Source organism: Streptomyces iranensis, assembly GCF_017874715.1.
Taxonomy (GTDB): Bacteria; Actinomycetota; Actinomycetes; order Streptomycetales; family Streptomycetaceae; genus Streptomyces; species Streptomyces iranensis.
Genome location: NZ_JAGGLR010000016.1, coordinates 228,692 through 285,902 on the forward strand (window position 1 = coordinate 228,692; position 57,211 = coordinate 285,902).

Below are 57,211 nucleotides of genomic sequence, written 5' to 3' on the forward strand. Positions count from 1 at the left end.
ACCAGCTCCCAGAACCTGCCGAAACGTTTCTGCTCGGCGGTCGCCTCCCGTAGCTCCCGCAGCTCGGGCAGTTCCGCGAGCGCCGCGCGGGCATCGCGGGCGCGGATGTGCGGGAAGGACTTGGCGAGCCGGTCCACCTCGGCCGGGTCCATGCCGAGCGCCGCGCCCACGTCCCGTACGGCGTGGCGCACCCGGTAGGTCTCGGGCATCGAGACGGTCGCGACCCGCTCCGCCCCGAACCGCTCGAAGATCGCGCGATAGACGTCGAGCCGGCGCGCCGACTCCACATCGATGTCGATATCGGGCAGCGCGGCCCGCCGCACCGACAGGAAGCGCTCCATCAGCAGGCCGTTGGCCACGGGGTCGGCATGGGCGATGCCCAGCAGATGGTTGACGAACGATCCGGCGCCGGAGCCCCGCGCGGCCACCCGGACGCCCAGCTCCCGGGTGTCGTCGACGACCTGCGCGACGGTGAGGAAGTACGAGGCGAAGCCGAGCCGTTCGATGGTGCGCAGCTCGTCCTCCAGCCGCTCCCAGCGCGCCCGGTCGCGGTCGTACCCCCGCAGCACCATGGCGGCGGCGCAGCGCGACCGCAGCACCCGCTCGGCGCTCCGCCGCCCGGCCCCGACCAGCCGGGGCTCGGGGAAGTGGACGCTGCCCAGGCCGATGTGGTCCTCGGGGTCGACCAGACACCCGGCGGCGGTGCGCCGGGTCTCCTCCAGCAACCGGTGCGCGGCGTCCCGCCGCATCCCCGCCGCCTCCACGATCCGCTCGGCCGCCTTCGCCATGTCCCGGGGGCCCTTGAGCCAGCGCTCACCGCTGTCGAGCGCCCCGGGGGCGCGCGGGTCGATGGGGACGAGCCGGCGGGCCGCGTCCAGGACGTCGGCGACCGGCCCCTCCCCCGGATCGGCGTAGCGCACGGCATTGCTCAGCACGGCCCGGACGCCCTGCTCGGCGGCGAAGCCGACGGTACGGGCGGCGAGCCGCAGCGAGCCCGGTCCGGTGCCGGTGCGGCCGTGCCATACGGCCTCCAGCCGCAGCGCGTCGCCGAAGAGTTCGCGCCAGGGGGCGATCAGCCGCGCGGCCCGGTCGGGGCGTCCGGCGGCCAACGCCCGGCCGACGTCGGAGTCCGGGCCGAGCAGCGCGGTCAGCGGGGCGAGCGCGCCGGGGTCGCTCACCAGGTCGCGCCAGTGCAGCAGGGGCGGGCCATCGCCGTTCGTCCGGGCGGTTCCGGGGTGGGCGAGCCCCGCGTGGGCGGCGGAGACCAGCCCGCACAGCGCGGCCCAGCCGGGCGCGCCGTCCCGGGCGAGGAAGACCACCCGGGGCGCGGACTCGTCGATGAACGCCCCGCCGCGCACCGGTGTACGGCGCCGGACGGTGCGCCCCGGCTCCGGGGCCTCCATCCGTACGGCGAGGTCCACCCCGAACAGCGGCCGCACCCCCGCGCGCTCACACGCTCGGGCGAACCGCACCGCTCCGGCGAGGCTGTCGCGGTCGGTCAGCGCGATCGCGTCCATGCCGCGCTCGGCGGCACGCTGCGCCAGCCGCTCCGGGTGCGCGGCCCCGTACCGCATGGAGAACCCGGACGCGGTGTGCAGATGCGTGAAGCCTGGCATCCGCACCTCCCGCTGCTCACACCCCCTGACCGACCCTGCATGTCCCACGCCCCACCATAACCCCATTCTCGAACACGCGTGCGAGTCGGTTTCGATGGCACTTCCCTCTCCACCATAAGCATCTAAAACACCCTTTAATCCCGCGTGTCGCCTTGTGAATGCGGCACGCGGAAGCCGGTGGACCGAAGCAGTAGGCGGGCCACCGGCCCGTGCGTATGCTGATCACCATGACGGAGGGATCCCTGCTCGATCTGCTACGGGAGCAGCGCACCGGCGCGCTCGTCACCCTCAAGCGGGACGGACGGCCACAGTTGTCCAATGTCGCCTTCACCTACGACCCCGCGACGCGCCTCATCCGGATCTCCGTCACCGACGACCGCGCCAAGACCCGCAATCTGCGCCGCGATCCGCGCGCGAGCTTCTATGTCACCAGCGGGGACCACTACTCCTATCTGGTCGCCGAGGGCGATGCCGAGCTGACGCCGGTCGCCGCCGACCCCCATGACGCCACCGCCGATGAGCTGGTGGAGGTCTACCGCGCGATCCAGGGCGAGCATCCGGACTGGGAGGAGTTCCGCGCGGCGATGGTGGCCGAGCGGCGGCTGGTGGTGCGGCTGCGCGCGGAGCGCGGCTACGGCTGGGGAAGCCAGGCCGGACCCCTGAGCGGAGAGCTCGGCTGACCCCACTCCGCCGGTCGGCTTGCCCTGGCAGGTTCTCGCCCTGGCGGGATACGCGGCAGCCCTCCTCCCAGAGGCATCACGAACATCACTCGACCTCGCTCACCTGAGCGCTCTTGAATCGATTTGAGCACCCCGGCCACCTCGCTGAGCACGCCATCCACAGGAGCGCGAGACGGCGGACGGGGTCCCTCGAGGGGCGCAATACGCGCGGCGCCGCGCACCCGGTCGCCACGCGGCGTTCCGCATCCGGACATCCACCGCACGCGACAATAAGCCACCGAAAGACTACTTGTAGCGACCGGAAGTGCTCGATCGACGTGCGTTCCTGACGCGCACCGCGTAGAACTCCGTCCGGTATCTGCAACGACGAGCAAGGGAGTGTTCGAAATGCGGAAGACTACTGGGGCGATCGGGCTGGGAGCCGCACTGGCCGTGAGCGCCGTGCTGGGGATCGGCACGAGCGGTGCGGCACACGCCGCGCCCGCCAAGCCGCAGAGCCTGTATCCGCCGTCCGCGCTGGTCCTGACCGTCGGCTGGGGGGCCGACGCGGCCACGACCGAGGTCCAGCGGGCGGTGACTCTGAGCTGTCGCCCCACCCCCACCGGTACCCACCCGGCCCCCGCCAAGGCATGCGCCGAACTCCGCTCCGTGGGCGGCATGTTCGGTCAGCTGCGGACCGGGGCGGAGTCCGGCCGGGTGTGCACCAAGGAATGGCACCCCATCACCGTCACCGCCGAGGGGATCTGGGACGGCCGCCGGGTGTCGTACGAGCACACCTTCGCGAACAACTGCTTCAAGAGCGCGGCCCCGACGATGGTCTTCGAGTTCTGATGAACTGACCGGAAAGGGGAAGGCCCCCGGACACCGTCCACGGGTGTCCGGGGGCCTGCCTTGGTTCATACGGGAGCGGACCGCGGAAGCGAAACGCTCACCGGATGAGCCAGATCAGCCAGATCAGCCGGATGAGCCGGATGAGCCGGATGAGTCAGATCAGCCGATCTCGGCGCCGAACGCCTGCAGCGCCTCCGGCACCGGCTGGAAGAACGTCTCGCCGCCCGAGGAGCAGTCACCGCTGCCGCCGGAGGTCAGACCCAGCGCCGTGTCGCCCGCGAAGAGCGCGCCGCCGCTGTCGCCGGGCTCGGCGCAGACGTTGGTCTGGATCAGCCCTTCGACCGACCCTTCCTGGTAGTTGACGGTCGCGTTGAGGCCGGTGACCTCGCCGTCGTGCACCTGGGTGGTGGAGCCGCTGCGCGTCACCTTCTGGCCGACGGTGGCGTCACCGGCCTTGGCGATCTCCTGGCTGCTGCCGTTGTAGAGGTCGACCGCGCTCGGGTGGTCGGTGTCCTTGGTGTACTTGACCAGGCCGTAGTCGTTACCGGGGAACTCGCTGCCCTCGTTGGTCCCGATCTCCTCGCCGCCCTGCGAGTCCGACCAGCTGCTGATGGCCTCGGTGCAGTGACCGGCGGTCAGGAAGTACGGCTGGCCGCCCTTGACGACGTTGAACCCGAGCGAGCAGCGCCCACCGTCGCCCCAGATGGCGTCGCCACCGGCGATGAAGGTGGAGAACTTCCCGGCCGAGCGCTTCACCTCGACCTTGCCGCCGAGCGCGTCGGCGACCTTGTTGAGGGTGGCCATCCGGGTGCCCTTGACGGAGCTGTCCGCGGTGACGACGACCTTGTTGCTTCTGGGGTCCACCGACCACGAGGTGCCGGGGATGGTGGCCTTCTGCTTGAGCGTCTCACGCGCCTTGCTCAGCTCGGCCAGGGTGTTCGTGACCACCTTGGCTTCGGCCCCGGCCTCCCGGACCTTGTCCACGACGCCCTTGTCGACCACGTTCACGACGAGCTTCTTGGCCTTGGCGTCGTAGTACGAACCCGCCGTGTCGCTCTTGAGCGAGGAGGTGAGCGTGCTGGCGAGCTTTCCGGCGGCGCCGACCGAGAGGGTGTCCGGCTGGGGCTCACCGGGGGCGGCGTTGGCGCTCTGCAGGGTGATGCCCGTGGCGACCAGGGCCGCTATGCCGGCTCCGGCAATGACGACACGACGCTTGGGTATGCGGCGGTGCTTCAACTCTCTGCCTTCCAGTGGGGGGTTGGGCCCGTCGGCAGTGGGGTGCCAGGGCCCGGAGGGCGTAACGGCACAGCGCATCTCCCCCTCGGGGGCGCGTCCATGCCAATTTGCGCCGCCGAGTATTCCCATCACCACCGGGCGCGCACAAGGGCGCGTTCACGTCATGGGCGTGAAATTTACACTGCGGACTCATGTCCGGACATGGCGGTGCCCGCACACCTTCGAGGTGTACGGGCACCGAATCAGGTATCCGGACGAGCCGTCAAACCGGGCGGATCACCCCACGGAATCCCCTCACGGGGTTCGCTGCCGGATCACCTCCCACGGCTCATCACTCGACCGTATGCGGCTCCGGCTCGCGCTCGGTGAGCGTCGGCATCGCCTGCCGAGCGGGCTGGGCCGACTGGGCGGGCTGGGCGGGCGCGGCCTCCCGCTCCGGCGCGGCGGCCGGACCGGCAGCCGGGGTGCCGCCCTCCGCGCCGCCCTCCGTCCGGGCCGCCGCCGGGATCTCCTGCTGGCCCTTCTCCAGGAAGCGCAGCAGCTCGACCGGGATGGGCAGCACCAGTGTGGAGTTCTTCTCGGCGGCGACCGCCATCACCGTCTGGAGCAGCCGCAGCTGGAGCGCCGAGGGGGTGTCGGCCATCTGGGAGGCGGCCTCGGCCAGCTTCTTCGACGCCTGCAGCTCCGCGTCCGCGTTGATCACCCGGGCGCGGCGCTCCCGGTCGGCCTCCGCCTGGCGGGCCATCGACCGCTTCATGGTCTCCGGCAGCGACACGTCCTTGATCTCCACCCGGTCGATATGGACGCCCCATCCGATCGCCGGGCTGTCGATCATGAGCTCCAGGCCCTGGTTGAGCTTCTCCCGGTTGGAGAGCAGATCGTCCAGATCGCTCTTCCCGATGATCGACCGCAGCGAGGTCTGGGCCATCTGGGAGACGGCGAAACGGTAGTCCTCCACCGCGACCAGCGCCTCGGCCGCGTCCACGACCTGGAAGTAGACGACGGCGTCGACCCGCACGGTCACGTTGTCCCGGGTGATGCCCTCCTGGGCGGGGACGGGCATCGTCACGATCTGCATATTGACCTTCTGGAGCCGGTCGACGAACGGAGCGATCATGGTGAACCCCGGCCCCCGGATATCCGAGCGGAGCCTCCCGAGCCGGAAGACCACCCCCCGCTCGTACTGCTTGACCACTCGGGCCGCGGCCAGCACGCCCAGGGCGCCGAGGCAAGCCAGTACCACTATCAATGTCACGAGCGCATCGACCATCACGGCCACCTGCCGTCCGTATCGCGAACAATGCCCCTCGTGGGGTACTGATGTCCACGATAGTCCGCCCGTCGAACAGTGGGGAGGGCTGTGGAAAACCCCCGCCAGGCCGCCCGGAAAGGCGTTTCCCACCGACGCGGAGAGCCCCCGTCCGGCAGCACGGACGGGGGCTCTCGCTCAGCCTGGTGCGGGGCTGATCAGCTTCAGGAGCGGCGCCGATCAGTAGACGCTCACGCCGTACGCGTTCAGCGCCTCGACGACCGGCTGGAAGAACGTGGTGCCACCGGAGGTGCAGTTGCCACTGCCGCCGGAGGTGAGGCCGAGGGCGGTGGAGCCGGCGTAGAGCGGGCCGCCGCTGTCGCCGGGCTCGGCGCAGACCGTGGTCTGGATCATGCCGTAGACGATGTCGCCGTTGCCGTAGTTGACCGTGGCGTTCAGCGCGGTGACCCGGCCGCTGTGGATGCCGGTGGTGGAGCCGCGCCGGGTGACCGTCTGGCCCACGGTCGGGTTGGCGGCCGAGGTGATGTCCTGGCTGCCGACGGTGCCCTGGGGGGTGACCGAGCCGCTGTACCGGACCAGACCGTAGTCGTTGGTCGGGAAGCTGGAGCCGGACGTCGGGCCGATGGTGGTGGTGTGGCCGGAGTTCGACCACCAGGTGCCGGCGCCGTCGGTGCAGTGACCGGCGGTGACGAAGTAGTTGGCCCCACTGCCGTTGCGCACGTTGAAGCCGAGGGAGCAGCGCCAGCTACTCGCGTAGATCGCGTCGCCGCCCGAGATCAGCTTCTGAATCTTGCCGGAGGTCCGCTTGACCTCGATCGCGTCGGCGTTCGAGCCGGCGGTGTTCTTGATCTTGGCTATCTCACTCTGGGACACCGTGCTGTCGGCGGTGACCACGAGCTTGTTGGTCCCCTTCTCGACATACCAGGCGGTGCCCGCGACATCGGCCTCGAGGACGGCGCCGCTCGCCGACTTGGCCTCGGCCGCGCTGAAGGTGTGGGCGCCGTCGCTGCCGGCGTAGGCGGCGGGGGCGGCGAGCGCCGTTCCGGCCACCAGGGCGGAGGTCGCGGCGATCAGGGCGATACGTCTCGCCTGCTTGCTGTGGGGGGCGTTGCGCTTGATCCTCAACTCTTCCTCCGGGGGAATCGGGGGTCCGCTTGGGTGGGCAGGCCCGTGAGGCGCAGTCAACGAGCACGCCGATATGACCGATTCGGCGTGCCCCTGACAAGCGCTTCCGGAAGTATTCGTGGCTCCGGGCACAGCGCGCAAGAGGACAATTCGGAACAGCCGTCGGGCACACGCCACATAGCCCCGGCGGGTTCAGGCCGCCGGGGCTTGTGCTCCCATCCCCTTGGGTATCCGGTGAGACGGACGCGCGGGCGATCGGGTTCCGTTATGGCGCGGACGTATCGCGTCCCGGCGGCCGGGCCGCCGCGCGGCCGCTCAGCCCCGCTCCCCCGGATCGGTAAGTCCCAGGTGGTCGCGGAGTGTCGGACCGATGTACGCGGTGCGGAACACCCCGCGCTCCTGGAGCAGCGGCACCACCCGGTCCACGAAGTCATCGAGCCCGCCGGGGGTCAGATGGGGTACGAGGATGAAGCCGTCGGCGGCGTCGGCGGCGACGAATTCCGCCATCTCCACCGCGACCGCCTCCGGGGTGCCGATGAACGGGCGAGCTCCACGTAGTACGGCGCCTGGTACTGCCCGTTGCCGTCGATGGCGGCGGCCGGATGCAGGGTGCCGGTCGGTACGGCCATGGTCGGGGCCTTCCTCGTTCTTCGGGGGTCAGCGGGTCACGGCTTGGGCAGTCCGCGCGGGTTGATCTCGGACTTCTTCACCGCCTCGCTGGAGAGCCCCCACCGCTTCAGGACCTTGGCGTACGAACCGTCCCGGATCACGTGGTCCAGGGCCGCGGCATAGGCGTCGACCAGCCCGCTGCCCTTCCTGGTGGTGGCCGCGATCTTGCCCTGCACCTGGTCGCCACCGCCCGAGAACCGGCCGATGATCTGGGTCTGGCCGGCCGAGGCGACGTGGTAGGCGGAGGTGGGGTTCGGGCCGAAGTAGGCGTCGATACGGCCGGACTGGAGGGCGAGGTAGTAGTCGGTGTCCTTCTGGAAGTACTTGATGTCCACGGGCTTGCGGCCCGCCTTCTCGTTCTGCTTGCTCCAGTCGACCAGGATCTTCTCCTGGTTGGTGCCGGAGGAGACCGAGATGGTCTTGCCCGCCACGTCCTTCGGCCCCTTGACCCGCCAGGAGGTGCCCTTCTTGGCCTCGAAGGCGAGGTCGTCCAGCCGGTAGGTGGCGAAGTCGTACTTCTCCTTGCGCTCCTCGGTGACCGTCACATTGGAGAACACGCCGTCGAACTTGGAGCTGTCCAGGCCGACGAAGAGGTTCTCCCAGGAGACCGGCTGGAAGTCGACCTTGAGCCCGAGGGTGTCGGCCACCAGCGTGGCGATGTCGAGCTCGGAGCCGATCCGGGTCTTGTCGTCGGTCGCGTAGAAGCCGAGCGGGGCGGCGGCGTCGGCGCTGCCGCCGATGCGCAGGGTGCCGCGCTCCCGGATCGCGGCCGGGACCTTCGCCGCGATCGAGCCGACCTTCTCCCCTCTGACGCGGTGCTGGTCCGGGCCGATGTTGATGGCGTTCTTCGAGCCCTTGGAGCCCACCGTCTCCTGGGCATCGCCATCGCCGCAGCCGCCGAGCAGGGCGGAGGCGGTGAGCGCGGCGACGGCGGTGACGAGGGTGCGGCGGGTCTTCACGGGGGTGCTCCTTGCGTAGGTGGACATCGGTGATCTGGTGGAGACCGGTGATCTGGTGGACGTCGGTGATCTCATGAACATGGGCGGGCTCGTGGACATCGGTGATCTCGTGAACATCGGTGGCCTCAGAGGACCTTGGAGAGGAACGCCTTGGTGCGCTCATGGCTCGGGGCGTCGAGCACCTCGGCGGGCGTGCCCCGCTCGACGATCCGGCCGTCGTCCATGAAGACGACGGTGTCGGCGACCTCCCGCGCGAAGCCGATCTCATGGGTGACGACGATCATCGTGGTGCCCTGGTGGGCCAGGTCCTTGATGACGTCGAGGACCTCGCCGACCAGTTCGGGGTCGAGGGCGGAGGTCGGCTCGTCGAAGAGCAGCAGCTCGGGCTCCAGGGCGAGGGCGCGGGCGATCGCCACCCGCTGCTGCTGTCCGCCGGAGAGCTGCCGGGGGTACGAGGCCGCCTTGTCGGCCAGACCGACCCGGTCGAGCAGCGCCTCGGCGGCGCGTACCGCCTCCTTCCTGGGGCGGCGCAACGCCGATATCGGCGCCTCGACGATGTTCTCCAGCACCGTCAGATGCGGGAAGAGATTGAAGTTCTGGAAGACGAAGCCGATCCGGGTGCGCTGCCTGAGGATCTCGCGTTCGCGCAGCTCGTAGAGGCGGTCGCCCTGGCGGCGGTAGCCGACCAGCGAGCCGCCGACACTGATCCAGCCGCTGTCCACCTTCTCCAGGTGGTTGATGGCGCGCAGCAGGGTGGACTTACCGGAGCCGGAGGGGCCGAGGACGACGGCTACCTCCCCGGAGCGCACCTCCAGGTCGATGCCGCGCAGCACCTGGAGCGACCCGAAGCTCTTGTGGACGGAGCGGATGTCGACCATGGCGGTCATCGGGTGGCTCCCCGCGAGAAGTGGCGCTCGACGTAGTACTGCGCGATCGAGAGCACGGTGGTCAGGATGATGTACCAGACGGTCGCGACCATCAGCAGCGGCACGACCCGGCCGTTGCGTCCATAGATGACCTGCACCTGGTAGAAGAGCTCGCCGATCGCCATGACGGACACGATCGAGGTGCCCTTGAAGAGCGAGATCACCTCGTTGGCGGCGTTCGGCAGGATCGACCGCATCGCCTGCGGGAGCACGATCCGGCGCAACTGCCGCAGCCGGGGGATGCCGAGCGCGGCCGCCGCCTCCAGCTGTCCGCCGTCCACGGCGAGGACGCCGCCGCGCACGATCTCCGCCGCGTAGGCCGCCTGGTGGAGGGCGAGTCCGAGCACCGCCGCGCTCATCGCCCCGACCAGACCCGCGGTGTCGAAGGAGAAGAAGCCGGGGCCGAAGGGGATGCCGAAGTCGAGCCGCTTGTAGAGATAGGTGAGGTTGAACCAGAACAGCAGCTGGACGATGAGCGGGATGGAGCGGAACGCCCAGATGTAGGTGAAGGCGACCGACTTCAGGAAGGGGCTCTGGGACAGCCGCATGAAGGCGAGGACGATGCCGAGGGCGAAGCCGAGCGCGGTGCCGTAGAAGGTGAGCTGGATGGTGATCCAGACCGCCTTGAGGATGGTCCGGGTGGTGAAGAAGTCGGCGAAGACGTCCCACTCCCAGCCGGAGTTGGTGATCAGGCCGTGGGCGAACTGGGCCACCAGGACGGCGGTGACGACGACGGCGGCCCAGCGCCAGGGGTGGCGTACCGGGACGACCTTGAGGGCGGAGTAGTCCTCGCGCTCGGCGTCGCTTGCGGCGGCCTTGCCGACGGGTGGATCGGAGGTCAGGGACATGGAGGGTCCTTCGGAGGGAGAGCTGGGGGTCGTGCGGGGGATGGATTTCCGGGGGGCACTCAGTCGGCCGGGCTCCAGGCGGCGAGGCTCAGGCGGTGAAGCCCAAGCGGCGAGGCTCAGGCGGTGAAACTCAGGCGGTAAGGCTCAGGCGGTGAAGCCCAAGCGGCGAGGCTCAGGTGGCACGGCTCAGGCGGTGACCGTGGCGCGACAGGACAGCTCGCGCAGACAGCGCAGCAGAGCGCGCGCGGTGGCATCGTTCTGCCGGAACGCGGGCGCGTTGGTGCGGGGCCGGGCGAAGGCGCCCGAGGCACGGGCGTCGGTGTGCGGGCCGAGCGCGAAGCGGCGCGGATGCGGGCGGCCCGCCCGGTCCAGGATCCGGGCGTCGGCGGGGCTGACGGCGAGCAGTCCGACCGGGGTGGCGGCGGCGCCGTCGCGGTGCAGGGAGCGCAGCAGGGTGTCGCGGGAGCGGTCCACGGTCGGCTCCGGCAGCCGGGCCTCGACCAGCGCACGGGCCTCGACGGCATGGCCGGGCACACTGGCGGAGCTCGCCCGGAACACCCCGCGCACCGGATCGGTGGTCACGGTCGTCTCGGCGCCGAGGAAGCGGACCACTCCGGCGCGGGAGAGCGCGAGCAGCTGCTCCAACCGCGGCCCCGGCGGGCCGGAGGCGAGGAAGCTGAAGAAGCCGTGCCACCAGCCGCCGATGTCGCCGAGCCGGATCAGCTGGCCGTAGACGGAGAGCAGGGCGAGGAAGACGGCCAGGTCGGGGCTGTGCGCGGGGTCGTGGCGGCGGGCGAGGTCGGCCTCGATATGGCCGCGCAGCGCCTGCTGCAGGGCCTCGTGGTCGCCGAACCGCGGCCCGGCCAGAGGGTGGTCGAGGGTGTCGAGGTCGAGCCGGTCGGCCGGATCGGGGACGGCCGCGGCGACCAGGACGTCCAGGTCGGGGCTGCCGGGCGGGCAGGCGGCGTACTTCTCCTCGAACGCGGACCACTCCCCGGCCACGCGCTCCGGATGGGCGGTGAACAGCCGGTGGTAGTGGGCGAACCCCAGCTCCTTGGCGATCAGCGGCCAGACGTCACGCCGGAAGTCCGGCCGCGCGGGGCGGGAGAGCAGCGCATCGACCTCGGCGGGGCCGAAGAAACGCGGCACCGGGGGCCGCTCACCGCTCAGCGAGTAGCCGATCTTGGCGTGGTACGGCACACCGCGCCGCGAACCGGCGTACAGCACGGGCTCGCGGCCGGAGGGCCGGTAGACCAACTCGCCGTCCGGGCCGCGCTCATAGCGTCCGCCGCGCCCCTCGGTGAGCAGCACCATCAGATCCACGAAGGCGAGGCCGAGGCCGCGTACGATCACCGGCTCACCGGGGCGCAGCGCGCTCACATCGCTGTCGGCGGTGAACTCCGGCGGGAGGTGGACCAGTCGGTGCTCGGCGGCGAACGCGGTGAGCGCCCGCTGCTCGGCGTCGGGTTCGGCGTCGAGGTGGCCGAGGGCGAGGATCACGGCGTCGGCGGTGAGCGGCGCGGTACGCCCCTCCAGCCACACCTGCTGCCGTCCGTCGCGCGGCCCGGTGACACGCACGGCCCGGTCCCGGTGCTCATGCACGATGGTGCCGGGCGGCAGATCGGCCACCGAGCGCTCGTACACCCAGCGCAGATAGGCGCTCTGCAGCCGTCTGGTGGCGAAGCTGCGCCCGGTCAGGGCGGCGGCCTCGGCCGCGAGTTCGGGCGGCAGGGCGGGCGGCCGCTCCGCTCCGCGGACCTCGTGGGCTCCACGGACCTCGCGGACCTCGTGGGCCCCACGGACCTCGCGGGCCCATTCGGCGAGGGAGGGGCCGGGACGTATCGGGCCTTCGCGCTCCACCGACTCGTCGGTGAACATGGTGACGTCCTCGGCCATGGAGTTCATCCACAGCAGCGGGGACTGGTCAGGGCGCCAGATGCGGCCGCCGCCGGGTGGATGCGGATCGACCAGGTGCAGCTCGAACGGGGCGCCGTCGCCGTACAGCTCGGGGGCGTTGGCGGCGATGCGCTCGATCAGACCGGTGGCACGCGGGCCCGCGCCGACGATGACGACCGTGGCGGGTGGGACGACCGCGGCGGGTGATCGGAAGGGGTGATCCGGATGCACGGGATGGTCCGGGTTCGCGGACATGCGGAGGCTCCGTGAGTTCTGAAGTGAACACACGCATGGCCTGCACACACGCCGAGCCCCTCAGCTCGACAACGGCCGGGCCCCTCAGCCCGGCATGAGCCTGAGATTAAGACGACCCCAGGGTGCGCTGTCAAGACCGTCCGAACTGTGAGCAGCGCGTCTCACCGCGGTTGACGAGGAAGCGGAAGGCTGCTCCACTTGCCCCATGGACTCAGGGCAGCGACTGGTCACGCGCGACCACATCGACTTCGGTCGGGTGTGGTCGTCGTCCTGTTCGGGCTGACCGCCCGCCTCCGCTGCCATAGGGGATTTCCGTCCCGCAGCGCTTCGAGGCTTCGCCCGCGCCCGCCGGATTCCCTCCCCCGGCGTGGCCGCAGCACATCCGCGTCGTCACGCGCCTTCGGCCTTCCCACACACGTCATTGCCCCCTCCCCTTCGTCATTTTCCCCTCCCCGCCCCTTCCCGTAACCAGGGGCTCCGCCCCTGGACCCCCGGGTCCGGCGGCCGAGCCCTGCCACGCGGCGAAGCCGCATATCGATGCCCCGAAAGGAACGAAGCCCCGGCCCGGGGCCTGAGCGAAAACCCCGGCCCAGGGACTAGGCGAAAGCCCCGGCCCAGGAGCTGGAGCGGAAGCCCCCGGCCCGGGGCCTGAGCGAAAACCCCGGCGGAAGCCCCCGCCCAGAGGCCTGGACGAAAACCCCGGCCCAGGGGCCTGGTCGGAAGCCCCAGTTTCGGGGGCTGCGGCGGAAGCCCCAGTTTCGGGGGCTGGGGCGGAGCCCCGCATGCGGCGGAGTCGCATATCGTCAGGTGTCGGGAAGGGGCGGGGAGGGGAGCAGCCCGCCGCAGGCGGCAAGACCCGACGGGCGCCCCTTGGCGGCTAGCAGTCGCAGCCGCAGTCACACCCATCACAGCAGTCGCAGCTGCAGCAGTCGCCGCAATTGCTGCAGCAGTCACAACAGTCGCAGCAGTCACCGCACTTATGGCACAGGCCCTCGCGCGGCTGCCCGGACCACGGGTCGTGGTACGGATCGCGGCAGCACACCTGGCAGGTGCAGCAGAGCCCGGTCCACACCAGGCAGCCCGCGATCAACCCCCGTCGGCGGCCGTGCGGCGGCTCCGGGGGCGCGCCGCCGGGGCCTCCCGGGTTGATCCACGGCGACTGCGGCGGCCCGTAGGAGGACTCCGGGGTGCCCGGGGTGCCCGGGGTGCCCGCGCCCTGGCCTCCGGTGTGCGCACAGCCAGTGGTGCCGAAGGCGCGGTCGACCGCGCGCCCCAGCTCATGGACCAGCAGTACATGGGCGAGGCGCCCGGAGCCCTTGCCCACGAATTCGGTGTCCTTGAGCGCCAGCCGCACCCCGTGCACCGCGTCGTCGCACAGCCTGCGGACCTCGGTGAGGTCGGTCCCGGTGGCCGCGATCGGGTTCCAGGCGCCCGTCTCGGCGTCCTCGGCCAGGTCCTCCACCGCGTCCAGCAGATGCGCCAGCCGCCCGAAGAGCCGGCCCGCCTCCTCCAGCGGGGCCCGGTTGCCGGGCCGCCCGGCCAGGACGGCGGTGTGCCCGAAGGCCGCGGCGGTCGCGGTCTCGGTGGGCTCGGTAACGGTCAGCAGAGGGGTGCCGGGGCCCGCGAGGGACTCCAGCTCCTCCTGCCGGCCGACCGCGTCGAGCAGCAGCGCGGTGTCGAAGCCGAGCGTGGCGCCGCTGCGCTCCCCGGCCCGATCCCACCGCCCGGCCACCCGGCGGGCGGCCGCGGCGACCGGCCGCCGGGCCAACGCCCCGTCGCCGTCCGCCACATGGTCGCGTACCTTCGCCGAGGCCAGCACCAGCGAGACGGTGGCCGCGAGACGCGCCCCCTCGCCCTGGGCGACCGACGCCGTCCGCATCCCGCGCAGCGGACAGGGCCCGGCGGTCCGCCGCCGACCCTCCGACCGCCCGGCCTGGGCCTCCACCAGCACCGATATCACCAGGCCGTCGTAATTGGTGGCGATGCGGGCGAACTGCCCGTGGTCACCCCTCAACGCGAGGCACAGCCCGCACAAATGCGCCATCCACTCAGTGCGCAGGTTTTCCGACAGCCGATGCCGACAAGGCCGGATAATGCCAAACACCACGATCCCCGTTCACCCGTACGTCCCCGACGTCACCCGTCCGGCAGCGGCGGAGTCTACCCACCGCTCCGTCAGCCTTCGTAAGCAGGTGGAACTCTGATATGGCGCCAGCCGTTGTGCACCAGTAACGTCACGAATCCCCTGTGCGGCCGCAATCCACGTGGCAGACCATCCGCATCATGGACGACCATAGAGGGGCGGACAGTACACACCATCAGGGAGAGGAGGCGTCCATGGGATCGGTACGCAAGGCAAGTGCCTGGCTTGGCCTCGTCGACGACAGCGATGACGAGCGCTACTACGACGACGACTACGCCGAGGGGTCCGAGCCCGGCGACTCCTGGATGACCGACCCGCGCGCGCGGGTGGCCGACGAGACCGCGCGGGACCAGGGCACCCGGATCGCCACGGTCACCCCGGACGGATTCCGGGACGCCCGCGGCATCGGCGAGCTGTTCCGGGAGGGCGTCCCGGTCATCGTGAACCTCACGACGATGGAGTCCGCCGACGCCAAGCGCGTGGTGGATTTCATGGCCGGGCTGATCTTCGGGCTGCGGGGCTCGATCGACCGGGTGGCCAACCGCGTCTTCCTCCTCACCCCGGCCGACTTCCAGATCGTCAGCGGACAGTCCGGCCACGCCACGGGCTTTTTCAACCAGAGCTAGCCCCGGGGCCGCTCACCGGAAGGCATCGATTCCGGTGAGCGCCTTGCCCAGCACCAGTTGGTGCATTTCGACGGTGCCCTCATAGGTGAGCACGGACTCCAGATTCGTGGCGTGCCGCATCACCGGATACTCCAGCGAGATCCCGTTGGCGCCCAGAATCGTCCGGGCCGTACGGCAGATCTCGATCGCCTCCCGCACATTGTTCAGCTTGCCGAAGCTGACCTGCTCGGGGCGGAGCCGCCCCGCCTCCAAACGCCGCCCCAGATGGTGGGCGAGCAGCACCCCCTTGTGGAGCTCCAGCGCCATATCGGCCAGCTTGGCCTGGGTGAGCTGGAAGCCGCCGATCGGCCGGCCGAACTGCTCCCGCTCCCGCGCGTAGTCCAGCGCCGCCTCGAACGCGGAGCGGGCCGCGCCCATCGATCCCCAGATGATGCCGTAGCGGGCGTGGCTCAGACAGCTCAGCGGCCCGCGCAACCCGGTGACCTCGGGCAGCACCGCGTCGGCGGGCAGCCGTACCTCGTCCAGGATCAGCTCGCTGGTGACCGAGGCGCGCAGCGACCACTTGTGCTTGATGTCGGGGGCCGAGAAGCCGGGCGCGTCGGTGGGGACGACGAAGCCGCGGATCCCCTCGTCGGTGCGGGCCCACACCACGGCGACCCCGGCCACCGAGCCATTGGTGATCCACATCTTGCGGCCGGTGAGCACCCAGTCCGAGCCGTCCCGCTTGGCGTAGGTGCGCATCCCGGCCGGGTCGGAGCCATGGTCGGGCTCGGTCAGCCCGAAGCAGCCGATGACCTCGCCGGCGGCCATCCGGGGCAGCCACCGCTCCTTCTGCTCCTCGGAGCCGAAGCGGTGGATGGCGTACATGGACAGGGAGCCCTGCACCGACATCAGGGAGCGGATCCCGGAGTCGGCGGCCTCCAGCTCCAGACAGGCCAGGCCGTACTGGATCGGACCGGCGCCCGCGCAGCCGTAGCCGGTGAGGGACATCCCGAGTGCGCCGAGGGAGCCGAGCTCCCGGGCCAGCTCGCGGATGCCGGGCACCTCGCCGCGCTCGTACCAGTCGGCGATGTGCGGCAGTACGCGGTCGGCGGCCCACTGCCGCATGGTGTCGCGGACCGCGAGGTCTTCGGGGTCGAGGAGATCGTCGAGCCCCAGCGGGTCGCGCGGATCGAACGACGGCAGGGTGCCAGCGGACATGGGTGGCGGCCTCCGGTGGATGCGGTTCCGGGTACGCCGGGCGGATACCGGCCGCCGGGGCACGTCCTCCCGCCCGGCGGCCGGGTGATCAGCCCGGCCGCTCCGACGCTACGACCGGGTAACCCCTGGCGTCCAGACCTGCTCACGCCGGGTCATCACGGGCCGGACAGCGACCGGGCAGCGGCCGGGCAGCGGTCGAGTAGGGCGAGGGCGGGACTCGGGGCGGGGCGGGCTGTCCCGAACCTGCGGCGGGCTGTTCCCTTCCCCGCCCCTTCCCACAGCATCGGCATGCGGCTCCGCCGCACGGCAAGGGCTTCGCTGCACGGCAGGGGTTTCGCCCCTGGACCCCGGGGCCTGGGGCGGAGCCCCAGTTGTGGGAAGGGGCGGGGAGGGGAAAGACCGCCGGACACCCGGTAGGCCCCGAGCTGCCCCGGCCCTGGTCGGTCAGGACTCGGCGGCGACGGTGGCGCGGTCGAGACGGGCCGGGGCCTTCGTGCCGTCCGGGGCCTTCGTGCCGTCCCGCCCCTTCTGCTCCGCCAGCCCCTGCTGCTCCGCCGGGCCCTGCTGGTCCGCCGGGCCCTGCTGGTCCGCCAGCCCCTGCTGCTCCGCCGACCCCCGCTGCTCCGCCGGGCCCTGGGTGGACTCCTCCTCGTCGGCGGCGCACTCCATGGCCTTGGGCAGCCGCAGCGCGGCCAGCGCGCCGAGCGTCAGCAGCCCGGCGCTGACCGCGAGCGTGACGTGCAGACCGTGCACGAAGGCGGCGCGGGAGGCCGACCGCAGGGCCTCCCCGGCGTGGCCGCCGAGCCGGTCGGAGACCTTGTACGCGGCGCCCAGCGACTGGCTCGCGTCGGAACTGGCGGAGGCGGGGACGCCGGGCACCGAGGAGACGCCGGGCTTGTAGGCGGCGTTCATGACGCTGCCGAGGAGGGCGATGCCGATACCGGCGCCGAGCTGGTAGGAGGTCTCGCCGATGGCGGCCGCGCCGCCCGCGGAACCGGACGACGCCTCGTTGAGCATGGACTCGTACGCGCTGAACAGCGTGGTCTCCAGGCCGAAGCCCAGGACGATGAAGCCGCCGGCGAGCACGGCCGGCCGGTCGGACAGGCCCATGGCGGTGAGCGAGAGCACGGCGAGGGCGGTGAGCGCGAAGCCGACCACGACCATGACCCGCGGGCCGAGCCACTGGAGCATCCGGGACCCCACGAGCCCGGCGGCCATGGCGGCGAAGGTGAGCGGCAGCAGCCGCAGACCGGTCTCGAGCGGGGTGAGCCCGAGCACGAGCTGGAGGTACTGGGCGGCTATGAGCTCCAGGCCGACGAGCGCCAGCAGGGCGAGCACGATACAGCCGACGGAGATCGAGAAGGCGGGCCGGGCGAACAGCTTGAGGTCCACCAGCGGATGCGTACGGCGGCGCTGGCGGCGGACGAAGAGCACCAGCAGCACCGCCCCGACCAGCACCGGGGCGGCGGTCACGGCGTCCAGCGGCCCCGCGCCGCTGCCCACCCGCTTGACGCCGAGGACAACGCAGAACAGCCCGCAGGCGGCCATGAGCGCGCCCAGCACGTCCCAGGGGCCGTTCTTGTCGCCGGTGGACTCCGGCAGCAGCCAGCGGCCGACGGGCAGCGCCACGATCATCAGGGGCAGGTTGACCAGGAAGACCGAACCCCACCAGAAGTTCTCCACCAGGAAGCCGCCGAGCAGCGGGCCGACGGCCGCGCCGACGGCGGCTACCGCGCTCCAGATGCCTATCGCCAGCGCCCGCTCCCGGCGGTCCGGGAAGACCTGGCGCAGTATCGACAGGGTGGCAGGCATGATCATCGCGCCGCCGACGCCCAGCAGGGCGCGGGCCACGATGAGGATCTGGGGGTTGGGGGCGAAGGCGGCGATCGCGGAGGCGGCGCCGAAGAGCCCGTAGCCGAGCAGCAGGACGCGTCGTCTGCCGACGCGGTCGCCGAGGGTGCCGAAGAGGATCAGCAGCGAGGCGCAGACCAGTGGGTAGACGTCCACGATCCACAGCAGTTCGATCCCGCCGGGGCGCAGATCCTCGGTCACCGCCGGGACCGCGACATGGAGCACGGTCGCGTCCACGGCGACGAGCAGCAGACTGACGCAGAGCACGAGAAGCACGACCCAGCGGTTCGACCCGCCGTCGCTCGCCTCGGTGCCGCGCCATTGCCGGGGAACGCCCGCCGTCCGCCGATTGCCGGCCGTGGTCGTCCCGGACATGTACGCACCTCCCTGGGTCTTACGCTCGCGGTCCGCCGTCGTGACGGCGGTACGTCACGTCGTAGGGACGTCCGGGTGACCCCGGTGGCGAAGGCGCGAGTGAGAGGTCAGGGTACGCGAGTCCCCGCGCGAGCCGTGTGCCGCAGGTCATGTTGGGACCGGCCCGCGGATGGTTACGGAGGCGTACGTTCCAGACTTCCCCTTTTGTCCCTCCGTCCCTCTGCCGTCCCTCCTGTGTCCTCCCGGCGTTCCACCCGCGTCCCACCCGTGGCCCACCGGTGGCCGCCTTCCGTTCGTCCCTCGTTGTCCCTCGTTGTCGTCCGCTGTCGACCGCTGTCGTCCGCCGTCGCCCGCCGTCGGTCGCGGTTCCCGCGACGTAGTTGTCCACAGCCCCCGCGGCCCCTTCGCGGAGCGTTGTCCACAGGCTCCGCGGGCGGCCCGGACATCCTTGATAATCGTCGCCGTGACTGATCTCGCCCAGGCCGGCACCGCGCCGCTCAGCGACGACGGCCGACCGGGCCGCGCCGCCGGGCGCGCGCTGCGCCGGGCCGCTCCAGCACTGCTCGCATACGCGGGGACGCGCCTGCTCGGGCTGGTGGTTCTCGCGATCTGGGGAGCCTTCGCGGACAAGAGCCCGCACCAGTTGCTCTCCGCGCGCTGGGACTCGCTGTGGTACACCCGCATCGCCGAGGAGGGGTACGGCTACACGCTCCATCTGCCCGACGGCGCGGTCCACTCCAACCTGGCGTTCTTCCCCCTGCTCCCGGCGCTGGAGCGAGTGATATCGGCCATAACCCCGCTGGCCGTGGCCGACGCCGGTCTGCTGGTGAGCTCGGTCACGTCCCTGTTCGCCGCCTGGGGGATCTTCGCGATCGGTGACCTGCTGTACGGGCGGCGGGTGGGTGTCACGCTGGCCGTGCTGTGGGGTGTGCTGCCGGTCGGCATCGTGCAGTCGATGGCGTACTCGGAGTCCCTCTTCACGGCGCTGGCCGCCTGGGGGGTCTACGCGGCGCTCACCCGGCGGTGGCTGTGGGCGGGGCTGTGCGCGGCGCTGGCGGGGCTCACCCGGCCGGTGGGGGCGGCGGTGGTCGCCGCGGTCTGGGTGGCGGCCGCGGTGGAGCTGCTGCAGGACGGGCGGCGCCAGGCGTGGCGCACGAATCGGAGTCTGCTCGCGGGCGTCGTACTCGCACCGCTGGGCTGGCTGGGCTATGTGGCGTGGGTCGCCCTCCACACCGGGAGCATCACCGGCTACTTCGAAGTGCAGAACGGCTGGGGCAACGGCTTCGACGGCGGTCTGGCCTTCGCGGGCTTCATCGGGGGGCTGCTGATCGAGCCGCCCTTCGTGGGCGGGCTCGGGCTGCTGCTCGGCGTCGGGGCGCTGGTCCGGCTCGCGGTCCGCTGTGTGCGGCAGCGCCAGCCGCTGCCGCTGCTGGCTTACGGCGGTGCGGTGCTCGTCCTGGCACTGGCCGCGAAGGGGTACTTCGGTTCCAAGCCCCGGCTGCTGCTACCGGCCTTCCCGCTGCTGCTGCCGATCGCGGTCGCCCTGGCCCGGCTGCGCCCGGTGCGCACCGCGCTGATCCTGGGGTCGGTGGGGCTCGCCTCGGCGGTGTACGGGGCCTTCTGGCTGCACGGCTCCGGGCCGCCCTGATCCGGCCACCACCGCGATCCGGCCACCCCGACCGGCCGGGCGGGGCCCCGCGGACGATCACTCCCGGCCACCCGGCGACGCCGGGGGAAACTTCGGGGAACGCTATGGCTAATAGGCGATAAACACGCCCTGTAAGAATTCCATAAAGTCCCTGAGACACGCCCATTGGAAGGCGGGGAGCAGAAAAGTCCCGGGCCTCGCGCATTCCTTGGAAAGGGCGCGGCCAAAAGCCGTGGACGAGACGTACTCCACATCACATCGTCATCACAAAGCGACCTGATCGACTGAACCCGCCTGTCACGCAATGTAACGTCGATTAGGTGCGTACCGAAGACAAGCTCCCCGCGACCGAGGAGCGAAGGCCCGATCTCGCGCGACCGCGCATGACCCGAACACGCTTCTGGCTGCTCGGGACCACGCTGGCGGTCTACGCGGCGACCGTGATCGGCGTGCTCACCACCTCATGGCTGGTGAAGCTCGACTGGCAGGTCATGCTCTTCCGGCCCTACAAGCAGTGGCCCGAGTTCCACACCTTCCTGGACTACTTCGTGGTCATGGGCCAGCGCGGGCCCACCGCCGTGGCCGTCGCCGCCTGGCTGGGATGGTGCTGCTACCGGCAGCGCACCCTGCGCCCGCTGCTGGCGCTGGGCACCTCCCTGCTGCTGCTGAACGCCACCGTGGGCGCGGTGAAGATCGGCTTCGGCCGGCTCGGTCCGCACTACGCGACCACCGTCGGGTCCAACGAGATGTGGGGCACCGGCGATATATTTCCTTCGGGTCACACCGCGAACGCCGTGGTCACCTGGGGCATTCTGGCCTATCTGGCGACCACCCCCGTGGCCCGCAGGGTCGCCTCGCTGATCGCCGCGGGCTTCGCCTTCGGGGTCGGCATGACCACCGTCTACCTCGGCACCCACTGGCTGAGCGATGTGGTGCTGGGCTGGGCCGCCGGGGTGCTGGTGCTGCTGGCGCTGCCCTGGCTGGAGCCCGCCATGGCCCGCGCCGAGGCGCTGCTGCTGACCCTGTGGCACCGGTTGCGCGAGCGCCGGGCGCCCGTGCCGGTGCCGTCCGGGCGGCCGGTCGCCGGGACCCCGCTGGCCACCCCGCGCACCGCGCGCGACGACGAGCTGCCCACCCGCGAGACCGTGGCCGTGGTCCGGCCCGGCACCGCCACCGGCCGGAGCCCCGACGGGCGGCCCCTCCACCCGGTCCGCCAGCACACGATGCGCTCCGAGCGCACCCCGGTCACCCCGGTCGGCAGCCGGCGGCCGCCGCACGCCGACCGGGTGCCGCGCGCCACGGCGCCCTTCGGCCCGTCCGGCGCCTCCCGGGGTCGTACGGCCGCCGGAGGCTGAGCCACCCACCGGGCCGCGGGACGGTACGCACGTCCTCCCCCGCGCCGACCGGCCACACCCACACCACGGCCCCGGAACGCTCCCGCGAGAGCGTTCCGGGGCCGTGGTCGTATCCGCGCCGGGCACACCGGCCCCATCGGCGCGCACCGGCCCCATCGGCGCGCACCGGCGCGGACTCGGGCCGGTCGGCGGCTAGCGGTCGGCGTGCGGCCCGTCGGCCGCGCCCGGTCAGCCGCGCCAGCAGCGCTTCACCGTGCCGTCGTCCACCTCGAAGTCGATCCGCCCCTTCAGATACTCCATGGTGATGATCGCGCCCGGCGGAAGCGTCCGTACGGTGCTCCAGCCGCGTTCGCGCGCCCTCTCCTCGGCGGTGCCGGCATCGAGGCCCACATAGCTGTCGAGGTCGTCGTCGGGCTCGGCCGGAAGGTTCGGTACAGGTCCCATGAGAGCCACCGTAGGTGGCTCCCTACAGGGGGCAAACCCAGAGTTGTCTGAACCGCCACGGGACTACCACCGACCCATGCCTCTCACGGCCGCCATTCGTCACACTTGTGTCACAGAAAACACGCCCGGGTTTGTGAACGACTTCATCACTCTTACGGGGCTTGTGTTGACGCCTCGAAGATGATTGCGAGTTTCCGTCGATATCCCGCGCCAAACGGCCGGCTCCGGTATGGGCGGCGGTGCGCGGACGCGATCTGTCGAACAATTCCCGCGGCGGCCGGAAAAGCACGGCCCGGACCCCTCCGGAGCGCACAATTCCACCACAAATCGCCGGGTGCCGAAGCCCGAGGTTTACCCCCACCCGGACGCGGTACCCGCCGCCCCGGAGCCAACATGACTGACAGATCCGATGAGACCCCCGAGAAGACGGCGGCCGGCGGCCCGAGCCCGCTGGCACTCCTGCGTGCCGCCCGTGAGCAGCTCGTCGAGCTGACGGGCCTGTACCCCGAGTCCCTCCCCCGTCTGGAGCGGACCGACGACGGGTGGCTGCTGGAGGCCGAGGTGACAGAACTGGTCCGGGTGCCGGAGACGATGAGCCTGATCGCCCTCTACGAGGTGACCCTCGACCCGGACGGCCTGCTGACCGGCTACCGACGCCTCCGCCGCTATGAGCGCGGCCGGAGCGACCGCCGCTGACACCGGCGGGGGACCGGACGCCACCGGAAAACGAGAGGAACGACCCGACATGACCACTGTTGTCCCGGCACAGCAATCCAGGGGCGGGGGCGGCACCAGCGGCCTGTACGACGTCCTGGAACTCATACTCGACCGAGGGCTGGTGATCGACGCGTTCATCCGAGTCTCCCTGGTCGGCATCGAAATACTCAAGATCGACATTCGGATCGTGGTCGCGAGTGTCGACACCTATCTGCGGTTCGCCGAGGCGTGCAACCGCCTCGACCTGGAGTCCGGCCCGAGCAAGTCCCCCGGGCTGCCCGAGGTGGTCGAGGGCATCACCGAGAACGGCGCGCGGTCCAAGACCAAGGGCGCCCTCTCCGGCGCCGGCGACACCGTCTCCAAGGCCGCCCAGTCCGTGGCCGACGCGATCCGCCCGTCGGAGGAGGAAGAGGAGGAGCCGCGCCGGCGCCGTCCGGCCCGTAAGGCGGCGCCACGGAAGGCCGAGGAGTCCTCATGACCACGTATGTCTACGGCATCGCGCGGGGCGAGGTCCCGGACCTGGGCGATCGGCTGCTGGGCATCGGCGACCCCCCGCTGCCGGTCCGGGCGCTGAACGAGGGCGAGCTGGCCGCGATCGTCAGCGACTGCCCGCCCGAGCTCAAGCCCCGGCGCCGCGATCTGCTGGCCCACCAGCATGTGCTGGCCGAGGTCAGCGACTCCCGCGCGGTGCTGCCGATGCGCTTCGGCAGCGTCTCCTCCAGCGACGACGACGTGCGCAGCGTGCTGGCCGAGCACGCCGCCCGCTACCAGGACCAGCTGAACCGGCTGTCCGACCGGGTGGAGTACAACGTCAAGGCCGTGCACGACGAGGACTCGGTGCTCCACCAGGTGCTCGCCGAGGAGCCGGAGCTGCGGATGATGGCGGAGGCCAACCGGGCGGCGGGCGGCGGCACCTACGAGGACCGGGTGCGCTTCGGCGAGCTGATGGCGGGCGCGGTACGGGCCCGTGAGGTGCGGGACGCCAAGCTCGTGGAGGAGGCGCTGGCACCGACCGCCGAGGAGGTGCGGCCCGGTCCGGAGAGCGGCGGCTGGTTCGTGAGCCTGTCGCTGCTGCTCGGCAAGGACGCCGCCGATCCGCTGCTGTCGGCCGCCGCCGAACTGGAGCGGGCCCATCCCTGGCTGAAGCTGCGGATCAATGGTCCGCTGCCGCCGTACAGCTTCGTCGAGTCCTGATGCTGATGATCGGCTGGGTGCTGAGACAGGTCGTCGCCGCGGCGGAGCGGGAGTACTACGACCCGGCCAACATCCAGCGCGCCCTGGCCGAGCTGGAGACCCAGCTCGACCAGGGCGTGATCGACGAGAAGGAGTTCGAGCGGCAGGAGGACGTGCTGCTCGACCGGTTGGAGGAGGCGCACCAGTGGGCGAACGGGACTCTGTGACCACCCGGGGCGGTGTGGCCCCGACGGCCGGCGCCTATGGCTCACCGGCGTCGTCGCTTGGCTCCTCGGGATCGTACGGCCTGGCCGGACGGGGTGAGGGCGGGGCGAACCTCGCCGACATCCTGGAGCGGGTGCTCGACAAGGGCGTGGTGATCGCGGGCGATATCCGCATCAATCTGCTCGACATCGAACTTCTCACGATCAAGCTGCGGCTGATCGTGGCCTCGGTCGACAAGGCGAAGGAGATGGGCATCGACTGGTGGGAGCACGACCCCTCGCTCTCGTCGCGCGCCCGGACCGGGGTGAACGGCGGCGAGAAGGCCGAGGTCACCGGCCGGGACAGCCGCGAGGACGCCGAGGTGACCAGCGGGGAGAACCGGGAGACCCCCGAATGACCGACGGACTGCGGTACGCCTACGCGGTCGTGCGCGACACCGGTGCGCCGGAGGCCGCCCTGGACGCCCTCACCGCCCTGGAGGGGGTGACGGGCGTCGCGGACGAATCGGTGTACGCCGTACGCCATCTGGGGCTCGCCGTGCTGGCGAGCGCCGTACCGGCCGAGGACTACGGCGAGGGCTCGCTGCGGGAGCGGCTGGAGGACATGGCCTGGCTGGAGAAGATGGCCCGAGCCCATCAGCGGGTGGTCGACACTGCCGGTGCCGAGTCCTGTGTCATACCGGTCCGGCTGGCCACCGTGTGCCACGGCGACGAGGGGCTGCGGCGGATGCTCGCCACCGGGCGGGAGCGGTTCGCCTCGGCGCTGGACCGGCTGGAGGGCCGGGTCGAATGGGGCGTCAAGGCCTATGCCACACAGCCCGCCGCCGAGCAGCCGCCCGCCGGGACCGCGAACGCCGCGGACGCCCCGAGCACCCCGGACGTCCCGGACGCCCCGAGCACCCCGGGCGCCATGTCCGGCCGCGACTATCTGCGCCGCCGCAAGGCCCAGCGGCAGGCCGCCGAGCAGCGCTGGGGCGATACGGAGGAGGGCGCGCGGCTGGTGCACGACACCCTCGGCGGGCTGGCCGAGCAGTCCCGGCTGCATCCACCGCAGGATCCCCGGCTGTCGGGGATCTCCGACCGCAATGTGCTGAACGCCGCGTATCTGGTGCGGCGCGAGGACAGCGCCGACTTCGCCGAGCGGGTCGGTGAGCTGGCCGGGCGGACGCCCGCGCTGCGGGTGGAGCTGACCGGCCCCTGGGCGCCGTACTCCTTCACCGCCATGGACGAGACCTCCGGCGCGGAAGGGGAGACCGGGAGCGCGGGGGCGGACGGATGACGATGGCCCCCGAGGGCCCCCTGGCCCATCAGCAGATCGCCCTGGTGGACGTGCTGGACCGGCTGCTGGCGGGCGGCGTGGTGATCACCGGTGATCTGACCCTGCGGATCGCCGACGTCGATCTGGTCCGCATCGATCTGCGCGCGCTCATCAGCTCGGTCAACGCCAATGTGCCGTCCCCCTGGGAGGAACCGTGAGCCGCAAGCTGGAGCTGGACCAGGACACCGTCGAACGCGATCTGATGAAGCTGGTGCTCACCGTCGTGGAGCTGCTGCGCCAGCTCATGGAGCGGCAGGCGCTGCGCCGGGTGGACCAGGGTGATCTGACGGAGGACCAGGAGGAGCGGATCGGGCTGACGCTGATGCTCCTGGAGGACCGGATGGGCACGCTCTGCGACCGCTACGGCATCGCGCCCTCCGATCTCAATCTGGACCTTGGGCCACTCGGTCCGCTCCTGTCCCCGAGGGAGTGACGCTCGGGGCAGCTCCCCGGATCAGGCCGCCCACCGGGCGATCATGGCGTTACCCGCCCAGGACACGGAGGAGTCCCGATGGCGACAGAGACCGCGCGGGGCGCCGGTCCGGTATGGGAGACGCGGCAGGGCAGCGTGCTGGTGGACTGGCTCACCACCACCGACCACAAGAAGATCGGGCATCTGTATCTGATCTCGTCGTTCGGCTTCTTCCTGGTCGGCGGCGTGCTGGCGCTGGTGATGCGCGCCGAGCTGGCCCGTCCGGGCCTCCAGATCGTCTCGCAGGAGGAGTTCAACCAGGCGTTCACCCTGCATGGCACGATCATGCTGCTGCTGTTCGCGACCCCGGCGTTCGCGGGGTTCGCCAACGAGATCATGCCGCTGCAGATCGGGGCGCCCGATGTGGCCTTCCCGCGTCTCAACATGCTGTCGTACTGGCTGTATCTGTTCGGCGGGCTGATCGTGGTGGCCGGTCTGCTGGTGCCGGGGGGCGCCGCGGACTTCGGCTGGACCGCCTATGCCCCGCTCAACAGCCCGATCCGCTCCCCCGGTATCGGCGCCGATATGTGGATCATGGGGCTGGCGCTGTCGGGGTTCGGGACGATCCTGGGCGCGGTGAACTTCCTGACCACCATCATGGCGATGCGCGCGCCGGGCATGACGATGTTCCGGATGCCGATCTTCACCTGGAACACCCTCTTCACCTCGATCATGATCCTGATGGCGTTCCCGGTACTGGCGGCGGCGCTGCTGGCGCTGGAGGCGGACCGGCGGTTCGGGTCGGTGGTCTTCGACCCCCAGTACGGCGGGCCGCTGCTGTGGCAGCACCTCTTCTGGTTCTTCGGCCATCCCGAGGTCTACATCATCGCGCTGCCGTTCTTCGGCATCATCAGCGAGATCATCCCGGTCTTCTCGCGCAAGCCGATCTTCGGCTATGTGACGCTGATCGGCGCGACCATGGCCATCACCGGGCTGTCGATGGTCGTCTGGGCGCATCACATGTTCGCCACCGGATCGGTTCTGCTGCCCTTCTTCTCCCTGATGTCGTTTCTGATCGCGGTGCCGACCGGGGTGAAGTTCTTCAACTGGATCGGCACCATGCTGGGCGGCTCGGTGTCCCTGGAGGCGCCGATGCTGTGGGCGGTCGGGTTCCTGGTGAGCTTCCTCTTCGGGGGGCTCACCGGCGTCATCCTGGCCTCGCCACCGCTGGACTTCCATGTCACGGACACCTACTTCGTCGTGGGCCACTTCCACTACGTGGTCTTCGGGACGGTCGTCTTCGCGATGTTCGCGGGGTTCTACTTCTGGTGGCCCAAGTTCACCGGGAAGCTGCTGGACGAGCGGCTGGCCAAGATCCACTTCTGGACGCTGTTCACCGGCTTCCACACCACCTTCCTGGTGCAGCACTGGCTGGGCGTGGAGGGGATGCCGCGCCGCTACGCCGACTATCTGGCGGCGGACGGCTTCACCGCGCTCAACACCATCTCCACGATCGGCTCCTTCCTGCTGGGCATGTCGACCCTGCCGTTCCTCCACAACGTCTGGAAGACGGCCAAGTACGGCGAGAAGGTGGAGGTCGACGACCCCTGGGGGTACGGCCGCTCCCTGGAGTGGGCGACCTCCTGTCCCCCACCCCGGCACAACTTCACCACGCTCCCCCGGATCCGCTCCGAATCGCCGGCCTTCGATCTGAACCATCCCGAGGTGGCGAGCCTGACGCGGGAGAAGGACCGGCGGCCGAAACCGCGGGGCTCTCAGCCCATCAGCCCAGGGCCCGATCCAACCGATTCCTGAGCTCCCGGATGTGGTCGTTCAGCTCCACCGGCTCGCGCACCTCGAAGTCGAAACCGCTCAGCGCGATATGAACCACCAGCGCATCGAGGCTGTGGGCACCGGTGTGCAGCAGACAGCTGTGCTCGTCCACGGCCTCCAGCACCCCCACCGTGGGCGTGAAACGCTCGGCCGCCCGCTCGGCGGGCACCCGCAGCAGCACGGTGGCCCGCTGGGCGTAGACGGAGGTGGTGATGCCCTGGGCCACATAGGCGGCGATGTCGTCGGCGGGCGGGCGGCGCGGGGTGAAGCGGGGGCCGTGCGGCGGGGTCGGGGTGATCCGGTCGACGCGGTACGTACGCCAGTCGGCCCGTTCCACATCCCAGGCGACCAGGTACCAGCGGCGCTGCGCGGCGACCAGCCGGTGCGGTTCGGCGGTGCGGCGGGTGACCGCACCGCCGTGGTCGCGGTACTCGAAGCGCAGCTGATGGCAGTCCCGGCAGGCGGCGGCCAGCTCGGTCAGCACCCCGGGATCCACCCCGGGGCCGCCGCTCCAGCCGGACAGCGGCACGGTGAAAGCGGTCAGCGCGCCCACCCGGCGGCGCAGCCGGTCCGGCAGCACCTGCTCCAGCTTGGCCAGGGCCCGCACCGAGGTCTCCGCTATGCCCTCGACCCCGCCGCCGGTCGCCTGGCGCAGCCGCACCGCGACCGCCACCGCCTCCTCGTCGTCCAGCAGCAGCGGCGGCAGCTGTGCACCCGCGCCCAGCTGATAGCCACCGCCGGTGCCCGGCGCGGAGTGCACGGGGTAGCCGAGCTCGCGCAGCCGGTCGACATCGCGGCGCACGGTGCGCGGGGTGACCCCGAGCCGGTCGGCGAGGTCCGCGCCGGACCATTCGCGGTGGGCCTGCAGCAGGGAGAGCAGGCGGAGCAGTCGGGCCGAGGTCTCCAGCATGCGGCCGAGTCTGCCACCGATCGAGGACAGCCCTGGTCCTCAAGGCTGTCCTCGGTTCGCTCTCAGGATCCCGGGCTCAGACGAGCGCCTCGATCCGCACCGCGAGATCGTTGTCCCGGGTGTAGTACGGCCGGGCCAGTGCCTCCCCGCGCCCACCGGCCACCGCGCGCGGCGGATAGGTGAAGATCTCCTTCTTGTCCGCGACATCGTCCAGGATCCGGGCGAGCCGCGCCGGGGCCATGGTCCGGTCCGCCGGGCGCAGCCACAGGTCCCAGACGTCCGCGCCGCCGCCCCAGGTCCGCGCGAGCTCGGCGTAGGAGAGCGTGAAGGAGAAGTCCGGGCCCTCCACCTCCAGCGGTGCCGTGCGCACCGGGGCCTCGCCCCCGCGGCAGCGGGCCTCGACCACCGCGTCGGCCAGCCACTCGGACGGGTACGCGACACGGTGGAGCCGCCCCCGCACCGCCATCGTGTCGTCCTCCAGCCGGATCTCCCCGGCCTCGGCGTGGGGCGCCCGCCGCCAGCTGCGCAGCGAGAGGTTGCCGTGCTTGGTGGCGTACGGGATGCGGACGGACAGCGGGGAGGTGCTCGGCCCAGGACGGCGGTCCACGAGCGAGCGCAGATCGTTCAGGCCCGGGGCGAGCCGCCACGGCTCGGCGTCCCGGTACGCCACATGGACGTCCCAGCGGCCCTCGGGCAGGGCGACGGTGCTGGGCAGTGCGGCCTGGAGCCCGCCGTCCGCGGTGGGGCCCAGCGGCAGCCGCACCTCCCCGTCGGGGCCGTCCCTCCCGCCCCGGCGGACCAGCACCAGCGCACCGCTCCAGTCGTCGTGGCCGCCCGGGGCCGGGCGGGCCCAGTCGGCGATGTGGAAGGTGAGCCCACCGGCGGAGTCCGCCACGCAGTCGGCGCGGGCGGGGGCGGCCTCGGCGGGCTCACTCATTCTGTCCTCCTCGACGTGCTGCGTTGTCTGTGCTGGTGCACTCATGCGACACGCACCTTCCGCAGGGAGTCCTTGGCGGCGAACGCGCCGCCGATCAGGGAGCCGCGGGCGCGGTGCAGGGAACCCCGCAGGCCGCCGCGGCCGATCAGCTCGGAGAACAGCGTCTCGTAGCGCCCGGCCACCCGCGAGGGGTCGAAGCGGGCCGAGTCCTTCAACGCGGCCTGCCCCATCTGCTGGCGCAGCTCGTCGTTGTTGATGAGGTCGAGCAGCGCGGCGGCGATGGCGTCGGTGTCGCCGGTGGGGACGAGACGGCCGTCCACACCGTTGTCGATGATCTCGGCGGGCCCGTGCGGGCAGTCGGTGGACACCACGGGAAGGCCGCAGCGCATGGCCTCCACGATGGTCATGCCGAACGACTCCAGGCTGGAGGTGACTGCGGCTATGGAGCCCTTGGCCCACTCGGGGTCGAGCGGATTGGCCGGGCCCATCAGGAAGACGTTGTTGTAGAGGCCGAGCTTGTCGATGAGGGTGCGCAGCTTGGCGTGCTGGACGCCGCCGCCGTAGATCCGCAGCCGCCAGTCGGGGCGGGCCTCGCTGACCTTCGCGAAGGCGTGTATCAGCAGGTCGTAGCGTTTCACCGGGGCCAGCCGGCCGGCCGCGACCACCCACTTGCCGGTGCCGTCGGCGGGGTCGAGACCGGGCGCGGGCACACTGTTGGGAACCGCCTCGACCCGCACGCCGGGCAGCCGCATCTGGCCGCGGTAGGTCCGGGCGTCTGCCTCGGTCACGGTGGTCACCGCGTCCAGCCGGGGGTAGACGGCGCGCAGGGCCCGCTTCAGTCCGTTGGAGTGGGTGCTGAGCGTCAGATGCTCCTGGCCGACCCGTACCGGACCGCGGCGGGCCTCCCGGGCGATGTGGACATTGAGTCCGGGCCGGGTTCCGACAACGATATCGGCCTCGAGCGAGCGCAGATGATCCGCGATACGGCGGTCGGTGAGCGCGCTGTACTGCTTGTAGCGGCCCTCGGTCACGGGGAAGACCTCCGCCGGGCGACCGTGGTCAGGGTCGCCGCCGTCGTAGGACGGGCTGCTCTTGCGGAGGTCCACGAGATGGCTGAGCCGCACCCGCGGGCCGGGGTCGAAGATCGGCTGGTCGCGGTGGCGGAAGACCGACACGATCTCCACATCGTGCTGCTCCCCCAGGGAGCGGGCGAGGTTGTACGTGGTCCGGATCGTCCCGCCGATCCCGTACGCGTTGTGAATAAGGAAAGAGATGTGCATCCGGCCCCGTATCCCACTGCTTCCCCGCGGACGGGTGTGTCGTCCGCCTACCACGATGTAAGACCATGAAAAGTGGCACAGGGTTGGGTTTCATCATCTTCTTGTGCCCCAACAGATGTGAAATCGGTAGGGAGTCGGGGGAACTTTTCGGCCCGACGGTGCATCAGACCGCGGGGTGGCCGGGCGCGTGACCCACGCCCCGCATGGCCCGTTGTCTACGTATGAGCCGGGAACCACTCGGCCCACCCACCGAGACCGAGGAGCCACCCGTGCCGCGCATGCTCGACGTCAGCGATGACGTACGCGCCGAGATCGGCGACGAAGAAGCCGACCGGCTGCTCGCCGGGGACAACGCCCCGGGCGCTTACGACTGCACGTCCTGCCGCACCCCCGGCAACACCGAGCAGGAGCGGACCAGCACCGTGCTCTTCGTGGGGCAGGAGACGGCGGTGCTGGCCTTCGCGCACGCCACCTGCGTGCCCTCCCAGGTCGTCCCGGTCTCGGAGGACCAGTTGCGCGGTGCGGTGCGGTCCATCACGGGTGAGGACAGCGCGCCGCAGGCCGCCGAGGCGTCCCACGCGCCGCCCGTAGCGGCCGCGGCGCACGCTTCCACGTCGTACTTCCCCGGCCCGGCGGCCCCGGCACCGGCCCCGGCACCGTCGCCCGCCCCGGTCCCGTCATCGGTGTCGCCCGTCGCCGTGGCGCACGCCCCGGCCCCGTCCGGGGACGCGCCGGTGCCGCAGCAGGCGGTGCTCGGTGTGACCAGCGGGGTGGTGCTGGTCGGTCAGGAGGCGTGCGCGGCGCTGGTGGTGGAGCCGACCGCGCCGATCATCCGCCCCGGTTCGATCGGCCACGGCGATGAATTCCTCCAGCTCCTCAGCGAGCAGGGGTTCGCCCCGGTGGTCGATCTGGGCCGGCCGCCCGCGCCCAACCCCGGCTGGTCGGTGCTGCTGGCCATGGGACGGCTGCACGCGGTGCTGATGCCGGCGCCGGGCGGCGGCGGCCCGGTGGCCTGGTGGCAGGCGCACAGCCCGATGCCGCTGAGCGAGGGCTGGCGCAGCGCCGTCGGCCGCTCCCAGAAGGTGCTGGTCTACGCCGCGGCCGCGGGCACGATCGGCACCCAGCCGCGCGAGGACCAACTGCGCGCGGCGCTGGACCGGGCCGCCGCGCGCGGCGCCCTGGTCGGCGCCTCGATGCCGCTCGCGGGCACATGACCGCCATGGCCGCCGCCCCGGGCCTGCCCCCGGACCTCACCGATCCTTGGTGGACAGCCCATTCGCCGCCGATGCCGCATCCGACGGGCGGCCGGGTCGTTGGCACATACGTGCACGCATACGACCTCTCCTACCGTTCCCCCTCATACGGCTGCATTCCGGCCATGCGCCCCGCGCTGGAGGCAGCGCACGATCCCTGGCGCCACTCCGCCACGCCGATCTACGACGCGTTGTACGCGGAGTACCGCAGGCTGTTCCGGGCGCTGCCCGGTGACCGCTCGGACGAGGAGAACATGGAGTTCGTGGCGTTCGCCGCCATCGGCCAGCCCCGGGGCCTCGTCAGCGGCTACGGCCGCCCGGACGACCACAGCGGGGCCTGGCACACCGACGAGCTGTACTACCGCGGTTATCTCCCCGCGCTCCCGCCCGGCCGGGGCGAGGAGCCGGGGCACACCTACTGACGCGGTGCCGGGGGCCGGGGCGGCGTGAGCCCCCCGGCGCGGCCGCCGCCATGTCCCGCGACCGCATCCCCGCTCTGCCTTTCGGCCGCGCTATCGCTACTTCTCACGGCCGCGCCCCCGCTCCGTCGCACGGCCGCGCCCCCGATCCGTCGCACGGCCGGGGGGCGCTCCGCACCCCTGCTACCTCTTGCGGCCGCGCTTCTCGCGCACCCGCACCGAGATCTGCAGCGGCGTCCCCTCGAAGCCGAACTCCTCGCGCAGCCGCCGCTCGATGAAGCGGCGGTAGCCCGCCTCCAGGAAGCCCGAGGCGAAGAGCACGAACCGCGGCGGCCGGGTCCCGGCCTGCGTCCCGAAGAGGATCCGCGGCTGCTTGCCGCCCCGGATCGGATGCGGATGGGAGGCGACGATCTCGCCGAGGAAGGAGTTGAGCCGCCCGGTCGGGACGCGGGTCTCCCAGCCGGCCAGCGCCGTCTCGATCGCCGGGACCAGCTTCTCCATATGGCGGCCGGTGCGGGCCGAGACATTGACCCGCGGCGCCCACTGGATCTGCACCAGCTCCGTCTCGATCTCGCGCTCGAGGTAGTAGCGGCGCTCCTCGTCCAGGGTGTCCCACTTGTTGTAGGCGATGACGAGCGCGCGCCCGGCCTCGACGGCCATGGAGATGATCCGCTGGTCCTGGACGCTGATGGACTCGCTGGCGTCGATCAGCACGACCGCGACCTCCGCCTTCTCCACGGCGGCCGCGGTGCGCAGCGAGGCGTAGTAGTCGGCGCCCTCCTGGAGGTGGACCCGGCGGCGGATACCGGCGGTGTCGACGAACTTCCAGGTGATGCCGCCGAGTTCGATCATCTCGTCGACCGGGTCGCGGGTGGTGCCCGCCACCTCGTTGACGACCACCCGCTCCTCGCCCGCGACCTTGTTGAGCAGCGAGGACTTGCCCACGTTCGGACGGCCGATCAGGGCGATCCGGCGCGGTCCGCCGATCGTCGCCCCGAAGGTCTGGGCCGGGGCCTCGGGCAGCGCCTCCAGGACCGCGTCGAGCATGTCGCCGGTGCCGCGGCCGTGCAGCGCGGAGACCGCGTACGGCTCGCCGAGCCCCAGCGACCACAGCATCGCGGCATCGGCCTCGGCGCTGGGCCCGTCGACCTTGTTGGCGCACAGCACTACAGGCTTTCCGGCCCGGCGCAGCAGCTTGACCACAGCCTCGTCGGTGTCGGTGGCGCCCACGGTGGCGTCCACCACGAAGACCACCGCGTCGGCGGCCTCGATCGCGAACTCGGCCTGGGCGGCCACGGACGCGTCGATGCCGAGCACGTCCTGCTCCCAGCCGCCGGTGTCGACCACCTTGAAGCGGCGGCCGGACCACTCCGCCTCGTAGGTCACCCGGTCACGGGTGACGCCGGGGCGGTCCTCCACGACCGCCTCCCGGCGGCCGAGGATCCGGTTCACCAGGGTGGACTTGCCGACGTTGGGGCGGCCGACGACGGCCAGCACCGGCAGCGGGCCATGCCCCGCCGCGGCAAGGTCGCCCTCGACCTCCGCCGGGTCGAAGCCCTCTTGCGCGGCGAGCTCCATGAACTCCGCGTACTCGGCGTCGCCAAGCTCCCCGTGCTCGTCGCCGCCGCTGTGGATCTGGTCGTTCATGAAGATTTCCTCGTCGTCCCTCAGTACCGCGCACCGCCCCTGGCGGTGCGCGGGTCTATGTCTGATCCGGTCGGCCGGTCAGCCGCCTGGCGGTGCCCAGATGCGTGCCCAGCCGCTTCTGGATGCGCTCGGTGGCCTGGTCCAGGGCCGCCCGCGTCCGCCTGCCGCTGCGGTCCCCCGCCTCGAAGGGGTCGCCGAACACCACGTCGATCCTGCCGCGCAGCCGGGGCAGCGGCCTGGACCGGCCGTCGTCGCGCGGGGTGGCGGTGCCCAACACCGCCACCGGCACGATCGGCGCGCCGGAGCGCACCGCGAAGTACGCGAGCCCCGAGCGCAGCGAGGCGAAGTCGCCGTCGCCGCGGGTGCCCTCCGGGAAGATCCCCAGCACCCCGCCGCGCTCCAGCACCCCCAGAGCCTGGCCGATCGCGGTGCGGTCGGCGCTCGTACGGTCCACCTTCAGCTGCCCGATACCGCGCAGGAACGGGTCCAGCGGGCCGATGAACGCCTCCTTCTTGACCAGGAAGTGCACCGGCCGCGGCGAGGTGCCGATCAGCATCGGGCCGTCGATGTTGTGGGAGTGGTTCCCCGCGAGGATGACGGGCCCGGCGGACGGGATCCGCCACCCGCCCAGCACCCGCGGCCGCCACAGCCCGTACATCAGACCGATGCCGATCCGCCGCCCCACGGCGGCCCCGGCCGCGCTGGGAAGTGTCCCGTCGGTGGTGCTCACGCGGCCGTCCGCTTCTCCTCGACGAGGGTGACCACGCACTCGATGACCTGGTCGAGGGTGAGCTCGGAGGTGTCCACCTCGACCGCGTCGTCCGCCTTGGCAAGCGGCGAGGTCTTGCGGCCGGAGTCCAGGGCGTCCCGCTTGGCCAGCGCGGCCTGGGTGGCGGCCAGGTCGCCGGCCTCCTTGCCCTTCAGCTCACCGCTGCGGCGGGCCGCCCTGACCTCCGGGGAGGCGGTCAGGAAGATCTTGAGGTCGGCGTCCGGGAGGACCGTGGTGCCGATGTCCCGGCCCTCGACCACGATGCCGCGCGGCGCCTCGGCGGCGATGGTCCGCTGCAGCTCGGTGATCACGGTCCGCACCTCGGGCACCGCGCTGACCGCGCTGACCCGCGAGGTGACCTCCTGGGTGCGGATCGGCCCGGAGACATCGGTGCCGTCGACGGTGATCGTCGGGTTGGCCGGGTCGGTGCCGGAGACGATGGCGGGCTTGCCCGCGGCGTCGGCCACGGCCACGGCGTCGTCGACGTCGATGCCGTTGGCCACCATCCACCAGGTGATCGCCCGGTACTGGGCGCCGGTGTCCAGGTAGCCCAGGCCCAGCTTGGCGGCGACGGCCTTCGAGGTACTGGACTTGCCCGTGCCTGCGGGGCCGTCGATCGCGACAATCACTGCGGCCGGGGCGGTCCGGGCGGCGGTTTCCACGGTGACAGACACCTTTCGTGTGCACGGGGCTGAGTTGAACGGGCCATGTGAGCCTCGGACAAGGTTACTGGCTTCCTCCGGGCGGCTTCGCACCGCTGGGGGACGGCCCCGGGGCCGGGGGCGGACCGCTCCGCCGCTACTGCCGGATGGACCATCCCCGCTCCTTCAGGGCCCGGGTGAGCCCCGGGGCCGCCGAGGGCTCGACCACCAGCTGGATCAGACCGGCCTGCTGACCGGTGGCGTGCTCGATCCGGACGTCCTCGATGTTGACACCCGCCCGGCCCGCGTCGGCGAAGATCCGGGCCAGCTCGCCCGGCTGGTCGCCGATGAGCACCGTCACGGTCTCATAGACGGCCGACGCGGCGCCGTGCTTGCCCGGCACCCGCTCGCGCCCGGCGTTGCCCCGGCGCAGCACGTCCTCGATCCCGGCCGCGCCGCCGCCGCGCTTGCCCTCGTCGGCGGACTGGAGCGCGCGCAGCGCCCGCACCGTCTCGTCCAGGTCGGCGGCGACGGCGGCGAGCACATCGGCCACCGGGCCGGGATTGGCGGACAGGATGTCGATCCACATGGCGGGGTCGGAGGCCGCGATCCGGGTGACGTCGCGGATGCCCTGCCCGCACAGCCGCACCGCCGTCTCATCGGCGTCCTGGAGCCGCGCGGCGACCATGCTGGACAGCAGGTGGGGGGTGTGCGAGACGAGCGCCACCGCCCGGTCGTGGGCCTCGTCCTCCATCACCACGGGCACCGCCCGGCACAGCGCGACCAGCTCGAGCGCGAGGTTGAGCACCTCGGTGTCGGTGCCGCCGGTGGGCGTGAGCACCCAGGGCCGCCCCTCGAAGAGGTCGGCGGTGGCGGCCAGCGGCCCGGAGCGCTCCCGGCCCGCCATCGGATGCGTGCCGATGTAGCGGGTCAGATCGCAGCCCAGGGCCTCCAGCTCACGGCGCGGGCCGCCCTTGACGCTCGCGACGTCCAGGACGCCGCGGGCCAGGCCGCGGCGCAGTACATCGGCCACCGTCGCCGCCACGTACGCCGGGGGCACGGCGACGATCGCCAGGTCCACGGGGCCCTCGGGCTGGCCCTGAGTCCCGGCGCCGCGCGCCTCGGCGGTCCGGGCCTGGGCCTCGTCGTGGTCGGCGAGGTGCACCTGGACGCCACGGCCGGCCAGGGCCAGCGCGGCGGAGGTGCCGATCAGGCCGGTGCCGATGACGAGGGCGGTTCTCATTGGGCGATGTCCTTGCGGAGGGCGCCGGCGGCGCCCAGGTAGACATGGGCGACGTCGGACTTGGACAGGGAGGTCTCGACATGCGCCAGGATGCGGACGACGCGGGGCATGGCCCCTTGTATGTCCAGTTCCTGGGCGCAGATCAGCGGTACGTCGGTGATGCCCAGCTTGCGGGCGGCGGCCGCCGGGAAGTCGCTGTGCAGATCGGGGGTGGCCGTGAACCACACGCTGATCAGGTCGTCGGGATCGAGGGTGTTCCGCTCCAGGATGACGGTCAGCAGCGCGGAGACCCGCTCATGCATGTGCTCCGGCTCGTCCCGGTCCAGCTGGACGGCCCCGCGGACCGCTCGTACCGCCACGTCTCGCTCCCCTGTGCGCGCTGTGTCTGTCGTGCGTCGGGCGCGGCCGCGGTGTTCGGCCGCACTCCCGATCAGCGTAACCAGCGGGTCGGACAGGCTCCCGGGACGACCGCTGGGCGAGACGCGGCGGCCCGCCGACGGCCGGAGCCGTCAGCGGTGCCGGGTCCGTATCAGAGCTCGACCTCGCGCATGAGCATGCCGACCTCGGTGTTGGTCAGCCGGCGCAGCCAGCCGGACTTCTGGTCGCCGAGCGCGATCGGGCCGAAAGCCGTCCGCACCAGCTTGTCGACCGGGAAGCCGGCCTCGGCGAGCATCCGCCGCACGATGTGCTTGCGGCCCTCGTGCAGGCTCACCTCGACCAGGTAGTTCTTGCCGGTGTTCTGCACCACCCGGAAGTGATCGGCGCGGGCGTAGCCGTCCTCGAGCTCGATGCCGCTCTTGAGCCGCTTGCCCAGGTCGCGCGGGAGCGGGCCCTGGATGGCGGCGAGATAGGTCTTCCGCACGCCGTAGCGGGGGTGGGTGAGGCGGTGGGCCAGCTCACCGTGGTTGGTGAGCAGGATGATGCCCTCGGTCTCGGTGTCGAGTCGGCCGACGTGGAAGAGCCGGGTCTCGCGGTTGGTCACATAGTCACCCAGGCACTGGCGGCCGTCGGGGTCCTCCATGGTGGAGACGACACCGGCGGGCTTGTTCAGCGCGAAGAAGAGGTACGACTGGGTGGCCACGGTCAGCCCGTCGACCTTGATCTCGTCCTTCTCGGGGTCGACGCGCAGCCCCTGCTCGGTCACGACCTTGCCGTTGACCTCGACCCGGGCCTGGTCGATCAGCTCCTCACAGGCGCGGCGCGAGCCCATGCCGGCGCGGGCGAGCACCTTCTGGAGCCGCTCGCCCTCCTGCTCACCGAAGGTCTTGGGCATCTTGACCCGCGGCTTGTCGTGGCGGGCACGGTTGCGCTCCTCTATCTGCGCCTCGTACTCGCGCGGACGGGCCGGGCCCGGCTTGCGGCCACGGCCGCCGCCGCCCTTGGGGCCACCGCCCTTGGGGCCGCCGCCCTGGGAGCCCTGGGAGCCCTGAGAGCCCCTGGGGCCGCCCTGAGACCCTTGGGAGCCCTTGGGGCCCGCCTTGGGGCCGCCGCCCACGTCGTAGCGGCGCTCTTCGGGGCGGGGGCGGCCGGCGCGCTGCTGCTGCTCGTCGCGCCTGTTCCCCGCGCCTCGGTAGTTCTTGCCGCCGCTACCGCTGCCCCTGCTGTTCCTGCCGCTGCTTCGCATCAAGTTTCCGTCTGAGAGTGGCCGCTGTCGGCTCGGTGTTCTACGTCGTCGTGCGTTCTGCGTCGTCCTGCGCGTCATCGCCGTCGATGGCGTCCGGGTCGAACGACGGCATGCCCTCCTGGGACTCGCCCTCGACCGCGTCCGCCTCGGGGAGGAACGGCGCGAGCTCCGGGAGCTCGTCCAGCCCCCGCAGGCCCATCCGCTCCAGGAAGTAGTTCGTCGTCCTGTACAGGATCGCACCTGTTTCGGGTTCCGTGCCCGCCTCCTCGACCAGGCCCCGCTGGAGGAGGGTCCGCATCACGCCATCGCAGTTGACGCCGCGGACGGCCGAGACGCGGGAACGGCTGACCGGCTGACGGTACGCGACCACCGCGAGGGTTTCCAAAGCGGCCTGGGTGAGCCGGGCCTGCTGGCCGTCCAGGACGAACCCCTCGACGGCGGCGGCGTAGGCCGGGCGCGTGTAGTAGCGCCAGCCGCCCGCGACCAGGCGCAGCTCGAAGCCCCGGCCCTGGGTCGCGTACTCGTCGGCCAGCTCGCGCAGCGCGTCCGCCACGGCGCGGCGCGGCCGCTGGAGAACCTTGGCGAGGTTCTCCTCGGTGGCGGGCTCGTCGACGACCATGAGGACGGCCTCCAGGGCGGGCTTGAGGTCCAGCTCGGCGACTTCGGAGAGCCCGGCGGGTGTCCGCTGCTCGCTCAACTCGCTACCTCCTCCTTCTCCTTCTCGGGCGTGGCCGTCTCGGGCGCGGCCGTCTCGGGCGTGGCCGTCTCCTGCTCGGGCTCCTTACGGGGCTTGGCCTCCTGGTCGAACTCGTCGGTGACCAGTGGCCGCTCACCCGCCTCGCCCGTCCAGCGGACCATGAGCGACCCCAGCGCCTCCGGCTGGTCCAGGAGGACCGCGCGCTCGCGGTAGAGCTCCAGGAGCGCCAGGAAGCGCGCGACGACCGTAAGGACGTCGGGAGCGTCCTCGGCGAGCGCGGCGAAGGTCGCCTCCCCCAGCTCCCGCAGCCGCGCGACCACCACCTCGGCCTGCTCCCGGACGCTGACCAGCGGGGCGTGGATGTGGTCGACGTAGACCTGCGGCTTGGGCTTGGGCTGCATCGCCTTGACGGCCAGCTTGGCGAAGCCCTCGGGGCCGATGCTGATGACGACGTCGGGGAGCAGCTCGGCGTGGTGCGGCTCCAGGCCGACGGTACGGGGGTGACGGGCGGCCTCGGCGGTCAGCCGGTCGTTGAAGATGTCCGCGATCTGTTTGTACGCGCGGTACTGGAGCAGCCGGGCGAAGAGCAGGTCGCGCGCCTCCAGCAGTGCCAGGTCCGCCTCGTCCTCGACCTCGGCGGCGGGCAGCAGCCGGGCCGCCTTGAGATCCAGCAGGGTCGCCGCGACGACGAGGAACTCGGTGGTCTGGTCGAGGTCCCAGTCCGGCCCCATGGCGCGGATATGGGCCATGAACTCGTCGGTGACCTTGGAGAGGGCGACCTCGGTGACATCCAGCTTGTGCTTGGAGATCAGCTGGAGGAGGAGGTCGAAGGGCCCCTCGAAGTTGTCCAGCCGCACGGTGAACCGATTGCCGCCGTCCTCGGCTCGCGCCTCGCCCTGACCGCCCCCGTCGATCGCCGCGGTCCCGTCACTCGCCCCGGCCCCGTCGCCCGCCTGGGCCCCGCCACTCGCCGCGGCCCCGCCGTTCGCGTCGGCCTCGTCGCTCCCGCCCCCGGCCGCTGCCGCCTCACCGCCGTGCCCGCCCGCGGAGGGCGCCACGTCGAGGTCGGCCCGTGCGTGCACCGGCTCCGGCTCGTCCGCCGACGCATCCTTACGGCCGCGCCCACCGCCCGCGCCCCGCCACGCGTCCGGGGCAGCAGCGGCGTCGGCCGTCGCCGGGGACGGCTCGGGCTCGGCGTCCGGCGCCGTGAGTTCCTCCGAGGCGGCCTCGCGCGCCTCGGGCTCCACGGCGGCATCGCGCGCCTCGGCGGTCTCGCGGGCATCGGGCTCTGCGACGGCCTCGGGGGCGTCAGGCTCTGCGACGGCCTCGGGCGCGGCGGACGCGACGGGCGGCTCGGACGGCTCAGCAGGGGCCTCGGGCGCCGCCTGGGCGCCGTTCCGCGGCTCCAGCGCCGCTTCCCCCGCCGCTTCCCCCGCCAGGGGCGGATCGGGGCGCTGAGGGGCCTCCTGTGGAGGCGTGGGCGCGGTGGACCGGTCCGGACCCGTCCCGGCCGGCGCCGTGCCGGGCCCCCGGCCGAGGGTGCGGCGAGAGGGGCGGGGCGGCGGGGCGGGGGTGTCGTTCGTCGGCATCGCGGTCCAGGGTGCTCAGGGCCGGGCGGGGCAGCCCGTACGACCGGGCAGGCTATCGCCCGGCCCGGTCAACGGCCGCGGAGGCGGCGCACCAGGATGCTCGCGTCGCCGCGCGACTCCAGGTCGGCGAGGACGACCGCGACCGCCTCGCGGACGATCCGGCCGCGGTCGACGGCGAGCCCGTGCTCGCCGCGGAGCACCAGACGCGCGTGCTCGAGGTCCATCAGCTCCTCGGCGGAGACATAGACCGTGATCTTCTCGTCGTGGCGCTCGCGCCCACTGGGCCTTCGGTTCGGCGTACGGGCGCGGCGGCGGGCCGGGCCGTTCTGCTCGGCCGCGGCCGAACCGCCCTGGGCCTGGCGGCCCTTGGGCCGCTCCCCGGCGGCGGGGCGCCGCTCGCCGACCGCGTCCTGGGAGGCCGTCTCCCGTCCTGTGTGTTCGCCCGAGCCGGACTGCTCACCGTCCGCGCGCTGCTCCTGCCCTTCGCGCGGCTCGGCGCCCGCGTCGGGTTCGGCGGCGGGCGGGGGCACCCGGGGACCCTCGCCGTTCGCCTGGCGGCGCCCGGCGGCGGGAGCGGAGGACTGGAGACCCATCCCTCCCGTGGTGCGGAACAGTTCGTCGGCTCCCGGCAGACTCACTCGGCGTGACACCGGGCGAGCACCTCCCTGGCGAGCTGGCGATAGGCGGCGGCACCGACGGAGTTGGACGCGTACGTGGTGATCGGCTCACCCGCGACCGTGGTCTCGGGGAAGCGGACCGTACGGCCGATGACCGTGTGGTAGACGTGATCGTCGAACGCCTCGACCACGCGGGCGAGGACCTCGCGGCTGTGCACGGTGCGCGAGTCGTACATCGTGGCGAGGATGCCGTCCAGCTCCAGGTCGGGGTTGAGCCGCTCCTGGACCTTCTCGATCGTCTCCGTGAGCAACGCCACACCGCGCAGCGCGAAGAACTCGCACTCCAGCGGCACGATCACCTTGTGCGCGGCGGTCAGCGCGTTGACGGTGAGCAGACCGAGCGAGGGCTGGCAGTCGATGACGATGTAGTCGTAGTCGGCCATCAGCGGCTTGAGCGCGCGCTGGAGGGTCGACTCCCGGGCGACCTCGCTCACCAGCTGCACCTCGGCGGCCGACAAGTCGATATTGCTGGGCAGCAGGTCCATGTTGGGCACGGCCGTCTTCAGCAGCACCTCGTCGGCCGACATGCCCCGCTCCATGAGCAGGTTGTAGACCGTGAGGTCGAGCTCCATCGGGTTGACCCCGAGGCCGACCGACAGGGCGCCCTGCGGGTCGAAGTCGACGAGCAGGACCCGGCGGCCGTACTCGGCCAGGGCCGCGCCCAGGTTGATGGTGGAGGTGGTCTTGCCGACCCCGCCCTTCTGGTTGCACATCGCGATGATCTTCGCGGGACCGTGGTCGGTCAGCGGCCCGGGGATCGGGAAGTACGGCAGCGGGCGCCCGGTGGGGCCGATCCGCTCGCGGCGCTGGCGGGCAGCGTCGGGCGCGAGCGTGGCCGCGTATTCGGGATCTGGCTCGTACTCCGCGTCCGGGTCGTAGAAGTGCCCGTCGGGGAGGTCGTCGTAGTCGGCGAAGCGGGCGGGATCCGTGCCCCCCTGGTCGCCGGCCATGGCGTTCACGTGATGGCCGTCCATGCTGTGGCTCTGGTGGGCTGTCGTCGGGCTCTGGCGGGTTGCGAAGGTACGGACAGCGACGGAGCCGACAGCCTCGAGCCCCGAGGGGCCCTGGCCCCGCGCAGCCGGTCCTGGTTGACCACCCCCGGGAGAAAATGTCGACTCATTCACAAGTCGTCCTACCTCCTTGGTGACCAGGAAATTTCTCTATAGGTCAGCGTGACACCATGCCGACGGTTGGCGACTCTATGGCGTGTCACCGGTCCGCAGCAACACAATCCACCGGACACGGCACGATGTGTCGGCAATCGAACACCCCGATGTCAAGGGCGTATGAACGGTGCCGCGGAGATTTCACCACCGCATAAAGCGTCTGAATAGTTACATTTAGGGCGAGTTGGCCGAGCGGTGGCCCGCAGGCGATACGGGGCACAGCGGACACACCTTCGGCCGGGCCTCATCCTTCGACAAGACCCGGCCGGATGCCCGATGTTGACATGTGGTTGACGGCCGGGGTTGACCGTCCGGCAACCGGGGTTCACGGGCCCCGGCGGCCGGGGCCGGTGAGGTCCGGGCGTCATTCAGCCGATCAGCGAGCCCAGTTCGACGACGGGCAGGTCATGGGCCTCGGCGACCGGGCCGTAGACGACCTGGCCCTCATGGGTGTTGAGCCCCTTGGCCAGCGCGGCGTCCCGGCGCAGCGCCTCCCGCCAACCGCGGTTGGCCAGCTCCACGATGTACGGGAGCGTGGCGTTGGTGAGCGCGTGGGTGGAGGTGTTCGGCACCGCGCCGGGCATGTTGGCCACGCAGTAGAAGACCGAGTTGTGGACCTCGAAGGTCGGCTCGGCGTGGGTGGTGGGACGGGAGTCCTCGAAGCAGCCGCCCTGGTCGATCGCGATGTCGACAAGGACACTTCCCGGCTTCATCCGGGACACCAGCTCGTTGGTGACCAGCTTGGGCGCCTTGGCGCCCGGGATGAGCACCGCGCCGATGACCAGGTCGGCCTCGAGGACGGCCCTCTCCAGCTCATAGGCGTTGGAGGCGATGGTCTGCACCCGGTTGCCGAAGATCCGGTCGGCCTCGCGCAGCTTGTTGATGTCCTTGTCGAGCAGGGTGACGTGGAAGCCCATGCCGATGGCGATCTGGGCGGCGTTCCACCCGGAGACGCCACCGCCGATGACCACGGCCCGCCCGGCGGCCACACCCGGCACCCCGCCGGGCAGCACACCGCGGCCGCCGGCCGAGCGCATCAGGTGGTACGCGCCGACCTGCGGCGCGATCCGGCCCGCGACCTCGGACATCGGCGCGAGCAGCGGCAGGGCGCGGTTCGCGGTCTCGACCGTCTCGTAGGCGATGGCGGTGGTGCCGGACTCCAGCAGCGCGTCGGTGCAGGCCCGGGAGGCGGCCAGGTGCAGATAGGTGAAGAGCGTCTGGCCCTTGCGCAGCCGGTGGTATTCCTCCGCGATGGGCTCCTTGACCTTCAGCAGCAGGTCGGCCGTGGCCCAGACCTCGTCGGCGGTGCCGAGGATGTGCGCACCGGCGGCGGTGTACTCCTCGTCCGTGATGGACGAGCCGAGGCCCGCACTCCGCTCGATGACGACCTCATGGCCGCCTCGGACCAGCTCGTGCACACCGGCGGGGGTGATGGCCACGCGGAACTCGTTGTTCTTGACCTCGCGGGGGATGCCGACCTTCACGTCGATCACGGTCCTTGAATGGGGGAAAAGGAACTTATCGCCATAGCCGGTCATGGGTCGATACACCATCGACCATAGACAGGCAAACCGGCATGCGCGTCCGCATGCCGGAGACGACCGCAACAATCGCGGTACAGCCAGTCTAATGAAGGACGTCGCGCTGTCTAGCCTTGCAATGCATCAATCTTTTGGAAGACCACTACTGATTTCGTAGGTCGACAGTGTTTCAGTCCCCACTCTGAGGTGTCGGACCGGTGTCTTCCGCCTCGCTCGCCTCGATTCTCCGGGCGGTGCGCCGCAGCGACCGCGCCACCGAGGGATCCCCGCCGAGCCGGTCCATCGCGTCCGCCGCATGGCGCGCCAGCTCGGCATGCAGCCCGGTGTCACCGCAGGTCCGGGCGGCCGCGGCGGTCTCCGCCCAGCTGCGCAGCGCCTCCCTCGGCCGCCCCGAGCGCTCCTGGGCATCCGCCGTGCCGCTGAGCGCCCGCGCGTACCCCGGCCGGTCGTCCGCCCGGCGGCAGGCGGCCGCGGCGGCACGCCAGTCGCGCAGCGCCTCGCCCCACCGCCCGGCGTAGCCGTGGACGGTGCCGAGCCGTGCGTACAACCGGGCCGCCGCGGGCGTGTCGCGGCGGCTCAGCCGCAGCTCCAGGGCGCGTCCGTACCAGTCGGCCGCCCGGTGCCAGTCCTCCAGCGCCTGGTACGTGCCGCCGATCGACTCCAGCGCACGGCCGGTCGTATACGGATCGCCCGAGGCGCGGGCGGCCTCCAGGGCGCTCTTGTAACGGGCGAGGGCCTTGTCCACCCGGCCCGCCCCGCCGTCCAGATCGCCGAGGTTCAGCAGCGCGGCCGCCCGCTCCACCGGCAGATCGCGGCGCCGGGCCACGTCCAGCACCAGCTGATGCAGCCCGTACAGCTCCACCGCCGCGCCCTCGAAGCCCCGGTGGGCGGTCAGGGCATGGGTCAGCGCGGCCACCAACCGCCGTGCCAGGGTGTCGAGTTGACCGGTCTCCACGGCCAGCCGGGCAGCCTCGATCAGCGTGGGCAGCCGCTCTTCCAGCCAGTCGGCCGCCTCCGCCGACGACGAAAACCGCAGCGGCTTCGGCATCCCGGCCAGCTTCTTCCGGCCCGGGGAACCCGCGGGCTCGGCGGCCAGCCGGCAGGCGTGCAGCTGCCGTACGGCGCGCTCCAGCATCCGCGCCCGCGCCAGCTCCACCTCCGCCGGGCGCTCCTCGGCCGCCAGCCGCTCCCGCAGCAGCGGATCGAGACAGCCGGGCACCAGGTAGCGGCCCGTGCCGCGCGGGCGCAGCATCCCGTACGCGGCGAAGCCCTCCAGCGCCGCCTCGCCGTCCGCCACCGAGCAGCCGGCCAGCGCGGAGGCGATCTGGGCGTCGGCCGATCCGCAGGGCGCCAGCACCAGCAGCCGCAGCATCCGGGCGGCGGCCGACGGCAGCGCGGCGTAGGCCAGCCGGAAGGCGCGGATCAGCGGGCGCGCGCCGTGGTCGAGGTCGCCGTCGTCCGGCGGCAGTTCGCGCAGCCGGGCCAGGGCGTCGGCCACCGATGCCTGGGGGCGGGCGGCGAGCCAGCCGCCGACCAGGACGAGCGCCGCGGGCTGGCCCGCGCACTCCTCGACCAGGGACTGCGCGGCCACCGGATCGCAGGTGATCCGGGTGGGGCCGGTGTACTGCGCCAGCAGCCCGACCGCCGCGCTCACATCCAGCCCGCCCACCGTGCACGGCCGCACACCCGGCACCCCGGTCAGCGGGCCGCGCGAGACGGCGACCACCAGGCAGTCGGGCTCATCGGGCAGCAGCGCGTCCACCTGCTCGGCCCCGGCCACGTCGTCGAGCAGCAGCAGCACCCGTTTGCCGTCGAGAGCCTCGCGCAGCGCCTCGCTCAGATCGTCCTCGTCCGCCCCCGGCGGTGCGCTGACCCCGAGCCGTCCCAGCAGCTCACGGGCGGTGCGCTCGGTGGGCACGTGATCACCGGCGGACGTCGTCAGCCGGGCGCTCAGCACCCCGTCGGGGTAGTCGTCGGCGAGCCGCCGGGCGAGCTCCTCGGCCAGCGCCGTACGGCCCCAGCCGGGGCGGCCCGCGATCAGCAGCACCCGGCTGCGGGCGGCCTTGCGGCCGGCGAGGGTGTCCAGGCCCGCGCGCTCGATGTCGGCCCGCAGCGAGAGCAGCTCCCGCCGCCGCCCGGCGAACCCCCGCCCCACGGAGGCGGCCGCCGCGAACAGCACGGCCCGGGTCGCCCCGCTCCACACCCCGCCGTCCTGGGCGTCCGCGGTGGAGCGCCGTTGCCGCGGCGGGGTGTCGGAGGAGGACATCTCATCTTTGGGCGAATCATCTTTGGGCGAACGGCCGGGGGCGGATTCCGGCGAACGCCCGGGAGCGGATTCCGGCGGACGGCCGGGGGCGGACGAAGCGGATGAAGCGGACGCGGGGGGCGGCGGCTGCCGCTTCCCTGGGGCCGCCGGCTCCCCATCGGTGTCGACCGCCTGCTCCGCCACGGGCCCACTCCCGTCCACCTGCGCGTACGAGCCCCTTCGGCTCACTATGAGCGTAGTTCACTCCGCGTCAGGTACCCGGTACTCACGGCCCACAGCACGGACCGAAAATCACTCCATCGGATCTTCACCGAGGACGAGTGGGGCCCATGCGTCCCATCAGCGGCTCAGACGTCGAAGGGCCGGGCCGGCCAGGAGGCGTCGGCGGGCCGGAGGGCGTCGATGCCCTCGCCGGAGAGCGCGGCCCGCAGCGCCAGCGCGCCCAGCGCGAGGCAGTTGTTGTGGAGCTCGCCCGCGAGGGCGCCACGCACCAGCTCCTCCAGGGACACCCGGGCGAGCTCCATGTCGGCCTCTTCCTCGGAGACCTCGAACCGCTCGCCCTCGGCCACGGAGATCTCCCGGGCCAGGAAGATCCGCACGGCCTCGTCACAGCCGCCGGGCGAGGTGTAGACGTCGATGAGGACCCGCCAGTCCTCGGCCTTGACGTGCGCCTCCTCGTACAGCTCCCGCTGGGCGGCGTGCAGCGGGTTCTCACCGGGGATGTCCAGGAGACCGGCCGGGATCTCCCACAGCCGCCGGCGGACCGGGTGCCGGTACTGCCGCAGCACGATCACGCGGTCGTCCCTGTCCAGGGCGAGGACGGCGACGGAGCCGGGGTGGACCTGGTAGTCGCGCTTGACCCGACTCCCGTCGGGCATCTCCACCTCGTCCGTGCGCACGCTCGTCTTGTTGCCGGTGAACGGCGTGGCGGTCGCGGTGACCGGCCATTCCTCGGGGGTGTCCTGGATGCGCATGCTTGCCTCAGCGTCCTTTCCGCGTGCGGTTGACGGGGCGGTGGGCCGCGCCGGCCGCCCGCCCCTGCCAACCGTAACGGTCAGACGCTTACGCCCCCCGTCTGAGCTGCCACCTGTCGCTCGACCGCCGCCTTCACCAGGCCCGCGAAGAGCGGGTGCGGACGGGTCGGGCGGGAGCGCAGTTCGGGGTGGGCCTGGGTGCCGACCAGATAGGGGTGGACCTCGCGCGGGTACTCCACGTACTCCACCAGCTTGTTGTCCGGGGAGGTGCCGGAGAAGACGATCCCGGCCTTCTTCTCCAGCTCACCGCGGTAGGAGTTGTTGACCTCGTAGCGGTGGCGGTGGCGCTCCTCGACATACGGCTGGTCGTCGTAGACCTCGCGGACGATCGAGCCCTCGGCCAGCTTGGCCGGGTACATGCCCAGCCGCATGGTGCCGCCCATGTCGCCCTCGCCCGCGACGATGTCGAGCTGCTCGGCCATGGTGGAGATCACCGGGTCGGTGGTGGCGGGCTCGAACTCGGTGGAGTTTGCGCCCTCGATGCCCGCGAGATTGCGCGCCGCCTCGATGACGATGCACTGGAGTCCCAGGCAGAGGCCCAGCACCGGGATCTTGTTCTCCCGGGCGTAGGTGATCGCGCCGACCTTACCGATGACACCGCGGTCGCCGAAGCCGCCGGGGATGCAGACCGCGTCCACGCCGTCGAGCTGCTCCCGGGCACCGGCCGCCGTCTTGCAGTCGTCGGAGGTGACCCACTTGATCTTCACGCGGGCGTTGTTGGCGAAGCCGCCGGCGCGCAGCGCCTCGGTGACGGAGAGATAGGCGTCGGGCAGGTCGATGTACTTGCCGACGAGCGCCACGGTGATCTCGTGGTCGGGCTCGTGGACCCGCTTCAGCAGGTCGTCCCACTGGGTCCAGTCCACGTCGCGGAACGGCAGGTCCAGCTTGCGGACGACATAGGCGTCCAGGCCCTCGGAGTGCAGCACCTTGGGGATGTCGTAGATCGACTTGGCGTCGATGGCTGCGACCACGGCGGCGTCGTCCACGTCACACATCAGCGAGACCTTGCGCTTGATGGAGGTGGGGACCTCGCGGTCGGCTCGCAGCACGATCGCGTCCGGCTGGATACCGATATTGCGCAGTGCGGCCACCGAGTGCTGGGTGGGCTTGGTCTTCAGCTCGCCGGACGGGCCGATGTAGGGCAGCAGGGAGATGTGCACCACAAACACGTTGTCCCGGCCGACCTCGTGCCGGACCTGGCGGACGGCCTCCAGGAAGGGCAGCGACTCGATGTCGCCGACGGTGCCGCCGACCTCGGTGATGACGACGTCCACGTCGTCGGTGGCCATGCGCCGGATGCGGTGCTTGATCTCGTTGGTGATGTGCGGGATGACCTGCACCGTGTCCCCGAGGTACTCACCGCGCCGCTCCTTGGCGATTACGGTGGAGTAGACCTGTCCGGTGGTCACATTGGCCGAGCCGTCGAGGTCGACGTCGAGGAAGCGCTCGTAGTGGCCGATGTCCAGATCGGTCTCGGCGCCGTCGTTGGTGACGAACACCTCGCCGTGCTGGAAGGGGTTCATCGTGCCCGGGTCGACATTGAGATACGGATCGAGCTTCTGCATGGTGACGCGCAGACCGCGCGCCTTCAGCAGCGCCCCCAGACTGGAGGCGGTAAGACCCTTGCCGAGTGAGGAAGCGACACCCCCGGTGACGAAGAGGTGCTTGGTCGTCATGGGCTTAGCGGCAATGGCCAAGAGGGGGCTCCCGTGGTCGCGTCGTGAGGGTGCGTACGGCAGCCGCTCCGGGGTCCGGGGGCGCCGCCGCTGAGGTTCGGGGGTTTTGTGCCCGCCGCTCCACGGGCTACCAGGGTATCAGCGCCCCGGAGCGGTCGCTGCTGACCTGGTTCCCGCGTTCGGTCTGCGCAACCGCCCGAACACCATGCGTGACCTGGCCACCCGATCGGCCGTGAGATGCGAGCCACGATGTGGACGGGCTCAAGCGGATCACCGTTGTCCGTCGTATCCTCATCGGACGCACGCATGCGAGCCACCCCGGCACGGCACCACCAGCACGCCCCCGGAACAAGAGCTCGTCAGAATTTTCCGAGACCGTAAGCAACGCCCTCCGGGGTGATACGGCCGTTCGAATGGGGAATGCACGTGGCCGGGCGTATCGAGGATTACGCACTGATTGGTGATATGCAGACGGCCGCCCTCGTCTGCAGAGACGGGACCGTCGACTGGCTGTGCCTGCCGCGGTTCGACTCCCATGCCGTCTTCGCCGGTCTGCTGGGCACTGAGGAACACGGCTTCTGGCGGCTGGGGCCCGCCGCCCCCGCGGGGAGCGGGCCGCCCGCCGCCGACCGCCGCCGCTACCGTGGCGACTCCCTGGTCCTGGAGTCGGAGTGGGACACCCCGCGCGGCACGGTCCGTGTGATCGACTTCATGCCGCCCCGTGACGGCGCCCCGCAACTGGTGCGGATCGTCGAGGGGGTCAGCGGCCGGGTGCCGATGCGCTCCGCGCTGCGGATGCGGTTCTCCTACGGCTGGGTCGTGCCCTGGGTACACCGGGTGGACACCCGTACCGTCGCCGTCGCCGGTCCGGACTCGGTCTGGCTGGACACCGAGGCCGACACCTACGGCAAGGACCTCACCACCTACTCCGACTTCACGGTGGGCCCCGGCGACCGGATCGCCTTCACCATCAGCTGGCAGCCCTCGCACAACGAGCCGCCCGCCCTGCCCGAGCCGGAGGGGGCGCTGGAGGCCACCGAGGCGTTCTGGCGGGAGTGGGTCGAGCACTGCACCTACCACGGCCCCTACCGGGACGCGGTGGTCCGCTCACTGATCACGCTGAAGGCGCTGACCTACGGCCCCACCGGCGGCATCGTCGCGGCGCCCACCACCTCCCTGCCCGAGGAGATCGGCGGCGTCCGGAACTGGGACTACCGCTTCACCTGGCTGCGGGACGCGGCGATCACCCTCTCCTCGCTGCTGCGCACCGGCTACCGCGAGGAGGCCCGCGCCTGGCGCGAATGGCTGCTCCGCGCGGTCGCGGGCGACCCGGAGAACCTCCAGATCATGTACGGCATCGCGGGCGAGCGGGAGTTGGCCGAGGCCGAGCTGACCTGGCTGCCCGGCTATGAGAACTCCCAGCCGGTCCGGGTCGGCAACGGCGCGGCGGGCCAGCTCCAGCTGGACGTCTACGGCGAGGTCACCGAGGCGCTGCACCTGGCCCATATGACGGGTCTGGCGCGCAACGACTACGCGAGCGTGCTCCAGCTGAAGCTGATCCGCTACCTCGAGGAGCACTGGGACGAGCCGGACGAGGGCATCTGGGAGGTGCGCGGGCCGCGCCGCCACTTCGTGCACTCCAAGGTGATGGCCTGGGTCGCGGTCGACCGCACCGTCAAGCTGATCGAATCCGGCGATGTGGACGGGCCGTTGGAGCGCTGGCGGGAGCTGCGCGACGAGATCCACCGGGACGTCTGCGAGAGGGGCTACGACGCCGAGCGGAACACCTTCACCCAGTCCTACGGCTCCAAGGAGCTGGACGCCTCGCTGCTGCTCATCCCGCAGATGGGCTTCCTGCCGCCGGACGACAAGCGCGTCATCGGCACCATCGAGGCGATCCAGCGGGAGCTGTCGACCGAGGACGGCTTCGTGATGCGCTACCCCACCGCGGGCGAGGACGCCGGGGTGGACGGTCTCGAGGGCGACGAAGGGGCCTTCCTGGCCTGCTCGTTCTGGCTCGCCGACGATCTGGCGATGATCGGCCGGGTGGACGAGGCCCGCAAGCTCTTCGAGAAGCTGCTCGGGCTCCGCAACGACCTCGGGCTGCTGGCCGAGGAGTGGGACCCGCGCAACCAGCGCCAGGTGGGCAACTTCCCGCAGGCGTTCAGCCATGTGCCGCTGATCGACACCGCGCTGCGTCTCACGGCGTCCGGCGCGTACGGAGGCTGACCCCCGGCCCGGGTCCTGGGGACCCGGGCCCCCGCATCCGGGCTCTGCCCGCCGGGCGGGCCCAGGCAGGTCGAGGCGGGGCATCGAACGGGCGGCCGAGCAGGTCGGAGGAAGTCCGCCACGGTTCGGGCAGCGGCCCGAAGGGGCGCGGGGCGGTGTCGATGTGCGGCTCCGCCGCGGCTGTGTCGATATGCGGCTCCGCCGCGGCTGTGTCGATATGCGGCTCCGCCGCGTGGGACCAGCCAGGACGCAGCCGCGGACGAACGACCGCACCTCGCGGCACTTCCCGCGGAGCGTTTAGCGTGGCGGCATGGAACCAGAGGGAACGATCACCGTGGCGCGGGCCCTCGGCCTTCCCGCCCTGCGCCGCGGGCTCCCCGAGGTGGTGTCCGGGCAGGAACTGCTGGACCGCCCGGTGCGCTGGGTGCACGCGGGCGAGGCGCCGAACATCGCCGCGCTGCTCAAGGGCGGTGAGCTGCTGCTGACCACCGGCCTCGGGGTCGGGCCGCGCCCCGCCGAGCAGCGCGCCTTCGTCCGCCGGCTCGCCGAGCGGGGCATCGCGGCCCTGGTGGTGGAGTTGGGGGCCCGGTTCCGCACTCTGCCGGGGCCGGTCGTGGACACCGCCCGCTCGTGCGGGCTGCCGCTGGTGCAGCTCCATCGCGAGGTGCCGTTCGTGACGGTCACCGAGGAGATCCACACCGAGATCGTCAATGAGCACTACGCCCTGCTGCGCCAGGCCGATGTGGTGCACCGGCAGGCCACCGAGGTGCTGCTGCGCGGCGGCGGGGTGCCGGAGATCCTGCGCCACTTCGCCGCCTTCGCGGCCAATCCGGTCTTCCTGGAGACCCCCGAGGGACGGCTGCTGTACGCGGCCGGGCCGGGCGGCACGCCCCCGGCGGGCGCGGCCGATCCGCTCCAGGTGTGGGAGGGGCTGCGGGCGCCGCGCGCGGCCGCGCGGCCCGAGCCGCCGGCGGGCAGCGTGATCGCGGACATCCCGGGCGGCGGGCCCGGCCCCGGTGCCGTACGGGCGCGGCTGACCGTCCTTCCGGTGGCCGGGCCGCTGGGCCCGGTGCACCGGATCGCCGCCGAGCGGACGGCGGATCTGCTGGCGGTGGTGCTGCTGCGGGCGCGTCAGGAGGAGGAGCTGGCGGCGCGCGGGCGCGGGGACTTCCTCACCGATCTCGCCGAGGGCCGGATCGAGGCGTCGGACGCCCCTGCCCAGGCCCGGGTGCTGGGCTTCCGGCCGGGCCCGGCCGGGCCGCTGCTGCCGGTGGTGATGCGGCTGGTGGAGGATCCGCGGCCGCTGGCCGGGGGCGGGGAGAGCTGGGCGGCGCTGGCCCACGCCGTGCAGGAGGAGCTGGCTGGGGTCGGGGTGCCGGTGCTGCTCGGCGTACGGCTTCCGGAGGGGCGGGTTCCGCTGCTGGCGGGGCTGCGCGGCGCGACCGAGCGGAGCGCGGTGGCCGAGCGGATCGCGGCGGCGCTGCGGGCCGGGGTGGAGCGGGCCTGGCCGGACCGGACCGGCGCCCGGCCGCCGGTGGTGGTCGCCGGGCTCGCGGTCGGCTGGGACGCGGCCGGAGCCGAGCTGCGGCATGCGGCGGAGGCGGCGAACGCGGCGTGCGGAACGCCGCCCGACCGGGGCTGGTACGACGTACGGAGCCTGGATGTCGACCTATTGCTGTGGCGACTGCGCGAGCACGGCGATCTGGCCGCCTTCGTGGACCGGGTGATCGGTCCACTGCTGGCCCATGACCGAACCGCCCGCCCGCCGCTGGTGCCGACGCTGGAGACGTATCTGCGGCATGCGGGGCGCAAGGCGGAGACGGCCCGCGCACTGCACCTCAACCGCCAGACGCTGTACGACCGGCTGGCCCGGATCGCGTCACTGCTGGGCAGCGATCTGGAGGATCCCCAGACGGTGCTCGCCCTAGGGGTGGCCCTCCAGGCCCGCCGCCATGTGCGGTGACACGGCGGCAGACCGCCCCGCCTGACGCGGATGCGACCCGCCCGACACAGACACGACCCACCTGACACAGGCGCACCCCACCCGACGCAGACACGACCCACCTGACGCGGATGCGGCCCACCTGACGCGGATGCGGCCCGTCCCGCCGTGGCCCGGATCGCGTTACTGCTGGGCAGCGATCTGGAGGATCCCCAGACGGTGCTCGCCCTAGGGGTGGCCCTCCAGGCCCGCCGCCATGTGCGGTGACACGGCGGCGGGCCACCCCTCCTGCCGCGGATGCACCCCGCCCGACGCAGGCACACCCCGCCCGACGCAGACACGACCCACCTGACACAGGCACACCCCACCCGACGCGGATGCGGCCCGTCCCGCCGGTTCGGGCCCCCGCCCGGCGTCCCCCCGTGTCGCCGGGCGGGGAGTGGCTCCCTCGCCGTCCGCCGCGCCGCCCTCGCCGTGCGCCGCGAACACCTCCCCGCCCGGCCGCCCTCTGCCGCACCGCGCCCGGCTCCTGCCCGGCCCGGCGGCTCTTCGCGGCCCGCGCCCCCTGACACGTGCCCCCGGCCACCGCTGGGAGGCACCCCCCGCACCAGACGCCGCGGGCCTCGCGGCGGCGGCCGCCGATGTCGTGGGCGCGAAGACCGATCCACCGGACGGACCTACGAGGCGTCCGGCGGAGCCGCGTATCGATACTTTCCCCTCCCCGCCCCTTCCCGCGGCAGCGATATGCGGCTCCACCGCGTGGCACGGGCTTCGCCCCGGACCCCGGGGGCGACCGGCCGACCGTTCCGCGATCGGCTCACTGGCCAGGGCGCCGGCCGCGCCACCCGCGACGCGGCCGGGGTCTGGGGCAGAGCCCCAGTTGTGGGAAGGGGCGGGGCGGGGAACAGCCCCCCGCAGGCGTCAGGACCCGCCGGACACCCCCTAGAACGGGGTCAGGGTCAGCGTGATCCCCTTCGGAGCGGTGTCCTGGATGTAGGACGCGAACTCGGCCACGTCGTCGAAGGCGAAGCCGTACGCCTTGCCGTCCACGGTCGCCGCGTGCATGGCCTTGGCGTAGTGGTTGGTGACGTCCTCGCCGTAGAAGGCGGCCGGGTCGGTGGTCGGCTGGGCGTCGGCGTTGTGCAGCGTGGAGCGGTTGAAGCCCGCGCCGAGGATCGCCGCGACCGGGCCCGTGGTCCCGTCGTTGGGGGCCGCCAGGGCGCCGTCGCAGAACAGCACGTCCTTGGTGGAGGGCTTGTCGAAGGAGACCGAGGCCGGGCCGGTGAAGGAGAACTTCCCGCCGCTCACCCGGCCGGTGAAGGTGCCCGCGTTGGTCGTGACCTTGAGGTCCTTCGATCCGTAGGCGTCCCAGACCTGGTCGATGTACGACGCGAAGTAGTCCTCCGCGAACACCCCCGCGCCCATGCCATGGCCCGGAGCGATCACCCGCAGATTGTCGCCGACGATCAGCTTCTTGAAGGCGTCGACGCCGGCGAGGTCGGAGAAGACCTTGGCGCGGGCGCCGTCCTTGAGGGTGCCGGTCGTCTGGTCCTGGGCGCCGGTGAGGTGGATCGACAGCGGGACGCTGAACATGTCCACCATGGTGGTGTTGCAGAACATCCCCGAGGAGTTGTACGTGAACTCCGCGCAGTCGTGCATGATGTCGTAGTTCGGGTCGCCGGACACCCAGCCCGCCGGGTACTGCAGCGCGGCCTTGCCCGCCCCGTCCTCGACCACCTTGAGCTTGAGCTTGGAGCCCAGCGCCACATAGATCCGGCCGGACATCTGAGGCAGGTTCAGCTTGGTCTCACCGCTTCCGGCCAGCGGGATCGCGTAGTCGGTGAAGCCGTCCGAGCCGTTGTCGGAGAGCGCGACGGGGGCGATGTTGCCGTCCGGGGTGACGTGGACCTGCCGGTCGCCCTCGTTGCCGACGATGTAGAGCCATACCGACCCGTTGTCGTACTGCCCCGTCTTGTTCACGACGGTCAGGGGCAGGGAGGCGGCGGCCTTCGCGCCCGGTGCTCCGCTGGCGCGGCCGCCGGCGAACGCGAGACCGGTTCCCGCGGCGGCGGCGGAGGCGGCGATTCCACCCAGCAGCTTCCTGCGACTGATCATGATGATGGTGCTCCTCGGCGTAGTGGGGGTTGCCGGGAAAATGGCGTGGGGGGTGACGGGAGGCGCGAAATTGAGAGCGCTCTCTCGTCCCTCTGCCCAGCACCCTGCCGATCAACGACCGGGCCCGTCAACCCCTTCACGCAGAAAGGTCTGCACCAACTCATCGTAGACGCTCAGGACATGGGCGACGGTGTCGTCCTCCGTCGGCCAGCCCGCCGTCCGCGCCCGCCCCGCCGCGGCGAGCTCCACCCGGCGCACCGGATCGGCGAGCAGCCCGGTCACGGCGTCGGCCAGGGCCTCGGGGTCGCCGTACGGGACCAGTTCGGCCGCCTCCCCCACCAGCTCCGGCACCCCACCGACCGCCGTGGCCACCAGCGGCACCCCCGCGTGCAGCGCCTCCTGGGCCAGCAACGACCGAGCCTCCCAGCGGCTGGAGAGCACCGCGACATCGGCCGCGGAGAGCAGCTGCGGCACATCCTCACGGCGGCCGAGCAGCCGCACCGGCAGCCCCTCGGTGTCGATCCGGCGCTGGAGCACCGCACGGTCCGGCCCCTCACCCGCCACCACCAGCAGCGGCCGCGGATCCAGCGCCCGCCAGCGCCGCGCCGCGTCCAGCAGCGGGCCGTGTCCGGCCATCGCCTCCAGCCGCCCCGCCGTGACCAGCAACGGGCGCTCCACCACGCCCAGTTCGGCCCGCGCCTTCTGGCGGCGGCCGTCGGCGGTCTCCGGCGGCCGGCGCGGGGCGGGCACCGCGACCGGGGCCAGCCGGGCGTCGCGCGCACCGCGGACCCGGGCCCGGACCACCAGATCCGAGGAGGCCCCCAGCACGATCGCGGCGGCCCGCGCAACCCGACGCTCCATCAGCCGGACCAGACGGGCCCGCGCGCCCTCGGCGTCCACGCGGGTGTGCCAGGTGACGATCAGGGGTACGTTCCGGCCACGCAGCGCCACCGCCGCCAGCAGACCCGAGCGCAGCCCGTGGGCGTGCACCAGGGCCGCGCCCTGGGTGGCCCTGCGCAGCGACGCCATGCTTCCGGCGTCCGTCAGGGCGTCGAGCCCGGTGAACCGCGCTCCCGTCTGGCTGAAGCCGTAGCCCTGCTCGGCGCTCCAGGGGCCGCATACGGTCACCCGCAGTCCGCGCGCCACCAGCCCGGCCGACAGCGACCGCACATGCACCCCGCTGCCCGAACTCCCGGCGCCCAGCACCTGGACCGCGTGCAGCGACGACCGCCCGTGCGGCGGGACCGGGGTGTTGCTCACGGTACTGCTCACGCGGGCGGAGCTCCTGAGACGGTGTCGGGGCGATGGGGGGACGGTGCGGACGCGCTCCGCTCAAGAATGCCAGCACTCGCCGAACCCTCGTCGCAACGCTCCCAGGTGACGCCTGCCCCGAACTCGCCCGCTCGTCCGCGGTACCACCCGTTCGGATGAAGAGTGGGGGAAGCGTCGCGTGCAGGTTCGGGGGAAGCGTCACGCAAGGGATCGCGTGAGACGTCGCGTGAAGGGGTCGTGTGAAGCGTCGTGTGAAGGGATCGCGTGCGGCGTCGCGTGATGGGGTCGTGTGAAGGGGTCGTGTGAAGGGTCAGCGTCCCGCGCGGGCCGCCTCCAGGAGCTCTTCCGCGTGCGCCCGCGCGAGTTCGGAGTCCTCCTGGCCCGCGAGCATCCGCGACAGCTCCCGTACGCGGTCCTCGCCCTCCATGGCCTTCACGCCGCTTCGGGTCACCGATCCGTCGTTGGTCTTCTCGACCACCAGATGCCGGTCGGCGAAGGCCGCGACCTGCGGCAGATGGGTGACCACCACGACCTGCGCGGAGCGGGCGAGCTTGGCCAGCCGGCGGCCCACCTCGACCGCCGCCTTACCGCCGACACCCGCGTCCACCTCGTCGAAGAGATACGTCGGTACGGGGTCGGAGCCCGCGAAGACGA

The 57,211-nt window shown here is 72.0% G+C and carries 50 protein-coding genes and 1 pseudogene (2 of these 51 cut by a window edge); 18 read left to right on the forward strand and 33 right to left on the reverse strand.

Annotated elements, in window-relative coordinates:
- Positions 1–1,616, reverse strand: partial view of a DNA polymerase III subunit alpha gene (locus tag J2Z30_RS28525; RefSeq protein WP_044577574.1) — the 5' portion only. It extends 1,960 nt beyond the left edge of the window; only the first 1,616 of its 3,576 coding nucleotides appear in the window; its start codon is at positions 1,614–1,616; its stop codon lies off the left edge, out of view.
- A 227-nt stretch (positions 1,617–1,843) separates the two neighbouring features.
- On the opposite strand from J2Z30_RS28525, the gene J2Z30_RS28530 reads away from it, so the two are divergent.
- Positions 1,844–2,296: a PPOX class F420-dependent oxidoreductase gene (locus J2Z30_RS28530; RefSeq protein ID WP_245388528.1), complete on the forward strand. Its 453-nt coding sequence runs from the start codon at positions 1,844–1,846 to the stop codon at positions 2,294–2,296.
- 387 nt (positions 2,297–2,683) lie between these two features.
- On the forward strand, positions 2,684–3,127 hold the full coding sequence (locus J2Z30_RS28535; RefSeq protein WP_020872415.1) for a subtilase-type protease inhibitor: 444 nt from the start codon (positions 2,684–2,686) through the stop codon (positions 3,125–3,127).
- Between the two features lie 159 nt (positions 3,128–3,286).
- On the opposite strand, the gene J2Z30_RS28540 is transcribed toward J2Z30_RS28535, so the two are convergent.
- The 9 genes and pseudogenes from J2Z30_RS28540 to J2Z30_RS28580 form a co-directional block, all read right to left on the reverse strand.
- The gene (locus J2Z30_RS28540; RefSeq protein ID WP_044577571.1) at positions 3,287–4,363 is read right to left on the reverse strand and encodes a S1 family peptidase; all 1,077 of its coding nucleotides are present in this window, start codon (positions 4,361–4,363) and stop codon (positions 3,287–3,289) included.
- A 331-nt stretch (positions 4,364–4,694) separates the two neighbouring features.
- Positions 4,695–5,633: a slipin family protein gene (locus J2Z30_RS28545; protein WP_044582121.1), complete on the reverse strand. Its 939-nt coding sequence runs from the start codon at positions 5,631–5,633 to the stop codon at positions 4,695–4,697.
- 219 nt (positions 5,634–5,852) lie between these two features.
- The gene (locus tag J2Z30_RS28550) at positions 5,853–6,758 is read right to left on the reverse strand and encodes a S1 family peptidase (protein WP_044577570.1); all 906 of its coding nucleotides are present in this window, start codon (positions 6,756–6,758) and stop codon (positions 5,853–5,855) included.
- 315 nt (positions 6,759–7,073) lie between these two features.
- Positions 7,074–7,310: pseudogene (locus tag J2Z30_RS28555) on the reverse strand (F420-dependent methylene-tetrahydromethanopterin reductase); the annotation flags it as partial.
- Between the two features lie 113 nt (positions 7,311–7,423).
- Entirely contained in the window at positions 7,424–8,386 is a 963-nt protein-coding gene (locus J2Z30_RS28560) for an ABC transporter substrate-binding protein (protein WP_107073388.1), read from the reverse strand.
- Between the two features lie 125 nt (positions 8,387–8,511).
- A complete protein-coding gene (locus J2Z30_RS28565) occupies positions 8,512–9,264 on the reverse strand; it encodes an amino acid ABC transporter ATP-binding protein (protein ID WP_209468881.1) in 753 nt (250 codons plus the stop codon).
- A 5-nt stretch (positions 9,265–9,269) separates the two neighbouring features.
- Entirely contained in the window at positions 9,270–10,160 is an 891-nt protein-coding gene (locus J2Z30_RS28570) for an amino acid ABC transporter permease (RefSeq protein WP_044577559.1), read from the reverse strand.
- Positions 10,161–10,346: 186 nt separating this feature from the next.
- Positions 10,347–12,311, reverse strand: a complete 1,965-nt coding sequence (locus J2Z30_RS28575; RefSeq protein WP_245388529.1) for an FAD/NAD(P)-binding protein — start codon at positions 12,309–12,311, stop codon at positions 10,347–10,349.
- Between the two features lie 877 nt (positions 12,312–13,188).
- Positions 13,189–14,415, reverse strand: coding sequence for a DUF5685 family protein (locus J2Z30_RS28580; protein ID WP_078957396.1), 1,227 nt, complete (start codon positions 14,413–14,415; stop codon positions 13,189–13,191).
- A 233-nt stretch (positions 14,416–14,648) separates the two neighbouring features.
- Here J2Z30_RS28580 and J2Z30_RS28585 point away from each other — a divergent pair, with 233 nt between their 5' ends.
- The gene (locus tag J2Z30_RS28585; protein ID WP_037949899.1) at positions 14,649–15,080 is read left to right on the forward strand and encodes a cell division protein SepF; all 432 of its coding nucleotides are present in this window, start codon (positions 14,649–14,651) and stop codon (positions 15,078–15,080) included.
- A 12-nt stretch (positions 15,081–15,092) separates the two neighbouring features.
- Here J2Z30_RS28585 and J2Z30_RS28590 read toward each other — a convergent pair whose 3' ends face one another.
- Entirely contained in the window at positions 15,093–16,280 is a 1,188-nt protein-coding gene (locus tag J2Z30_RS28590; RefSeq protein ID WP_044577554.1) for an acyl-CoA dehydrogenase family protein, read from the reverse strand.
- 444 nt (positions 16,281–16,724) lie between these two features.
- Positions 16,725–18,506 carry an MFS transporter gene (locus J2Z30_RS28595; protein ID WP_044577551.1) on the reverse strand — a complete coding sequence of 594 codons (1,782 nt, stop codon included), beginning with the start codon at positions 18,504–18,506 and terminating at the stop codon, positions 16,725–16,727.
- A gap of 463 nt (positions 18,507–18,969) precedes the next feature.
- Between J2Z30_RS28595 and J2Z30_RS28600 the strand changes: the two genes are divergently transcribed.
- Both J2Z30_RS28600 and J2Z30_RS28605 read left to right on the forward strand, forming a co-directional pair.
- Positions 18,970–20,154: a mannosyltransferase family protein gene (locus J2Z30_RS28600; protein ID WP_044577549.1), complete on the forward strand. Its 1,185-nt coding sequence runs from the start codon at positions 18,970–18,972 to the stop codon at positions 20,152–20,154.
- Between the two features lie 320 nt (positions 20,155–20,474).
- A complete protein-coding gene (locus J2Z30_RS28605) occupies positions 20,475–21,509 on the forward strand; it encodes a phosphatase PAP2 family protein (RefSeq protein WP_044577547.1) in 1,035 nt (344 codons plus the stop codon).
- Positions 21,510–21,737: 228 nt separating this feature from the next.
- Here the strand turns inward: J2Z30_RS28605 and J2Z30_RS28610 are convergent, their stop codons facing one another.
- Positions 21,738–21,953: an I78 family peptidase inhibitor gene (locus J2Z30_RS28610; protein ID WP_044577544.1), complete on the reverse strand. Its 216-nt coding sequence runs from the start codon at positions 21,951–21,953 to the stop codon at positions 21,738–21,740.
- A 393-nt stretch (positions 21,954–22,346) separates the two neighbouring features.
- Between J2Z30_RS28610 and gvpO the strand changes: the two genes are divergently transcribed.
- The 9 genes from gvpO to ctaD all read left to right on the forward strand — a co-directional run bounded on the left by gvpO (position 22,347) and on the right by ctaD (position 27,612).
- Positions 22,347–22,649 carry a gas vesicle protein GvpO gene (gene gvpO / locus J2Z30_RS28615; RefSeq protein ID WP_044577542.1) on the forward strand — a complete coding sequence of 101 codons (303 nt, stop codon included), beginning with the start codon at positions 22,347–22,349 and terminating at the stop codon, positions 22,647–22,649.
- Positions 22,650–22,698: 49 nt separating this feature from the next.
- Positions 22,699–23,148, forward strand: coding sequence for a gas vesicle structural protein GvpA (locus J2Z30_RS28620; RefSeq protein WP_044577539.1), 450 nt, complete (start codon positions 22,699–22,701; stop codon positions 23,146–23,148).
- Positions 23,145–23,864 (forward strand): GvpL/GvpF family gas vesicle protein, encoded by a 720-nt coding sequence (locus tag J2Z30_RS28625; RefSeq protein WP_044577536.1) that lies wholly within the window; start codon positions 23,145–23,147, stop codon positions 23,862–23,864. The genes J2Z30_RS28620 and J2Z30_RS28625 overlap by 4 nt, the downstream gene beginning before the upstream one ends.
- Positions 23,865–23,881: 17 nt before the next feature.
- Positions 23,882–24,070, forward strand: a complete 189-nt coding sequence (locus J2Z30_RS28630; RefSeq protein WP_372453319.1) for a gas vesicle protein GvpG — start codon at positions 23,882–23,884, stop codon at positions 24,068–24,070.
- 80 nt (positions 24,071–24,150) lie between these two features.
- A complete protein-coding gene (locus J2Z30_RS28635) occupies positions 24,151–24,465 on the forward strand; it encodes a gas vesicle protein (protein ID WP_044582119.1) in 315 nt (104 codons plus the stop codon).
- A complete protein-coding gene (locus tag J2Z30_RS28640; RefSeq protein ID WP_052701646.1) occupies positions 24,462–25,346 on the forward strand; it encodes a GvpL/GvpF family gas vesicle protein in 885 nt (294 codons plus the stop codon). The genes J2Z30_RS28635 and J2Z30_RS28640 overlap by 4 nt, the downstream gene beginning before the upstream one ends.
- Positions 25,343–25,543: a gas vesicle protein gene (locus tag J2Z30_RS28645; protein ID WP_014059691.1), complete on the forward strand. Its 201-nt coding sequence runs from the start codon at positions 25,343–25,345 to the stop codon at positions 25,541–25,543. Before J2Z30_RS28640 ends, J2Z30_RS28645 begins: the two co-directional genes overlap by 4 nt.
- Positions 25,540–25,818 carry a gas vesicle protein K gene (locus tag J2Z30_RS28650; RefSeq protein ID WP_044577531.1) on the forward strand — a complete coding sequence of 93 codons (279 nt, stop codon included), beginning with the start codon at positions 25,540–25,542 and terminating at the stop codon, positions 25,816–25,818. The genes J2Z30_RS28645 and J2Z30_RS28650 overlap by 4 nt, the downstream gene beginning before the upstream one ends.
- A gap of 78 nt (positions 25,819–25,896) precedes the next feature.
- Entirely contained in the window at positions 25,897–27,612 is a 1,716-nt protein-coding gene (gene ctaD, locus J2Z30_RS28655; RefSeq protein ID WP_044577528.1) for an aa3-type cytochrome oxidase subunit I, read from the forward strand.
- Here ctaD and J2Z30_RS28660 read toward each other — a convergent pair.
- The 3 genes from J2Z30_RS28660 to J2Z30_RS28670 all read right to left on the reverse strand — a co-directional run bounded on the left by J2Z30_RS28660 (position 27,581) and on the right by J2Z30_RS28670 (position 30,757).
- Positions 27,581–28,540, reverse strand: coding sequence for a helix-turn-helix transcriptional regulator (locus tag J2Z30_RS28660; RefSeq protein WP_044577526.1), 960 nt, complete (start codon positions 28,538–28,540; stop codon positions 27,581–27,583). The two genes, ctaD and J2Z30_RS28660, sit on opposite strands and share 32 nt — an antisense overlap.
- Before the next feature lie 76 nt (positions 28,541–28,616).
- Entirely contained in the window at positions 28,617–29,477 is an 861-nt protein-coding gene (locus J2Z30_RS28665; protein ID WP_044577524.1) for a hypothetical protein, read from the reverse strand.
- 41 nt (positions 29,478–29,518) lie between these two features.
- Positions 29,519–30,757: a glycosyltransferase family 4 protein gene (locus J2Z30_RS28670; protein ID WP_044577522.1), complete on the reverse strand. Its 1,239-nt coding sequence runs from the start codon at positions 30,755–30,757 to the stop codon at positions 29,519–29,521.
- Between the two features lie 269 nt (positions 30,758–31,026).
- Between J2Z30_RS28670 and J2Z30_RS28675 the strand changes: the two genes are divergently transcribed.
- Both J2Z30_RS28675 and J2Z30_RS28680 read left to right on the forward strand, forming a co-directional pair.
- Positions 31,027–31,971, forward strand: coding sequence for a DUF8842 C-terminal domain-containing protein (locus J2Z30_RS28675; RefSeq protein ID WP_078956974.1), 945 nt, complete (start codon positions 31,027–31,029; stop codon positions 31,969–31,971).
- A gap of 164 nt (positions 31,972–32,135) precedes the next feature.
- On the forward strand, positions 32,136–32,432 hold the full coding sequence (locus J2Z30_RS28680) for a hypothetical protein (RefSeq protein ID WP_308280100.1): 297 nt from the start codon (positions 32,136–32,138) through the stop codon (positions 32,430–32,432).
- Between the two features lie 180 nt (positions 32,433–32,612).
- Here the strand turns inward: J2Z30_RS28680 and der are convergent, their stop codons facing one another.
- From der to pyrG, 14 genes are all read right to left on the reverse strand, one after another.
- On the reverse strand, positions 32,613–34,076 hold the full coding sequence (gene der, locus J2Z30_RS28685) for a ribosome biogenesis GTPase Der (RefSeq protein ID WP_044577516.1): 1,464 nt from the start codon (positions 34,074–34,076) through the stop codon (positions 32,613–32,615).
- Positions 34,077–34,131: 55 nt separating this feature from the next.
- A complete protein-coding gene (locus J2Z30_RS28690) occupies positions 34,132–34,845 on the reverse strand; it encodes a lysophospholipid acyltransferase family protein (protein WP_372453320.1) in 714 nt (237 codons plus the stop codon).
- Positions 34,803–35,507: a (d)CMP kinase gene (cmk, locus tag J2Z30_RS28695; protein WP_044577508.1), complete on the reverse strand. Its 705-nt coding sequence runs from the start codon at positions 35,505–35,507 to the stop codon at positions 34,803–34,805. The genes J2Z30_RS28690 and cmk overlap by 43 nt, the downstream gene beginning before the upstream one ends.
- Before the next feature lie 136 nt (positions 35,508–35,643).
- The gene (locus J2Z30_RS28700) at positions 35,644–36,729 is read right to left on the reverse strand and encodes a prephenate dehydrogenase (protein WP_044577507.1); all 1,086 of its coding nucleotides are present in this window, start codon (positions 36,727–36,729) and stop codon (positions 35,644–35,646) included.
- Positions 36,726–37,088, reverse strand: a complete 363-nt coding sequence (aroH, locus tag J2Z30_RS28705; RefSeq protein WP_044577506.1) for a chorismate mutase — start codon at positions 37,086–37,088, stop codon at positions 36,726–36,728. The genes J2Z30_RS28700 and aroH overlap by 4 nt, the downstream gene beginning before the upstream one ends.
- Positions 37,089–37,258: 170 nt before the next feature.
- Positions 37,259–38,353, reverse strand: a complete 1,095-nt coding sequence (locus J2Z30_RS28710) for a pseudouridine synthase (protein WP_044577504.1) — start codon at positions 38,351–38,353, stop codon at positions 37,259–37,261.
- A gap of 40 nt (positions 38,354–38,393) precedes the next feature.
- A complete protein-coding gene (gene scpB / locus J2Z30_RS28715) occupies positions 38,394–39,050 on the reverse strand; it encodes an SMC-Scp complex subunit ScpB (protein WP_044577502.1) in 657 nt (218 codons plus the stop codon).
- Positions 39,047–40,639 carry a segregation and condensation protein A gene (locus J2Z30_RS28720; RefSeq protein ID WP_044577500.1) on the reverse strand — a complete coding sequence of 531 codons (1,593 nt, stop codon included), beginning with the start codon at positions 40,637–40,639 and terminating at the stop codon, positions 39,047–39,049. The genes scpB and J2Z30_RS28720 overlap by 4 nt, the downstream gene beginning before the upstream one ends.
- 68 nt (positions 40,640–40,707) lie before the next feature.
- Complete coding sequence (locus tag J2Z30_RS28725; protein WP_209468877.1) at positions 40,708–41,289, reverse strand: hypothetical protein; 582 nt, start codon at positions 41,287–41,289, stop codon at positions 40,708–40,710.
- The gene (locus J2Z30_RS28730) at positions 41,274–42,290 is read right to left on the reverse strand and encodes a ParA family protein (RefSeq protein ID WP_020872375.1); all 1,017 of its coding nucleotides are present in this window, start codon (positions 42,288–42,290) and stop codon (positions 41,274–41,276) included. The genes J2Z30_RS28725 and J2Z30_RS28730 overlap by 16 nt, the downstream gene beginning before the upstream one ends.
- Before the next feature lie 560 nt (positions 42,291–42,850).
- Positions 42,851–43,966, reverse strand: coding sequence for an alanine dehydrogenase (gene ald / locus J2Z30_RS28735; RefSeq protein WP_044582116.1), 1,116 nt, complete (start codon positions 43,964–43,966; stop codon positions 42,851–42,853).
- 226 nt (positions 43,967–44,192) lie between these two features.
- Positions 44,193–46,289: a tetratricopeptide repeat protein gene (locus J2Z30_RS28740; protein ID WP_245388530.1), complete on the reverse strand. Its 2,097-nt coding sequence runs from the start codon at positions 46,287–46,289 to the stop codon at positions 44,193–44,195.
- A 347-nt stretch (positions 46,290–46,636) separates the two neighbouring features.
- Positions 46,637–47,263 (reverse strand): NUDIX domain-containing protein, encoded by a 627-nt coding sequence (locus J2Z30_RS28745; RefSeq protein WP_044577497.1) that lies wholly within the window; start codon positions 47,261–47,263, stop codon positions 46,637–46,639.
- 80 nt (positions 47,264–47,343) lie between these two features.
- Positions 47,344–48,999, reverse strand: coding sequence for a CTP synthase (pyrG, locus tag J2Z30_RS28750; RefSeq protein WP_044577494.1), 1,656 nt, complete (start codon positions 48,997–48,999; stop codon positions 47,344–47,346).
- Positions 49,000–49,419: 420 nt separating this feature from the next.
- On the opposite strand from pyrG, the gene J2Z30_RS28755 reads away from it, so the two are divergent.
- Together J2Z30_RS28755 and J2Z30_RS28760 are read left to right on the forward strand one after the other, a co-directional pair.
- Positions 49,420–51,228 carry a glycoside hydrolase family 15 protein gene (locus J2Z30_RS28755; RefSeq protein ID WP_044577491.1) on the forward strand — a complete coding sequence of 603 codons (1,809 nt, stop codon included), beginning with the start codon at positions 49,420–49,422 and terminating at the stop codon, positions 51,226–51,228.
- Positions 51,229–51,538: 310 nt separating this feature from the next.
- Positions 51,539–53,191 carry a PucR family transcriptional regulator gene (locus J2Z30_RS28760; RefSeq protein WP_044577489.1) on the forward strand — a complete coding sequence of 551 codons (1,653 nt, stop codon included), beginning with the start codon at positions 51,539–51,541 and terminating at the stop codon, positions 53,189–53,191.
- A 921-nt stretch (positions 53,192–54,112) separates the two neighbouring features.
- Here the strand turns inward: J2Z30_RS28760 and J2Z30_RS28770 are convergent.
- The 3 genes from J2Z30_RS28770 to recN form a co-directional block, all read right to left on the reverse strand.
- The gene (locus tag J2Z30_RS28770) at positions 54,113–55,285 is read right to left on the reverse strand and encodes a glycoside hydrolase family 64 protein (RefSeq protein WP_044577486.1); all 1,173 of its coding nucleotides are present in this window, start codon (positions 55,283–55,285) and stop codon (positions 54,113–54,115) included.
- Positions 55,286–55,396: 111 nt separating this feature from the next.
- Entirely contained in the window at positions 55,397–56,557 is a 1,161-nt protein-coding gene (locus J2Z30_RS28775) for a glycosyltransferase family 4 protein (RefSeq protein WP_107073386.1), read from the reverse strand.
- Positions 56,558–56,867: 310 nt separating this feature from the next.
- Positions 56,868–57,211: the final stretch of a DNA repair protein RecN gene (gene recN, locus J2Z30_RS28780; RefSeq protein ID WP_209468878.1), read on the reverse strand. The gene runs 1,402 nt beyond the window's last position; only the last 344 of its 1,746 coding nucleotides appear in the window; its start codon lies off the right edge, out of view; the stop codon is at positions 56,868–56,870.

Excerpts from the sequence above, each read along its gene's own strand:
- J2Z30_RS28570 (WP_044577559.1), bottom strand. The coding sequence starts at position 10,160 with ATGTCCCTGACCTCCGATCCACCCGTCGGCAAGGCCGCCGCAAGCGAC.
- J2Z30_RS28740 (WP_245388530.1), bottom strand. The coding sequence starts at position 46,289 with ATGTCCTCCTCCGACACCCCGCCGCGGCAACGGCGCTCCACCGCGGAC.
- J2Z30_RS28720 (WP_044577500.1), bottom strand. The coding sequence starts at position 40,639 with ATGCCGACGAACGACACCCCCGCCCCGCCGCCCCGCCCCTCTCGCCGC.
- der (WP_044577516.1), bottom strand. The coding sequence starts at position 34,076 with ATGAACGACCAGATCCACAGCGGCGGCGACGAGCACGGGGAGCTTGGC.
- gvpO (WP_044577542.1), top strand. The coding sequence starts at position 22,347 with ATGACTGACAGATCCGATGAGACCCCCGAGAAGACGGCGGCCGGCGGC.
- J2Z30_RS28625 (WP_044577536.1), top strand. The coding sequence starts at position 23,145 with ATGACCACGTATGTCTACGGCATCGCGCGGGGCGAGGTCCCGGACCTG.
- J2Z30_RS28575 (WP_245388529.1), bottom strand. The coding sequence starts at position 12,311 with ATGTCCGCGAACCCGGACCATCCCGTGCATCCGGATCACCCCTTCCGA.
- J2Z30_RS28545 (WP_044582121.1), bottom strand. The coding sequence starts at position 5,633 with ATGGTCGATGCGCTCGTGACATTGATAGTGGTACTGGCTTGCCTCGGC.
- J2Z30_RS28760 (WP_044577489.1), top strand. The coding sequence starts at position 51,539 with ATGGAACCAGAGGGAACGATCACCGTGGCGCGGGCCCTCGGCCTTCCC.
- ctaD (WP_044577528.1), top strand. The coding sequence starts at position 25,897 with ATGGCGACAGAGACCGCGCGGGGCGCCGGTCCGGTATGGGAGACGCGG.
- J2Z30_RS28730 (WP_020872375.1), bottom strand. The coding sequence starts at position 42,290 with ATGGACGGCCATCACGTGAACGCCATGGCCGGCGACCAGGGGGGCACG.
- J2Z30_RS28660 (WP_044577526.1), bottom strand. The coding sequence starts at position 28,540 with ATGCTGGAGACCTCGGCCCGACTGCTCCGCCTGCTCTCCCTGCTGCAG.
- J2Z30_RS28610 (WP_044577544.1), bottom strand. The coding sequence starts at position 21,953 with ATGGGACCTGTACCGAACCTTCCGGCCGAGCCCGACGACGACCTCGAC.
- J2Z30_RS28640 (WP_052701646.1), top strand. The coding sequence starts at position 24,462 with ATGACCGACGGACTGCGGTACGCCTACGCGGTCGTGCGCGACACCGGT.
- J2Z30_RS28595 (WP_044577551.1), bottom strand. The coding sequence starts at position 18,506 with ATGTCCGGGACGACCACGGCCGGCAATCGGCGGACGGCGGGCGTTCCC.
- J2Z30_RS28665 (WP_044577524.1), bottom strand. The coding sequence starts at position 29,477 with ATGAGTGAGCCCGCCGAGGCCGCCCCCGCCCGCGCCGACTGCGTGGCG.
- pyrG (WP_044577494.1), bottom strand. The coding sequence starts at position 48,999 with ATGACGACCAAGCACCTCTTCGTCACCGGGGGTGTCGCTTCCTCACTC.
- J2Z30_RS28680 (WP_308280100.1), top strand. The coding sequence starts at position 32,136 with ATGCGCCCCGCGCTGGAGGCAGCGCACGATCCCTGGCGCCACTCCGCC.
- J2Z30_RS28585 (WP_037949899.1), top strand. The coding sequence starts at position 14,649 with ATGGGATCGGTACGCAAGGCAAGTGCCTGGCTTGGCCTCGTCGACGAC.
- J2Z30_RS28620 (WP_044577539.1), top strand. The coding sequence starts at position 22,699 with ATGACCACTGTTGTCCCGGCACAGCAATCCAGGGGCGGGGGCGGCACC.
- J2Z30_RS28710 (WP_044577504.1), bottom strand. The coding sequence starts at position 38,353 with ATGCGAAGCAGCGGCAGGAACAGCAGGGGCAGCGGTAGCGGCGGCAAG.
- J2Z30_RS28745 (WP_044577497.1), bottom strand. The coding sequence starts at position 47,263 with ATGCGCATCCAGGACACCCCCGAGGAATGGCCGGTCACCGCGACCGCC.
- J2Z30_RS28590 (WP_044577554.1), bottom strand. The coding sequence starts at position 16,280 with ATGTCCGCTGGCACCCTGCCGTCGTTCGATCCGCGCGACCCGCTGGGG.
- J2Z30_RS28770 (WP_044577486.1), bottom strand. The coding sequence starts at position 55,285 with ATGATCAGTCGCAGGAAGCTGCTGGGTGGAATCGCCGCCTCCGCCGCC.
- J2Z30_RS28565 (WP_209468881.1), bottom strand. The coding sequence starts at position 9,264 with ATGGTCGACATCCGCTCCGTCCACAAGAGCTTCGGGTCGCTCCAGGTG.
- J2Z30_RS28670 (WP_044577522.1), bottom strand. The coding sequence starts at position 30,757 with ATGCACATCTCTTTCCTTATTCACAACGCGTACGGGATCGGCGGGACG.
- J2Z30_RS28645 (WP_014059691.1), top strand. The coding sequence starts at position 25,343 with ATGACGATGGCCCCCGAGGGCCCCCTGGCCCATCAGCAGATCGCCCTG.
- J2Z30_RS28755 (WP_044577491.1), top strand. The coding sequence starts at position 49,420 with ATGCACGTGGCCGGGCGTATCGAGGATTACGCACTGATTGGTGATATG.
- J2Z30_RS28530 (WP_245388528.1), top strand. The coding sequence starts at position 1,844 with ATGACGGAGGGATCCCTGCTCGATCTGCTACGGGAGCAGCGCACCGGC.
- J2Z30_RS28700 (WP_044577507.1), bottom strand. The coding sequence starts at position 36,729 with ATGAGAACCGCCCTCGTCATCGGCACCGGCCTGATCGGCACCTCCGCC.
- J2Z30_RS28535 (WP_020872415.1), top strand. The coding sequence starts at position 2,684 with ATGCGGAAGACTACTGGGGCGATCGGGCTGGGAGCCGCACTGGCCGTG.